This window comes from Erysipelothrix anatis (assembly GCF_009828745.1).
Taxonomy (GTDB): Bacteria; Bacillota_I; Bacilli_A; order Erysipelotrichales; family Erysipelotrichaceae; genus Erysipelothrix; species Erysipelothrix anatis.
In genome coordinates this window covers 1-57671 of record NZ_WTSX01000006.1, presented here as the reverse complement: position 1 = coordinate 57671, position 57671 = coordinate 1, and the positions used below count along the sequence as shown (strand labels likewise).

Sequence of the window (57671 nt, the reverse complement as noted above, 5' to 3'; positions counted from 1 at the left end):
TTTTTTACGAAGGCGCGTTTGAACATGAATAAGATTTGGACCTTTCATTGTTTTCGCCATCTCAAAAACACGAACTAAATCACTGATGTTTTGTCCATCAATTGGACCATGATAATCAATTCCAAATTGCGTAAAGATTGTAGGTTCAAGAACCGTCTCTTTCAAGGCATCTCGAACGCGTACCAACGTGTTTAAAATAGGACGTGAAATTGGATTGGAATCCAAAACAGTCTTCATATCTTTCTTTAAACCGGTATATGTTTTACTAATTCGAATACTTTTTACGAATGTATTCATTGACGTATAGTGACGCAGTAACGATTGTTGTTCATCAATCATCACAATAATGATATTCGGTTTTTCTTTACTTATTTGAACCAACGTTTCATAGGTTAGTCCATAATTTAGTGCATGGTCATCGATTACAACGATTGTATGGTTTTGTGGAGCATCTAGTGCATATGCAAGTCCGACACCAAGTCCCTCTCCAATATCACCGCCTGTATATGCGTCAAAAGGATTGGTAGCGTCCAACGTTAATGGAATGTTGGTACGCAACGCAAGATCCTGTGCACGACCCGTCAAAATTTTATGGGTCATAACTTGTTGCCCACCATCAAAAACAACACGATCTTTGTTTAGGTCAAATACCTTATGCAAAGCAAGTGTTGTCTCGAGGACATTGATATTTTTTATGATTGTTTCGACATCAAATCGTGTCTCTTGAGCTAAAAATGTTGCGATTTCATCAGTTAGTGCATCAAGCTCTGCTGGTTTAAGATCACGAATTGCATTCGAATTCTTAAATTGATTAAACAAGACTGTCTCCTAAAGATCGCGTGCGATCATTTCTTCAATGAGTTTTTGTAGTTCTGTGCCATTTAAATCAAGACGATCCAACAGCACTTTGATTTCTTTAAATAGGCCTTCTGTTGCGTTTTGAGCACGTTTTAAGCCTAATAACGTTACAATAGTACTCTTTTCACGTTCACCATCGCTAAGATGGCTCTTCCCAATTTCGTCACTTGTCTTCGTTACTTCTAAAATATCATCCTGATATTGAAATGCGACGCCAAGTTTCAAACCCAGGGTACGCGCAGTATCTTGCAAGTCATCTTTCCCTGCAATAACAACTGCCATTTCTAAAGCAGCAGCAAACAAACATCCTGTTTTCATTTCATAGCATTGGATAAGTGCTTCGACGGAACCAATGTTATCAACAATATCAAGCTCTTGTCCTAAAATCATGCCGTGTGCACCGGCATTACGAGCTAAAATTTCAACAGTTTTCATTTGAGTCGCGGCGCTGACGGTATCTGCTTTGGCAAGTGTCGTAAAGGCTGCAGTGAGCAAACCATCTCCTGCAAGAATTGCCATTCCTTCACCGTATACTTTATGATTCGTTGGTTTAAAACGGCGGAAATCATCGTTATCCATAGCTGGTAAGTCATCATGTACAAGCGAGTACGTATGAATCATTTCAAGAGCACATGCCTGATTTAATCCTTGATATAAATCAACACCATAATCAGCAAGTAGACTCAACAAAAGGCGTGGTCGAACGCGCTTACCCCCACTCAGCAGTGAGTAGGACATTGCATCTTGAACTGTCGTATTTCCATATTCTTGGACTAGCTCTCGTAAACGGCTTTCGATCATTAAATTCATGTTATTCTCCTTGGTGCTTCTGAACAAGCTCTTTAACTGTTGTTTCGTATTGGGTTAAGCGGGTCTGACACTGTTTTGATAATTGTAACCCTTCATCAAACAGTGCGATGGCATTGTCTAATGACAAATCGTCTTTTTCAAGCAAAGTTGCAATCTCTGCCAATCGTTTCATTGCTGCTTCAAAATTAAACGTTTCACTCATACTGGGTCCTTTCCACTCACTGTCGCCTGAATTACACCATCTTTTACAGCGATGGTTAATGCATCCCCTTCCTCCACATTCTTTATGGATGTAATGGGTTCTGAATCCATGCTTACACGAGCAAATCCTTTTGCATAAATTGTTTCTAATTTCGCAACCGGATTATTGTTGCTTATTGTTTTTATTATATCGCCAAACTGACTGGCTTTCAAGTTGATTAATCGTTCAATACGCCGTTTTAAAGCCACATCAGTCTCTTCTGTGATTGTGTAAAATTGTGGTATTTTACGTTGAATTCCACTAACTGAAAACATCAAACTTTGATCAAATTGTTTTCGGCGGACATCTTCCTGTCGAATGCGTTGTTCGACGTTGTAGTAGAATTCACTCTCGAATGTCTTTATGTGTCCTTTACTTTCTTGAAATTTAAGATTTAACATTTTCTCATAACCATGGATTTGTTGTTGAAGTGTTTGTTTAATCGTATCAAATCGGTAAATTTGATGTGTCACTTTGTTTTGATGATAATCCAAGTATTGTTGTTTCATTTCAATAAAACGTAAAGGGTCTTGCAAATAGCGTTGTGACATAATCGTTTGATAACCTTGTTGGTTTTGTCTTAATTTATTGCGAACAGACTTATAGTATGCATTTTTATAATCTCGTAAATTTTCGAGTAAATCTTTAGTATTGGGTGTTGCATGAACTGCAGCAGCGGTCGGTGTCGCAGCCCGATAGTCTGAAACATAATCAACCAAGGTGACATCACTTTCATGCCCTACTCCTGAAATAATCGGTGTTTTCGAGTTATAGACAGCCTCCAATACTTTGGGTTCATTAAATGACCACAAATCTTCTATTGATCCACCGCCACGAGCAAGAATTATAGTGTCGAGATTTAGGGTGTTTGCATAAGCAATTTGCTTAACGATACTGTCCACCGCATATTCTCCTTGAACAAACGCATAAAGAACATGAACCTGAGCAACAGGCCATCGTTCATGTAGTGTTCGTGCAATATCCGCGGCAGCAGCACTTCCTTCACCAACGATAACCCCAAGATAATGCGGGTACTTCGGTATCGGTTTTTTATGCTCTACAGCAAAATACCCCTTCTCCAAGTACTCTTTCTTCAAAGCTTCAAACTGAATGAATAAATCACCCAGCCCATCCAAGTTCATGCATTCGACATAGATTTGGACAGATCCTGTCGACTCAAAGACATCAATAGATCCGTGGATGACAACTTTATCCCCATCTTTAGGTTTAAATTTAACCATACTAGATTTGCTGCGAAACATAACACACGAAACCCTACTTTTTGCATCCTTCAGAGAAAAATAAAAATGCCCACTGTGGTGAGCTTTAAAGTTTGAAAGCTCTCCTACCAATGCGACATTCTTAAAAGACGGATGTTTCTGAATAACACCTTTGAGTTCATTAACAAATTCTGAAACCGTAATGACCTTCTCTTTTGGCATCATATTGCGTCTAATACTCCGTTTATAAATTTGTATGAGTCTTGGTCTGCAAATTCTTTCGCTAAACGCACAGCCTCATCTAAGACAACAACTTTTGCTTGAATTCCGAGTTCTAACTCAGCTGCAGCAATAAGCATAATCGCTTGTTCGATATAACCAAGACGATCAAACTTCCAGTTATTTAAGTATTGATTTAAAGCTAAGCCATAAATCTCTTTTCGTGCAACAGCACGATGAATGACTTCAAGCATTTCTTCACCAAACTCAAATTTGGGAATAAAGTCACTTACATTTGAAATAAAGGCGTTATCTTCCAATACTTCCTCGATTGCTTGATCACGTACTAAGTGAATATACACTGCACGCATTGCATCTTGTCTCTCAACACTACGACTCTTCGTCATAAAACCTCCACACTAAAAGAAGCAGATATCTGCTTCTTAATTAAACTTAAATCCGACGACATTAACGTTGATTGTAACACTGCTGAAGTCAACCATCATTTCAATGTTACGACGTAATTCATCTTGTAATGCTCGAACTACGCGTTCGACATCTTGACCGTACTGAACTCGGACTTTGACATCAATATTAACGTGTCCATTCGCATTGCTTACAGAAAGTGATTTTTTTCCTGTACCATCTTCGAAGAAGATGTGTTTGTTTTCAGCAACTGTAATTGCAACAATGTGATTAAAAACGTTATTTGATACTGCAATTTGACCAAATCCGTCATTTTTTTCTTGAATTAATACATATTCATTTGCCATATTTATCACCTACTACGGCTATTATAACAGAAATATTTAAGAAACAAAAGGCAGTCGATTAATTATTTGGTGTCTCTTTCTCTTTCTAGAGATTTCGACATTTTCGTAGCGTCTTCAACAAAAAAAGCACATCTGTGCTTTCTCGAAATTTAGATATTAAGCCGAGCTTCTCGTTTAGTTTTTAGTGCTGCATAACGCATAAATGAAGCATCAATTGTTTCTTCTGTTCCCATCGCAAGCGTGAGGAATGTCGAATCTTTTGGAATCTTTATGAAACACTCAGATTCTTCAAATTCTAACAAGGTATTCGTAAGCAATTCCAAGTAGCTTTCGGGTTTCTTTGCATAATATGCTTCATAAAGATTGTCGGGCATCGGTTGAATAACTGCAATTGCCTGATAGTTCCAGTCTCGAATTGAATATCGCAAATCAACAATTGAGACCGTTTCCTCACTATTTCGTTCATAGTAGCGTCGTTTCCGATGAAAATCAAACTCCGTGTTCATCGACACTGTAATTTCCAGTGTCTCAAGATTTGCCTCCAATGCGAGTGCGTTAAAAATAATATCGATTTCCGAATCTAACAGTGTTTTTACACTTGTAGTTACGGCATCAATGAGATCTCTTTTAAAATTCGCAACTGCGGTTCGTTTACTTACAGTCATAATCATTCCCCTCTGTTAAAGCGTAACAGATTTTAATTGAGAATCCATCTTTTTAAGGTAAATGTATGGCATTTATTAAGCGATAACCGGAAACGATTCTTAGTTTTAAGAAAACTCGTGATTGTAACAACAATGTTGCACAACCACGAGTCATTTTTACAATTTATCTGCTAAAACAGTTCGTGTTTTTCGTTCGTCTTCTTTCATCTGTTCGACAAGTGCTTCAATAGAATCAAATTTGACCTGTCCACGAAGATGTTCAACAAACGTATGTTTGATGAGTTCACCATAGATATCACGATCAAAGTCCAGAATATGCGTCTCAACAGACAAACGTTCTGTACTGTTGAAGGTTGGATTGTGACCAATACTTAGCATTGCTTTAAAGATTTCACCTTGCACTTCAACTAAGCCAGCATATACACCTTCAGCTGGTATGACATATTCGTCGACAATGTCCATATTAGCCGTTGGGAACCCAATTTTACGACCTTGTTTACGGCCATCCACGACAAACCCACTGATAACATAATCACGTCCCAATAGCTCAGATGCTGTTTTGACATCACCACGCAATAATGCTTGCGTTATCATCGTAGTACCAATCTTTTTTTCGTTGGTTAAATCTAGCTCATGAATCAATGTATCGAAGAAATAATGGGCGTGTTCTTTTAAGAATGCCACATTACCTTGACCTCGGAATCCAAATTTAAAATCAGCACCTACAATTAATGCACGAACATTCATTGACACCAAATAAGCCTCTATAAATTCCATCGGTGACAATTTCGAGGTATCTTTCGTAAAATTTATAATGATCAAATGGTCAATCCCTAGCGACTGTGCGACTCTGACTTTTTCTTTCATAGGTGTTATATGATTTACTTTGTGTTTATCATTGACCACGGTCCACGGATCTGGATCAAATGTAATAATCGCTGATTCGAGGTTACGTTCTTTCGCAACTCGAATTGTCTCATTGATTAAACTTTGGTGTCCTAAATGAAGGCCATCAAAATATCCAATCGTAGCTGCTATTTCATTACCAAATGTGTTTAATGTCATATGATCTTTAATTATTGTTTGTTTCATTACCATAATCCTCTCACTGATTTGAACGTCGTTTCATCAATCCGTTCATAGACGGCGTAATACTCGCCTGCATCCACGAGTACACGGTCCTCGGGGATGTCCAATTTCAGTATCTTTCCATTCTTAACAAAGTGTATCATGCGTTCATTTTCAATTTTTGGCAACTGAATTGCTTCTTTTGTAGGTATCAATTTATCAACCAACGTGTCCAATGCATCCAATTCAATGCAATCTTCCAATGTAAAGCGACCAACTTGTGTCCGTTGTAAGTAAGACATTGCCCCGATCATTCCTAAACCGGTTGCGATATCTTCACATAGCGTACGGATATACGTGCCACTCGATACATGCGCTATAAATTCAACGCCCTCTGCATCAAAATGAAGCACATCAATTGCATAGACTTCGACATCAGCATATAACTGCTTGACCTCTTTGCCTTCTAAAATATAATCGTAGGATCGTTTCCCATCAATTTTCTTCGCCGATACTTTGGGAACGCGTTGGTTCTGTTTCCCTATTAAAGCTGTAACTACCGACTTAAGTTGGGCCTCATCATAAGGTACAAGAGCCCCTTCTTCCTCAGTATCACCCCAAATATCTCCAGTATGAGTCCTTAACCCAAATTTTATCTTTGCATGATAGGTTTTATCTTCAATTCCAAGGTAGGGCAACGCCTTTGTTCCTTGATTTAATGCCAATACTAAAACACCCGTCGCCATTGGATCAAGTGTGCCACTGTGTCCAACTTTTGCACGTGTGTATCGACGTATTTTTGCAACAACATCAAAAGATGTCATCGCTTCTGGTTTGTTAATACAAATTATTCCGTTCATAAAAGCCCCGTTTCCTTATAAATTATAGCTTTTTTCAACAATTAGTCAAAACGAAATCATCATTTCATTGACTTTTTAGCGATCAGTGATACGATTATTGATGTTAAAGACATTTTATAGAGGTAGCGATGCAGATGAGTACATAGTCGAGCCGGCAGGCAGCGACACTATGGAAAGGCAACCATCGCCGAACGACTTTTGATTTGCAAGCAAGATTCGTGGGGTTCCAGGTAATACCTGTAACACTCCTTCCAAGAAACCTGGAAGTGGAGCTAGATATCCGAAATTACAAGGACCTCTAGCTATGGGGTCTTTTTCTGTATATATGGAGGAAAGTATGTTTCATCGTCGCTTTAAATTCGCAAGTCTAATTCTTGCATGTATGGTAATCCTATCATTACCAACAACTGCTGTTTTTGCAGCAAAGGATAATGTATTAACAGTCGGAATGGAGTGTAATTATGCCCCATTCAACTGGACACAAACACAAAAGACTGATTTTTCAGAACCGTTGCCAGACGGTCGGTCATACTGTGATGGCTATGATGTTCAAATTGCTCGCAAAATAGCTGATGATCTTGGAATGGAGCTTAAAGTTAAAAACTATGCTGTATTCTCTAGTTTAGTTGATGGCGTTCGTATCGGTGATGTGGATCTTGTCATTGCTGGTATGAGCAACACAGAAGAGCGTCGTCAAGCTATCGCCTTCACTGATGTCTATTACAAAAGTGAAATGGTTCTCGTGGTGCCAAAAGCAAGTCCCCTTGCCGGCGCCAAATCCCTTAAAGATTTTTCTGGGAAACATGTGGCAGCCCAAATTGGGACGCTTCACGATACTCTAGTTCCGCAGATTCCCGATGTGAACCACGGGATGCCAATGGAATCTTTCCCGCTTTTAACGACAGCTGTAAAATCAAAGGCAATCGATGCATTTGTATCTGAAAAACCGGTTGCGCAAGCAATTACCAATAGTAATCCCGACTTAACATATGTTGCGTTTGAAGCAAATCAAGGATTTACGGTATCTGAAGAAGATGTAACAGTTTCAATCGGAATTGCGAAAGAAAACACAGAATTATTGGAAGACGTCAACCGCGTTCTTAATAGTCTGACGGACGAAGATCGGGATACTATTATGTATGACGCAATTTTACGTCAACCTTCATCAGATACATCCGGACAAGAGCAAATGCCTTCTGGATTTATTGCCGGTGTTGGCTTCTTAATTCAAAATTACTGGCCCATGTACCTAAGTGGACTTGGCACCACACTCTTAATTGCACTCTGCGGTACTGCATTTGGTCTTACAATTGGGTTGGTTGTTGCCGGGCTTCGTCAAATCAAAATCAACAAAAGAGATAAAGCGTTTGTACGTTTTATCAAACATATAAACAGTATCGTAACCACGGCCTATGTTCAGTATCTTCGTGGTACACCGATGATGGTTCAAGGGATTCTCTTCTATTATGGAATCCGTACCCTTGGAATTGAAATATCACCGCTTATTTCTGGGATTGTCGTTATTTCAGTTAATACGTCATCGTATATGTCAGAAGTCATTCGTGCCGGAATTCAATCGATTGATCCCGGGCAAAACGAAGCGGCACGGGCTTTAGGGATGACGGAAATCCAGACACTGCGTTTCGTTATCTTACCACAAGCGCTACGTAATGCTTTACCAGCGATTGGAAACGAATTTGTTGTTAATATTAAAGATTCTTCAGTATTGAACGTTATCTTAGTTGCAGAGCTTTTCTTCCAAGGGAATCGAATCTCCGGAATTTACTACCGTCAAATGGAATCGTTCTTTATCGTATCCATGATTTACTTATCGTTAACACTAATATCAACCAAGATATTATCAATAATCGAAACGCATATGGATGCACCTAAAGGAAACTACCCAAACTCACAAACACATAAAGCGAACTTCGATACATTGAAAGGAGACGAATAATGGCTTTTCTAAAAATTGAACACCTGAGTAAATCATTTGGTGATTTACTGGTCCTTAAAGACATAAACCTTGAAATCAAAAAAGGTGAAGTTGTGACCGTTATTGGATCAAGTGGAAGTGGTAAATCGACGCTTCTACGCTGTATTAACCTCCTTGAAGAATTTGATGAAGGTAAAGTTTTCTTTAATGACTTAGAAGTTAATGACCCTCAAATCGATGTTAATAAATACCGTTCTCAAGTTGGGATTATTTTCCAATCATTTAATCTTTTTAGTAACATGACGGTTCTTGAAAATCTCATGGTTGGCCCAATACGTGTGTTGAAAGAAAACCCAAAAGACGTCGAACAAGAAGCGCTTAAGAATCTAGAGCGGGTTGGGATGCTTAATTTCAAAGACGCCTCTGTTAAACGCCTTTCAGGGGGTCAGAAACAACGGGTTGCAATTGCTCGAGCACTAACGATGAAACCTGAATTTCTCCTCTTAGACGAGCCTACAAGTGCACTAGATCCAGAAATGGTCGGCGAAGTCTTGCAAGTCGTCAAAGATCTTGCAGACGAAGGCTTCACAATGTTTATTGTTACACACGAAATGGCCTTCGCTAAAGAAGTGAGCGATCGCATTCTATTTATGGAGCAAGGGATTATCCTAGAAGAAGGCTCTCCTGATGAACTCTTCAATAACCCAAAACATGAACGGGTACGACAATTTTTAAATCGCTTTAATCAACTCTGATCATAAAAAAAACCGCCTCAGTCGAAGCGGTTTTTTTATATATAGTTTTTAGTAAGCGATTCTGGTGCATCGAAGATATCTTGTGGTGCGCCTTCAAAGACAACTCGACCACCTTGACTCCCACCCTGTGGTCCCATATCAATGATATGATCTGCAACCCGCATAACTTCAAGATTATGTTCAATTATTATTACAGTACTGCCTGAATCGACTAAGCGATCGATAATACGCATAAAGGTATCAATATCCGACATATGCAATCCAGTTGTAGGTTCGTCTAAAACATACAAATCACTTTGCTTGTGTAATTCACTTGCCAATTTAATCCGTTGCGCCTCTCCACCAGAAATGGTGTCTAGCGGTTGTCCTAACGATAAGTAATGTACGCCCACTTCAGCAAGCGTAATCAATGTCTTTCGAATTGTTTTATCATCAAAGAAATCAACTGCTTCTTCGACGGTTAATGCGCCCACTTCAATAATATTAAGACCTTTGTAGCGATAATTGATAACTTCTGGGATATAGCGATTGCCATCGCATACATGACAAATCGTCTCTACGTCTTCCATAAACGCCAAGTCAGTGACAATAACCCCTCGCCCCTTACATTCGGGACATGCTCCTTTGGAGTTGAATGAAAAAAGTGCCTTATCGACATTGTTTGCCTTCGCAAAAACTGTTCGAATCTTATCAAAAATACCGGTGTAAGTCATTAAATTAGAACGAGAACTTGTATGGAGTTGTTTTTGATCGATTACAACCGCTTCTGGATAATGACTCATAAATTCTTGATGAATTAAAGATGACTTACCACTTCCGGCAACTCCAGTCACAACAGTCAAAACATTTTTAGGTATCGACACAGTTACGTTCTTAAGATTATTAGTTTTGGCATTTTCAATTGTATAGAATCCTGTATTAGGACGCAGAGTGTCTTTGAACGCTGGCAGTGCATGTAAATGCAACCCGGTAAGTGTCTGTGATGCAAGAAGTCCTTCATAAGACCCCTCAAACATAATTTCACCACCATGAATACCTGCCAGCGGCCCTACATCAATGAGGTGATCGGCAACTTTAATAACATCACGATCGTGTTCGACGATAATAACCGTATTCCCTGCGTCGCGAAGATCACAAAGCATACCATTTAGATTTTCGACATCACGAGGATGCAATCCTACACTTGGCTCATCAAAAATATAGATAAGACCATTCAAACTGCTACTTAAATGCTTCATCATCTTAACCCTTTGCGACTCCCCTCCAGATAAGGTACTCGTTTCACGGGTTAAGGTTAAGTATTCTAAACTCATCTGTATGAGTTGATTTACGCGTTTGAGTGCTTCTTCCACGATAGGTTTTACTGGCTCAACATTGTGTATATCTTCCAAGAAAGCCTTTAAATCCGTTAATTCCATATCCGTCACATCAAAAATATTTAAATCTCCAATTTTACAATCAAGAATTGCAGGAGCATAGCGTGTTCCCTGACATTTCGTACAGGTTTGTAGTGTGGTATACGTGTTAACGATATCTTGTGTTCGTTTGGAGTGTCCGCTTAAGTCTCGGGTAATAAACATCGAACGAAACTTCGCTAGGATCCCTTCATATTCAAGATTCGTTGGTTTTGAACCTCCAGGTCCCATGATTTGCACTTTGCGTTTACTTCCATAGAGCAGTAATTCCAACGTTTCGTCATCGTATTGATTTAATGGTAAATCAAGATCAAACCATCCTGAAGCTTCATAAATTTGGAAATACCACGATTCCCGATCAAACACGGGAAATGTGATCGCACCATCATTTAGCAATCGTGTCATATCTAATATTAAGTCAACGCGTGGTTCAATTCGTTTACCAATGCCCTGGCATGATTCACACATACCAGCCGGATCATTAAAAGAAAACATAGATGCTGTACCCGCTGAAGGCAACCCGATTCTTGAAAAGATAGTTCGTAGGAACGCATTAATGTCCGTAATCGTACCTAAGGTAGAACGAGCATTTCCACCGATTCGCTTTTGATCAATAATAATCGCTGGATTTAGATTTGTAATGCTATCAACGGATGGTTTATCAACTTTCGGAAGAAAGTTTTGAATAAATGTTGAGTAAGTTTGATTCAGTTGTCGTGTCGCCTCATTTGCGATTGTATCGAAAACGATTGAGGATTTTCCTGATCCTGATACACCCGTAAAGACAGTTATCTTGTTTTTGGGGATATCTAAATCAATATTCCTTAGATTGTTTGTGGTCATACCACGTAATTTTAATTGTTGTTCCATAGGCTATCTCCATTTCTATAAAAACTATAGCACATTAATGCAAGAAACAAACTTAATGGTAAATTAAGTTAGATATCGCCAAATAAGTTTATTTAAGGACTTTAAGGTTTAAATTATAGGTTTTGGAAGAAACTATAGTCCTGTTGATAATGTTGTGCAACGATTCCCTGAGATAAACACAATGTATACAGTGCGTGCATCCCTTGATGTTGATAGAGATTCATTTTGTATAAATAATTTAAAGCATCCAACGCTACTTTATACGCTTCTTCCGGTTGCTTGTTGTCAAAATCTCGCAATACTTCACGAACATGTTCCAAAGACCACACAGCAGCCTTTATTGTTTTAATAATCAAGAGACGGGCAATTTGATTTGCATCATACATTCGATAGTTATTATCTTTATTCCGTGATGGGACAACCAGTCCCTCTTTTTCCCAGTGTCGTAATGTAGTATCCGGTACATCAATCAGCTGAGAAACTTCTTGAATCGATAGTTTTCGTTTTAACTTCAATTCTCTAAAGATGTCACCAGATGTAAACATGTTGACGGTCTTTTGAGCATGTGATAATTCTCGAATTAACTCGGATTGATGTCTTGAACAAATTAAGAGTGCTTCATTTGCTTTGCCATCCATCATACACGCCATGACTTGAATTATTTGGCTACGACTAAATCCAGCTTGCATCGCTAATACACAAGCCATATACTCTACGTGTTTTGGCTCATACTTCCGATATCCGTTTGCACTTCGAATGGACGGAGGAATCAATCCTTCATCTTCATACTTCCGAACAGTCGATGTGCTAATATTAAATTGTTTTGCTACATCAATGGGTCTCACAGAATCCTCCTAAGTTACCAAAATACCATCCAACTTCGCCATTATGTTTTCCATAGTAACCTGTCGATGTTTTCAATAGTGGGTGAAATAAGTCATGTTTTGACACTTGAAGCACTGTATCTGTGACATCATCAATAACTTCATTTTTTTCTTCATCAACGAATGATTCATGAATCCACGCTTCATTTCCAGTACTACGTTGTTTTACCCGTATAAACTCAGGCTTTTTATCCAATATTTCGATTTCACGATCCATCCACGATATATGTGTTCCTTTATTTCCATCTTGGTGATTTAAGATGGAATAATAGTCAAATCCATCGACATAATCAACTGTAAAATGACCCTGCTCATAGATGAGAACGTTTAATTGGCCATCATCTTTGATTACATTACCGCCATCTATGGAATAGATGTTTTTTATGACGTCCAAGATTGGCTTATGATCGATCGTTTGATTGTGATACAAACACACGGGATAATGACCTACAATAACAGGCTTATCAAATTCCGTATCGACCAAGCCGAAGTATGGCATTGTTTGAATTAAGTCAACATCCTGATCTGTAAGTGACTTCTGCTCAAGACCTGCATGAACAAGTGTAAATGCATCTGTTTCGATAATATTAGGCAATGCACCCAAGAAATCGATATATTCTGGATAGTGTGATTGTAGTAAAGTGCGCGCTGCTAGCATATCCATGTGTGGGGTAATAGCAACACCGATGGCCACTAACATTTCATGAATTAGCGACTGTGGTCGATTATTTATATAATTTCGTAACATTTCAAAGTGCTCAGGATTGTCTAGATATTGCAATGTTTCACAATTTCCTTGAACAATATGAATTTCATGAGTCTTCGATAGTTCATACGTGTAGCGTACAGTTTCAAGAGATGCATCTCCCTTTTCGGTTAAATCTCCATTAATTATCAAGACATCATCAGTACTAAATTGAACATGTCGGAGCAACTGCTTAAACCGTTCTAGATTTCCGTGAATATCTGATGTAATGAGAACACGTCGATTTTTTTTAATTTCGAGTTGTTTAATAATTGGCATTGTGAGATTCCTTTACAAAATATACTATGATTGTATCATTAAGATACTAAAAAAAGGAACCCATCTTTCGATCGGTTCCTCATTCTTATTCTTCGTCTTTACGAAGTGATTCTAAGATTGTATCAATTCGTGTTCCATGTTCACTTGATTCATCTAATTTAAAGAGTAACTCAGGTGTACGACGGATTGATAATGATTTTGCAACTTCAGAGCGAAGGATTCCCTTCGCACGACGTAATGCTTCCATTCCCTTTTTCTTATCTTTATCTTGTAAGAAACTGACATAGATTGTAGCAAATGAGAAATCATTTGTTACTTCAACATCTGTAATACTTACAAACGACAAGCTTGGATCGTTTAGACGATTTACAATTAAAGGTGCAAGTTCACGTTTAATAATTGATTCAATACGTTCTTTTTTAACTGACATAGTAATTACCTCTGTTCTACTTCAACTTCACCGTAGGATTCGATAACGTCTCCCATTTTGATATCATTAAAGTTCTCGATTGTGATACCACACTCGTAACCAGCAGCAACTTCTTTTGCTTCATTTTGGAATCGTTTCAATGTTGCCATACGTCCTTCATAGACAACAACACCGTCGCGCATGAGGCGAATTCCGGATTCTTTAACCATTTTACCGTCTGTAACCATACATCCAGCAATAGTACCGACTTTAGATACGTGGTACAACTCACGAACTTCTGCTTGACCATGAATAACTTCTTTAAAGACAGGTGCAAGCATTCCTTTCATGGCATGTTCCATATCTTCTACAGCTTTATAGATAATGTTGTAAAGTCGAATTTCAATACCTTCATCATCCGCTTTTTTACGGATTGCTGCAGTTGGACGAATGTTAAATCCAATGATAATAGCATTTGATGCCGAAGCAAGCATAATATCACTTTCGGTAATTCCACCAACAGTGGAACGAATAACTTTAACAGCAACTTCTTTTCCATCTCCAACTTCTACACGTTCTAATGCAGCTTTAACAGCTTCAGCAGAACCTTGTACGTCAGCTTTAAGAATTACGTTGATGTCTTTAATATCGCCGGATTCAATTTGATCTGATAAATCATCAAGGCTCAGTGCACTTGATTGATTACGATCTTTTTCAATACGTGCATTATTACGTTTTTGAGCAACAGCACGTGATTCTTTTTCTTCTTTAAATGCTCGGAATAAATCTCCAGCAATTGGCACTTCATTCAATCCAATAATTTCGACTGGCATTGATGGAACTGCTTCTTGAAGCTCACGTCCACGGCTATCAACCATTTTACGGACACGACCATATGTTGTACCAACAACGACCGGATCTCCTTGACGAAGTGTTCCTTTTTGAATTAGTAATGTTGCGACTGGCCCACGACTCTTATCAAGTTTCGCCTCAATGACGCTACCGAATGCAAGACGGTTAGGATTCGCTCTTAATTCTTCAAGTTCAGTTGCAACTAAAATTGTTTCAAGAAGGTCATCGATTCCTTCTCCAGTTTTCGCGGAAATTTTCGCAAAGACTGTTTCTCCACCCCACTCTTCAGGTGTAACACCTAAATCAGTGAACTCAGAGTAAATACGATCAATATTTTGTTCTGGTTTATCAATTTTATTGATTGCTACAATAAGTGGTGCACCCGCCGCTTTAGCATGGTCAACCGCTTCACGTGTTTGAGGCATAACCCCATCATCTGCAGCAACAACTACTACTACGATATCTGTTACACTGGCACCACGAGCACGCATTGCTGTAAAGGCCTCGTGACCTGGTGTATCTAAGAATGTAATTTTACGACCGTTATGTTCGATTTGGTAAGCACCAATATGTTGCGTGATACCACCAAACTCACCATCAACAACTTTAGCATTACGGATTGTGTCAAGAGTTGTCGTTTTCCCATGGTCTACGTGACCCATGATTGTTACAATTGGTGGACGTTCTTGCAACATTGCAGGATCATCTTCGATTGTATCTTCAAGTGTTAAAGCATCGACAGCTTCAACTTTAGTTGGAGTCATATCGTACTCCATTGCAATAAGTTCAACAGTATCATCATCAAGAGATGTATTAATGGTTACCATTGTACCCATCATGAAAAGCAATTTGATAATATCAGCAGGACTCTTGTTGATAAGTTCTGATAAATCTTTAACAGAAACTCCTTCTGTATAGTCAAACTCTTTTACTACGATATCTTTTGGTTTAAATGTGTCCTGGCTTTGTTTTTTGCCACGACCTTTATTGTTACGATTGTTTCTCGTTGGTTTTCTCTTACTCACTTATACAGTCACCTCTATTTTCTATAAGTTCGTTTTTAATACCTTCACCAAACCTGTGTCTGAAATACCGATTGCAACACGGTTATCCATGCCTATGGCCCACGAAAGTTCTTCTTTTGAAATACCCGTGACAACATCAACATTTGCCGTTTTACTTTTATCGATAATTTGTTTCTTCGTACGTTCAGATGCATTGTCAGCTAGCACAACTAACTTAACGTTGCGTTTTTGAATTGCAGGCAACAATTCGTCACCAGCTACGATTTTACCGGCACGGCGACATAGGCCGAGACCGTTTAGAAATTTTTCTTTATTTAACATATTCACCCAACATTTCGTAAATAGCATCGTCGACCTTGGTTTTTAAAGCCCGGTCAAGTGCCCTATTTTTCATTGCAAGTGAAACAGTTTCAGGTTTACGTGAAATGTACGCCCCTCGGCCATTTTTACGGCCTGTTTCATCAATTTCTACGGTTCCTTCTGGGGTCAAAACGATTCGCAGAAGGTCCTTTTTCGGAAATTGCTCTTGTGTTACAACACATTTACGCATTGGAATTATTTTCATAATAATTCCTATTCTTGATCGTAATAGTTGTCAAATTCATCGAAGTCGATTTCATCCTCATACCATGAGTTGTCTTCAACTTCTTTTTGACGGTTAATTTCTTCAAGTTCTTCTTTTGTATACTCCGGAACAATTTCATATTCCATTTCTTTGAGAAGCTCAGCTGTATTAACAGGTTTTTCTTCATCTTTATCACGACGTGGTTTACGACGACGGACTTGTTGCTCTTCTTGGCGTGAAGTATTTGCCAATTCTTCAAACTTGGAGACATACTCTGTACGAGGACGGAAAATATCTTTACGTTCAATTTTTGTTGTTTCTTCCGATGTTTCTTCAACAACAACTTCAGGAGCCACTTCAACTTCTACAGTCTCTTCAATGACTTCATCAGCTGGTACATCTGTTGCTACTGTTTCAGCGACAACTTCTTCAGTACTTACTTCAGTTTCATCCATTGTATCCATTTCAACGACCGCTTCGACCGTTTCTTCAACTTTCGGAGCCATTTTTTCATTAATTTCTGCTTGGTAAGCTGCCATTAATGACACGTAGTCAACGCCTTCATTTTGTGCTTCAGATACTGATTTAATATCAATTCGTTGTTTTGTTAAGCGAACTGCAAGACGGGCATTTTTACCACGCTTACCAATTGCTAATGATAATTGTGAATCATCGACAATTACGACAAGACCTTTGTTCTCTTCATTTGGGAAAACTGCAATAATTTCCGCAGGTGCCAATGCATTCTTAACAAGTTCAATCATGTCTTCGCTCCACTCAAAGATATCAATTTTTTCACCTTTAAGCTCTTCGATAATTGCTTGTACACGTTGTCCACGTGGTCCAATACATGCTCCAATAGGATCAATATCTGGATCGTGTGAATATACAGCAACCTTCGTACGTTCGCCCGCTTCGCGTGCAATCGCTTTGATTTCGACCTGACCATCAAAAATTTCAGGAACTTCATTTTCAAACAGACGGCGTACAAGCATTGCATCTGCACGTGATACTAAGATTTGAGCTCCTTTAGTATCTTTGTTTACATCTGTTATAACAACTTTTAGGGTATGTCCTTCACGGTACATTTCCCCTTCGATTTGTGCTGCACGTGGCATCACCGCCAATGATTTTCCAAGGTTGACGACAACAAATTTTTCTTCAACACTTTCAACCATTGCCATGACCATTTCACCAAGTTGATCAATGTACTCGTCATACACAGCTTGTTTCTCAGCTTCACGAATTTTTTGTTTAATCACGTTCTTAGCTTGAGTTGCTGCAGCACGACCTAATTCAACGATTGGTTGTTCTTCTTTATACCAATCTCCAACTTTTAAACCTTGACTATTGTCTTCGAGTTCATGGATTCCTTTTTCCAATTCATCGTCTTCAACTTCTTCAACCACAAGGAAATTGTGGAATAGACGCATCTCTTCAGAATTGGGATCAATTATTACTTCGACAATCGCATCAGGAACGCCTATTTGACGGCGATAAGCTTTCACTAATGAGTCTTGTAACGCTTCAATAATTACTTCTTTTGAAATATTGCGATTGTTTTCAATTTCTTGCATCGCTAATATGACATTTTTAACGTTCATCTAAAAATTTCTCCTTATACTTTAACTGCAAGGCGCAGGTATTTAATGTTTAAACGTTCAATTGTTACTTCTTTAAGCGCTGTTTTAACGCGATAGGATACAACGACAGCATCATCACTAACACTGACTACAGTACCTTCCACATTTTCAGCATCTTTAAATGTGTTCTTGAATTGAATGAACACATACTGACCTTCTACATCTTTGTAATCATCAGGTTCAATCATTCGTTCAGCACCTGCTGAACCAACATCCAAACTGATTTCAAAATCTATTGCTTCACCAAATGCTTGTGCAGCCGCCGCGCACATATTTAAATCAACGGATTCAAAGTCTTGACGTGCAATGCTAATGTCAAGAATGTCCTTACCGATATACTCAATATCGATAATATTTAAGCCCATCTCATTCGCAACTGGTTGTAATTTTTCCAAATACTTTTCCATAATCGCTCCTTAAGACAATATATAAGGAGTGGCGTGACCACTCCTTGTTTCAAAGTATACTAATATTATAGACTATTATTTCGTTGTTTGCAAATATATTGACGTGGGTCTTAATTGACCTTTGAAGCACTCATTAATGCATATTATGTAGAATATCGTGCATTTCACGTAACTTAAGGGTAACACATTGTATTTCATGTTTTTACTCAGTATGATAACTGTAAGAGGTGACCTTATGAAAATTCAACTTGGACGTGGCATCGCTTCCGATAATATTGTTGAATCGTTAAAACATGCCGAAATTGTGACAGAGAATGGTGAGTATGTTTTATACGAAAACAATCAACGTTTTTTAGTAACCAATGGCCATACAACACAGTATTTGAATAGCGACGAAATCAGAACCGTTACGACCCAAGAATCTAGTTTGTTGGTTGAGACTGATACGGAATCTTTTTATACTCATGATCCGCTCAAAACATTTGAAGTCTTACCCCTTTTACGAATCAATAAATTCACGGTCATCAATTTACATTATATCACTGATATTCGTGTTAAATTGAATATGAAATATGCTGTGAAAGTTACTGGTTCATGGCATGACGTTAATCGAACTTATTATCATGCGTTCAAAGAACACATCGGTATCTAGGAGGACCTATATGAACCTTACTAATCTTTATTTAAAAGTGTTGGTCGTCATCGGACTTATTTTAATCTTTTGGCAATATCAACGCTCAGCTCTAACCTACAACGCCCGATCTGCTTTAAAACAATCACCAAGACGCCGCTTCGTCTTATCTCATGGAGGCTTCACAGTTACAATAATTGCAACATTTGTCTTCGGTGCATTTTTGATTGTTTACACAAATACAATTAATGCTGCTCAAACGCTCACTCAACAATGTGTCAGTGATCCATACCCTTCAGTTTTGGAAGATATTGACGTATGTGTAAACAGATTTGGCTATGAAATTTTTCTAGACCAAGAACAGGCATTCCGATCATTTGAAAATCACTATAATGATGAGTTACCTGCTAACTTTAGTAGCATCACCATCAACAATATCAAATCACTATCATTTAACGCAAATAGCTATTTAACTCCTAATTTAAAATATTTAACAACAACAGCGCTTAACGCCTACAACTTCCATACCAATGTCAGCACTGTTCCAAATACACATTTGTATCTTGTTGATAACACTTGGCTCATTGATATCAAACCAGTAGCTCAGAAACCAGATAGTACAGACATTACATTCGTAATAACCAACACGACATCAATACCCCAAACGTTTTCAGCTTTTAATCCGATACTAATCACAGATGGCACAACCATGGTTTCACGTGAGGTTTTAGAACCTCTAAATGTGACCATTCCAGCTCACCAAGAGCAAAGCATCACACTAACGATTCCTCTAAAAGATCAACTTTCGATCCGTATCAATGCTGCCAACCAAAGCTGGATTCATCAAGGAGGTCAATCATGAAACAAAAACATCTCGATATAATTATTATTGTTCTCACCCTTTTCATTTTTCCGCTTTACATGTTAGGGATATGGGGTGTGGGATTTAACGCCGCTGATGAATCTTGGACATACCTTCATCGCAGTGTAGCTTCGATGCCCTATGTTATCGTCTATTTCTTATATTTATTCATAATTATGTTGCTCTCAGCCATTCGTATTCAACGAAACTCCCGAACATCGCAACTATTGATGTACGCGTACATCACAACTCTTGCTATTCATGCATTATCTCAAATGTCGCAGCAATTGTTGGAGCTCCATGCTTTATCACGTGGTAGATTTGCTATTTCTTACTATACAACCGGCGGAATCGTACCATTTATAGTGTTTGTGCTATTTATTGGACTACCTATCATCCTCGTAATTTTAAGTATTCTTATGACTGTAACCAACACGCAAAACCAGTCTGCAATTAAATAGTTAAAGCCACCTACTTGGTGGCTTTGTTTTTATGAAATGTTTCAAAACCATGTCCATTACAATATCCAGGATACAGTCTCTTATAATATTTACGAATCAACAGTCAAAATCAATTGATGTTTTGATTTTGTTTTGTCGTATTTCCATCCCCAGACGTGAAGAATGCTTCAACAGCGAAACCATCTTCAAGTAGAATTGAAATCACCACAATCGTAATAATTATATAAATACCGAAACTGTAAAAAGATGCGAGTCGATACACTTCTCCGCTTTTCAATAAGAAGTGCAGAAATGCGATGTATGCCAAGAGATAAATTCCAGCAAAGAGAACCATCAACGCTAAATCAATATAGCTTCCTTCGACCCAAAAACCAAACGTTGCAACCATACCCAAGATAATCAAAACTATAAATAAATCCCGAACATGAGTCATTGTCATTCCTATACGTTGTTGATACAGCAAGGTATAAAGATAAGCGATTAAAAAGCTTCCGACAACAACTAATGGAACTAAATAGCCACGAAATATGACAGATTCTACATTAAAATATGTTCCAAAAGATAATCCAGTCCCAATCATATTGACTACAAAACACACAATATATAGTGTTTTGTAATGACTATTGGTATATGCAGCACTATGAATAAATATGGTTAAGAGTACAAGACCCATACCAAACCACAACATCCCCCACTCAAAGCTCAACTTTGTAGCAAACAAAGTGGTCATAAAAAATATTAATATCGAAACAAGAAACATCATCAATACTTGCATCATTAAAGACTCGAGTTTTAGCCTCTTCAAGATTATCACCCTCTCTTTATCTTATTATAGCGTGTCTCTATCGTTTCACAGAAAAAAGAGTGCAACTTGCACTCTTTTATGTTTAAGATGTCATAAAATCTTGAGAGATTCTAGAATAAACTCATTTGATTGGTTTCTTGTAAGTGATCAGTGACACCAAGTTCATCAAGTTTTTTGACTGTTGTCGCAGATATTCCACCGCGAGACATCAGATCTTTTTTAGATATAAACTCTCGCTCTTCACGAGCACGCACGATCTGATTTGCAACGTTATTTCCAAGTCCATCAACGACGTTGAATGGTGGAATAATCGCTGTCTCATCACGTGGATCAAGTTTATACTCAGTTGCATCAGAATAGTACAAGTCTAATGGACTAATCTTAAATCCACGACTCATTAACTCTAAAGTAACTTCTAATGTATCAATCAAGTTCTTCTCTTTGATTGTGACTTGATTTTTAGTTTCAAAATTTTTCAAACGCGTGTTAATATTGTTGATCCGACTTTGAACTGTTTCGATGTTTGTGGTTTGTGTTTCAATCTCATGCGCATTAACACGTAGCGTAAAGTATGAACAATAGTAAGCTCTTGGGTGGTGAACTTTGAACCATGCTACACGATTTGCCATCATAACATAAGCCACGGCATGGGCTTTCGGGAACATATACTTAATTTTCAAACATGAATCAATATACCATTCTGGAACATTATTCTTACGCATGGATTCAATCCAGTTCTCGCGTAATCCTTTTCCTTTACGAACACTTTCCATAATATCGAAAGCTTCTTTCGCTGGTAATCCTGCATGCATAAGATAAACCATAATATCATCCCGACATCCTATAACTTCATCCAGTGTCATGCCTTTATCTTTGATCAAGTCTTCCGCATTCGTACGCCAAACATCCGTACCATGAGAAAGTCCGGATATACGAACTAAATCTGAAAACTTATCCGGTTTCGTCGCTTCAAGCATACCACGAACAAACGGTGTTCCAAACTCAGGAAGTCCAAGTCCACCCGTAATCTCGTGATAGTTTCGTTCATCGACATGAAGTGCCTCTGTACTATTAAAGAGCGATAACGTTGGAACGTCATTCATCGGAACTGTTTTAACATCAATTCCAGTAAGGCGTTCGAGCATTTTCATAGCCGTAGGATCCACATGTCCAAGAATATCCAGTTTTAGGACGTTGTCATCAATATCGTGGAACTCAAAATGAGTTGTATACCACGATGACTCGGGATTGTTTGCTGGATATTGAATCGGAGTAAAGTCGTGAACGTCCATATAATCTGGAACAACGATGATACCACCTGGATGTTGTCCAGTAGTTCGTTTGACACCCTCAGCACCGTAGGCGAGATAAGTATTCCATGCATTTGTTGAATCGGTAATATTCATACTCTCATTGTAGCCAAGCACATACCCAAAAGCGGTTTTCTGTGCAACAGTTGAAATGGTTCCGGCGCGATAAACATAGGCTTCCCCAAATATCTCTTTTGTATAGTTATGAGCATGTTCTTGATACTCACCAGAAAAGTTAAGGTCAATATCAGGAACTTTATCGCCCTCAAATCCAAGGAATGTCTCAAATGGGATATCTTGTCCATCACCTACTAAAGGTTCACCACAACTTGGGCACACTTTTTCTGGCAAATCGTAGCCACTTGAAACACTACCATCCATGAAAAACTCTTGATGATGACAGTTCAAGCAAATATAGTGAGGTGGTAATGGGTTAACTTCCGTGATTTCCGCAAGCGTTGCAACGAGCGATGATCCAACCGAACCCCGCGATCCAACCAAATAGCCATCATCTAAAGATTTTTTTACAAGAAGATGGGAAATATAGTAAATAACTCCAAATCCGTTTCCAAAAATAGATTTCAATTCACGTTCAATTCGTGAACTTACGACTTCAGGTAATTGGTCTCCATAAATACGATGCGCATTTTCATAAACGATATCTTCTAAGAGTTTATCAGAATTATCCAATTTTGGTGTGAACAGTTCTCCTTTTTTTGGTGCCACATCATCTATTGACTCCAAAAGTTTTACAGGATTTTTAATGACGAAATCATAGGCTTTTTGGTCTCCTAACCAAGCAAACGCCGCCAGCATTTCATCGGTTGATTTAAAATGCATATCTGGCGCCACAAAATTCATTCGTTTTTGTTCATTAAACATGAATAATGGGTGTCTTGATCCACCAATTCCTTGAGAATGAATGTAAACATCACGAATAACTTTCTCTTTAGGATGGTTATAGTGCGCATTCCCTACCGCAATTATTGGTTTATTAAGGCGCGTTGCAGTTTCGATGATTCGGTTGAGTATGGCTTCTAAACGTTCTTTATTTTCAATCTGTCCCATATAAATTTGTGGACCGTAGTAATCCAAAGGCATAATCTCTATATAGTCATAAAAGTCAATCGTTTTATCCAACGCTTCTTGACTCTTGTTCATTGCGACTTCAAACACTTCAGACGAGGTACATCCAGCACCAATCAATAAATTTTCTCGGCGTGCAGTCAGCTCTTCTCTGATAATCCGTGGTTCAGCCATAACAGCATCCCCTTTAGATGTATTCCCAAAAAACGCAAGATTTTTGGTATGTGAGATTGAAATCAACTCATAAAGGCTTTTAATACCAGCTTCATTTTTCGCAATAACATTCGCATGATGTTTACGAACTTTTGAATAACCATTTTCGTCACTCAAAGTTTGCAGATCATCAATAACTTGGAATGCAGACAAACGTGGATCACGAATCATTTCTAAGAAGACAAGACTTAACACTTCCGCATCATAATCGGCACGGTGAGCAACACTCTCATCGTAGGAAATTCTGAGTAAACGTGCAATTGCACCCAGACGATACGAACGTCGGTTATCATACATCGCACGGGCTAAATCAAGCGTGTCAATGACAGCATTTTGAAGCGGTTTACGGCCAAGTTTTCGTAACGTCTCTTGCAGGAAATCAATATCAAACTGGGCGTTGTGAGCAATTAAAGGATCATCACCCATAAAGTTTAAAATATCATCAATTGCTGTTTCAATCGGTTTTGCATTTTTGACATCATCATTTGAAATGCTCGTAAGTTCTGTGATGAATGGTCGAATCGGAATCGGTGGTTTCACGAATGTTTGGAAGTTCTCGACCACTTTCCCATTTCGAATTCGAACAGCACCAAATTCAATGATATGATCAAAGAAGTTCGATAACCCAGTTGTTTCTAAGTCAAAAGCAACATAATCACCACTATGAAGTGGTTGACCTTGAGCATGACTCACAATCTTAAGGTCCTGATCAACAAGATTCATTTCCACACCATAACCCAGTTTGAAATCATGATCTGGATAGTCTTTACGCATTCGCTTTAAAGCACCATATGCCTTAGGAAAGGACTGAACAGCTGTGTGGTCAGTAATAATCATTCCAGGATGACCCCATTCAAAAGCCTGTTTCATATATTCTGATGCATCACTAATTCCATCCATCTCGGAAAATTTGGTATGGAGATGGAATTCAACGCGCTTTTCTTGAGCTGTATCAAAGCGTTTAAAGATATCTCCAACCTCTTCATAGCGATCCATTTTGAAAACATAATCTTTTTCAAATCGTGGTTCAAAAATGTAATTTCCGTAAACTTTGATACATTTCCCTTTTTTGATAATTTCATCTTCAGTTTTAGCAAAGTCTGTAATCACAATCGCAGCTTTACCATCTGAAATGTAATATTTAACAATGAAGTTTCCAGTACGGGTTTCGCGAACTTCTACTTCGAAAATTTCCCCCGTAACTGCCACATTATGTGCTTCATCGGTCAAGACTTCCATCGCGACGGTATTATAATCCTTACCACCACGACGTGGCTGACGCGATACGGTCTTCCGTTCTTGATGATCATCTGGACGTTTCATTTGTGGCATCACAACGATTTCTTTTTCAAGATTATCTACACGAACTTGCGTTAAAACATCACAATGAATTCCAAAATCTTTCAGACCTTCTATAAGTACATCTAATTGACGGTCGGCATCTAAACGATGTGATTCATTATCGCAAATAATTGTAAGATTGGTATCATCAAGTGTATAGTGCGCATCTTTTATGGCACGCAATGCCAAGCGTGATGCGACAAGGTTCACATAACGATTCATATCTAAAGCTGTAATCGTCATTGATTGCGCAATGACCGTCACATTTGCCTTAGATTTAGTGTTAAGTTGTAATTTACGTACGAAGTCCTCAAAGACAGAAAAAGGTAACACACTGTTTACCTTGAGGATTAACTCGAGTACCTTTTCTGATTGATTATAACGGACTGACTCGACGCTTGCATCTTCATAAAATGGAAGATAGTCTTTATTAATTTTGATTGTATTTAATAACTGTTGCACGTACCGTCACTCCTTTATTATTTTACAAGTTTTTGAAATGCATCTTTCGCAGCTTGTTGTTCTGCTTTTTTCTTACTCGTTCCTTTACCAAGACCAAAGATAAGGTCATCCAATTTTACGACGACTTCGAACTCAGGAGCATTGGAAGGACCCGTAATATTAATGACATCATAGCTTACTGACTTACGTGAATCCGCTTGAATAAATTCTTGTAGTTTCGATTTGTAATCCGTAATGCTCAACGACTGGAGATCTTCAAAGACTTCTTTGAGAACAACATCCAGTATTTTATTAACACTATCAATCCCACTATCGAGATAGACAGCACCAATAAAACTTTCAAACAAATCAGCAATTATAGACTGACGCTGACGGCCACCATTACGTTCTTCTCCTGTCCCCAGTAAAAGATAGTCATTTAATTTTAAAAGTCGACTGTAATCAGCTAACGCTTCTTCACAAACAAGTTTGGCACGATAAAGTGTCATATCACCTTCACTGAAATAGTCCGGATGCTTGAAAAGACGTTCTGAAACGGTAATCTGTAGAACCGCATCACCCATAAACTCAAGACGTTCGTTATCTTCAAGTGCAACCGGCGCTTCATTCACATATGATGAATGCACGAAAGCATGCTCTATTAATTTTTTATTGTTATAAGGGATTCCTAACGAATCCAATAAATCCCATTGTGTCATGTTTATCACCTGCGTTTATTATACACGATTAAGTTGTCTTAAAATAGTCTTGTGATAAGACCGAATTTATGATTGCTTTATACTCTGGGTTCTCTTTATCCTCGGAAATATGCTTCGCATCAATTTTTGCCTGGTACAATATTTTTTCATCTTTTTCAATGTCACCGAGAATGAAATTAGGAACTCCCGACTGTCGAAAGCCCAATGCATCTCCAATTCCACGCATACGCATATCCATCATCGATAATTCGAATCCGTCATGCGATGATGCCAACGCATTCAATCGCGCTTCCGCAATATCTGTATCAGAGCTGCTAAGCAAGAAACAACGGCCTTGAATTCGACAACGACCTACACGACCTCGCAGCTGATGTAATGTCGCCAATCCAAACTGCTCTGCGTTATAAATTACCATTGTATTCGCATTATGAACATCTACCCCCACTTCAATAACAGTGGTTGTCACAAGAATATCAATGTGCCCTGCGTTGAACGCCGCCATCACAGTATCTTTTTCTAAACTGGTCATTTTACCATGAAGCATCCCAACACGACGCCCCTTAAAGACTTGACTCAAATTCTTGTAGATGTCACGGACATTTTTTACATTTGGACGTTCTCCTTCTTCAATCGCAGCACAGACAACATAAATTTGTTCCCCTTCATCTAACACGTGATTCAAATCTTTAATAATACTACGTAGAGAGTTTTCTTTAATCACAACTGTTTCAGTCAACTTCCGATGGCTTGGATAACCTGAAATTGTCGATACACTTAAATCGAAATATAAACTATTTGCTAAAGTTCGAGGAATTGGCGTCGCCGACATCATCAGTACATCTACCATCTTCCCTTTGTCAATAAGAGTTTGTCGTTGGCGCACACCAAAACGATGTTGCTCGTCAATAATCACATATCCAAGATTGTCAAAGACGACATCTTCGGTGAGTACTGCGTGGGTTCCAATTACAAAAGATACCGACCCGTCCATTATTCCTTCTAAACAAATTTTCCGATCTTCAGTATTTTGAGAGAGTCCCACTACCGTAATGTCGGGAAACAGTGATTTGAAAGACGCAAGATGTTGGTTCATAAGAATTTCTGTTGGCACCATAAAAACAACTTGGTATCCTGCCTTAATAGCTGAAATCGCACTTAAGAATGCAACGACTGTTTTTCCAGACCCAACATCCCCTTGCAATAACCGGTGCATTTGTTGGTCACTTCGAATATCATTCAAGATCTCAGACAGCGCATCATTTTGACTTTTTGTTAATTCATATGGCAGTTGATTTAAGTACGATATCAACACATCATTTGAGATTGCCTTCGCGATTCCAAATGAAAAACCCGATTGATTCAGTGCCACTGATAAATGGTAGCGCAAAAACTCTTCATACTTTAGTGTACGAAGTGCAGCCATAAGTTGGTCTTTGGTTTGGGGTCTATGAATCCACTGCAGTGCCTGTTGCTTCGATTGAAGTCGGTATGCCTCTTTATAAATTGTCGGAACCGTTTCCTCAATTCGTATTGATTCTAAAATTTTTTTAATCAATCGTTCTACTTCGTAATTTTTTATTCCTGCTTTTAATGGATAGCTCGGTTTTAATCCCAAAGTTTCCTCAAGAGGTTTATTTGTCACAGTTTTTGCCATTACTTTGTGATCACTTTGTACCGTTCCTATAACGACAATTCCTTCTTTATAGTGGAAATCACGCAAAAAAGGACGATTGAAAATTGACACTTTAATTAACGTATCGTCTGAGAATACCTGGAAGTTTGTGACACTTTGATTTCCTTTGAAGCGCACTGTTCTAAAACCAGATGCGAGTTTTCCTTCAAATACAACAGTTTCACCTTCAACCCAGTCATCAATTGCCTTTGTTTCATACGAATCGTAACGGTAAGGATAATGATTTAGAAACTGTTCAGGTGATGAATAATCAAAAGTCTCGATGATTCGAGTTTGCTTATCAGTTAATTTCATATAAGAGAAAAGAGCGAAAATCGCTCTTATTCAACTCCAATAATGTATGAGTAAACTGGTTGTTGTCCGTCAATGACTTCAACTTCGACATCATAATTTGATTCAATATGTGCTACTACAGTTTCTACTTCTTCTTCAGCAACACCTTCACCTGTGATTAATGTTACCAATTCGTTTTCTTCTGTAATAAGTTTGTCGATTAAAGATTGTGTTACTTCGATACGTTCTGTACCTGTAACCACGATATCTTTTTCGAGAATCCCCATGAAATCATTTGCTTTAATTTCAAGTGATTCAAACATCGTGTCTTTAATCGCATAGGTTACTTGACCTGTTTTTGTATTTGAAATTGCTTCAAGCATTTCTTCTAGGTTTTCTTGAACATCAACATCTGGATTGAACATTACACATGCTGCAAGACCTTGCGGAATTGTTTTTGTTTCAAGTACATGAATGTCTTTATCCTCAAGAATATCTTGAGCTTGTTTAGCTGCCATTATAATATTCGAGTTATTTGGCAAGATGAAAATGTGATCTGCATTGATACTTTCAATTTTTGCAATGAAGTCTTCTGTCGATGGATTCATTGTTTGACCACCACTAATGATGTGATCAGCACGCAACTCTTTAAACATCGCTTCAACACCAGATCCTGCCGCTACAGAAACAATTGCATATTTGCTATGTGCAAGTTCTTTTGCTTTTGATTCAGCATCTAAAATTGTATTGTGTTGTTCCGTCATGTTTTCAATTTTTAATTTAACAAACTCTCCGTATTTTTGTCCAATATTCAAAGCATTACCAGGAGTTAATGTATGAACGTGAACTTTAACGATGTCTTCATCAGTAACAACAACGAGTGAGTTTCCAATTGCTTCCAATTGTGAACGCAGTTTATCTTCGTTATAACGATCAGTTGATGTTTCATCTACTTTAATAATAAATTCTGTACAGTAACCAAATTCATCGTGTTCGAAATCAGTTTGAGCTGCTTCAATATCGTTTGCACCTTCAATAAGGTCAATTGAAACACCTTTTAATTCTGAAAGGAAGCCTTCTAATACTGTCGTATAACCTTTACCACCACTGTCAACAACGCCAACTTCTTTGAGAACTGGTAAGAGTTCTGGTGTATTATCGAGTGAAATATTTGCTTCACGCACTAACACTTCGAAAAACTCGATTACATCGATTTCTGGATTTTCATCTACATATTTGCGAGTAGCATCAGCACTTTCACGAAGTACAGTTAAAATAGTACCCTCAACTGGACGCATAACAGCTTTATACGCGACAACTTTTCCGTTAACAAAAGCATCTGCCAATTCATTGACATTAACTTCCATTTTTCCTTCAACAGCTTGTGCAAACCCACGGGAAATTTGAGAAAGGATAACTCCTGAGTTTCCACGTGCTCCCATTAAAAGTCCACGAGATAAAGTTTTTGAAAGTTCACCAATGTTTGATGTCATAACTTTCTTCGCATCATTTAATCCACTTGTAAATGTCAAGTTCATGTTTGTACCTGTATCACCATCTGGAACAGGGAAAACATTTAGCGCATTAATTTCGTTGTATTTATTTGTTAGATTGTTTGCTCCACTTTGAAGCATCTTTAAAAAGATATCACCATTTATTGTTTTCATTATTTCACTACCTTGATCCCTTGAACAAAGACATTAATCGAGTTGAACTCTTGTTGTAATGACTTTTCAAGCATATACTTCGCTTTCTTTTGAACTTCTAAAACTACTTCTGAGATTTTTACATTATAACTAACAATAATGTAAACATCTAAATCGTAACCTGCATCGGTTTTACGTACGATTACACCTTTTGAGTAATTTTCCCCTTTGAGTAACTCAGCAAGTCCATCTTTAAATACTTGTTGAGAAGCCATACCAACGACACCATAACTTTCTGTTATGACACCTCCGGCTAGCATCGCAATTGCATCATTCGAAACTGAAATCTTTCCAAACTCATTTGTTTTCTCGATTGCCATATTCTTCTCCTCCTCTATGTTTATATAGGTTTGTTTTTTGTTTTATGGTGTACACGGTACAATACTTGCTATCGCCGAGTCCGATGTCGGCCCGTGTTCATTTATGATGATACAGCGATCATCAGTTTGATTAGCACTTACTATACTAGCATAACTCTTCATTTGAGGTAAAGTTTCTGTCTTAATAAAAACAGTATAATTGTTATTCATAACCAGTGTCATCACACTTGGATCATACTGAACTTGCCCAATGTGTACTTCAGATATTGCGTTGAGAATTCCTGGATCCAATGCTCCAAAAGCGTTTAATAACTGCTTTGAAAGCGTATTCTCATCAAATCCAACGAAAACTGGAAGACCTAATATTGCGGATAGTGAATCCTTTGATATTTCTTTCACTTCTCCATTTGAAAATAATATTCTAAAATTGTTATTTCCAGTCGGTTCATACCCTATCGCTGCATCTTCTGTAACATTTACGGTTAAGATTCCTTGTGTATAATACATCTTACTCGATGTATTATCAACTCCCGGTATCGATGATGTCTTACGATCTACCAGAAAAGGAAGCTTGAGAATCATTCGGTCCCCTTCATTTATACCCATTGCTTCGCGAATTTCCGTTTCCGAAACAACTTGGTTTCCTTCAATCCGAATTTCGCGAATTCGCGAATACTGACTTTGATCAAACGCATAAATACTGGCAATAATTGCCAAAACAATGCAAAGTCTAAAGAATCGTGACATAAATCGCTTTCGTTTTCGCTTCTTCTCGACTCGCTTTTTAAGTTCAAGATCCGCTTTGATTTTTTTTAGTGAATCATCACCGTTATTCTCTTCAATTGGTTCAAATTTGTTTTTTCTCACGTTGTTGGTCCACCACCCTTGTCACCAGTTCTGTGATATCACGCACCGCATTTGGCATTGCCATTTTATGTGCATTGTTTCCTAACGATTCGCGTCGTGATGAATCGGATAAAAGTGATTCAACGCGCTCGTTAAGATTTGTTTCAGTAATTTCATTTTCTTGCATCATATCACAAGCATCTTGATCAAATAATGATTTAGCATTGTAATACTGATGATTATTCGCAACATGTGGACTTGGAATCAATAAAGATGCCAAACCGAACGACTGAATTTCTGCAATCGTTGATGCACCACTGCGACATACAATTAAATCTACTATTGGAAGTAAGGCCTTTTGGTCCACAAATCCTTCGATTCGAATATTTTCATGAACGTCTCCAACCGCTTCTTTGAATGAAGCGACATGCAATGGCCCAGTTGTTACAATGACTTGATAAGCGTCGCTATCAAATTTTTTCACAAAGGTTTTTAATTTTTCATTCATTGATGTCGAACCTTGAGAACCCATAACAATCAGCACAGTAGGTAACGATGGTTTCAAATTCAAACGCGTCTGCTCAGGTATTGAATCAATCGTTTCATGCACTAATGATGCGCGAGGATTTCCAAGATAATGAACTTGCGGCATGTCTGAAAATGCTTCAGGATAGCATGTAATAATTGCTTGTGCTTTATCCGCAACCATCTTATTCGCTTTACCTGGAAATGCATTTTGTTCATGCAATACTAAAGGTATTTTAAGTTTACTTGCAGCAAACGCGACAGGTGCACTTACATAACCACCAAACGCTATCACAACATCAGGTTTAAGTGCTTTTAGATGTTTCTTTGCTGCTTTGTACGCACCATATTGTGAGAAAACTGCCTTGATACGATCAATTTTACTTCCTTGAAGTCCTAAATTGTGAATTGAGTAGAACGGATAACCCGAATCTGGCACTATCCACGACTCCATTTTATGATCATTTCCAATAAAGAATATTTCATTATCAGTTGTCTTTTTTACATAATCGGCAAAGGTTATCGCAGGGTAAATATGTCCGCCACTACCGCCTGTTACAATACAAATTTTCATACGTTACTCCTGTTCAAAAAGGCTAGTTTGTGTCGTGATTTTTAAATGCTCATAAGCTTTGGGTGTCGCGACACGGCCTCGTGGTGTTCGATTAATAAATCCAAGTTGTAATAAATAAGGTTCATAAACGTCCTCTAGTGTCATTGTTTCTTCTGAGATTGATGCGGCCAGTGCCTCAATTCCAACAGGGCCACCATCAAACCGTTCAATAATCCCTCTTAGATAGCGTAAATCAACATCATCAAGACCCAAACTATCTACTTTGAGTTTATCAAGAGCATGTTGTGTAATTTCTAAATCGATAAGATTATCATTTAGAACTTGGGCAAAGTCACGAACACGACGGAATAAGCGGTTTGCAATCCGTGGTGTTCCACGGGAACGTTTGGCTACTTCAGAGACTGCTAGACCTTTAATTTCTGTTTCCATAACACGACCTGTTCGTGTCACGATATCCTCAAGTTCTTCTTGCGAATAGTATTCCAATTTTGAGATAATACCAAATCGATCCCGTAGTGGACTCGATAGGTCTCCTGCACGCGTCGTGGCACCCACAAGTGTAAACGGTGGTAAATCAATTTGAATACTTCGGGTTGACGAATCCTTTCCAACGACAAGGTCTATGGAGAAATCTTCCATTGCAGAATAGAGCACTTCCTCTACAACTTTAGGTAGACGGTGAATTTCATCAATAAAGAGGACATCTCCTGGGTCTAAACTTGATAATATTGCTGCAAGATCACCACTTCGTTCAATACTTGGTCCGCTCGCAACTTTAATACCTGTCTCCATCTCATGAGCAATGATATAAGCCAATGTGGTTTTTCCAAGACCTGGAGGTCCATAAAAAAGCAAATGATCAATTGTTTCATTTCGATTGCGTGCTGCTTCAATAAAAATTCTAAGATTTTCTTTTAGAGCATGTTGTCCAATGTATTCTTCCAAGGAATGTGGACGTAACGCTTCTTCGAAGTCTTGGTTAGTTTCTATCGGTTCTCCCGAAACAACTCGTGTCATCCCTATCCTCGCCTTCTAGCATTCATTAACTGTAATCCGTACTTAATGAGTGCATTTACATCTTGTTGCTCATACAACGTGAGTTCGTTTTTAATGGAGCCAACTTCAGCACGCTTGAAACCTAATGTCATGAGCGCATCCATCGCTTCTTCAATGTTTGGTGATGTTTTTTCTGTTTTTGGTGCATCCTTACCTGTAGAAACAAATTTACCTTTAAGATCTAGTAATATTTGTGATGCCATCTTTGGTCCTACACCTGGCAGGGTTTTTAAAAACTTTAAATCTTCTTGATCGACCGCAAGAATAAGATCTTGAGGCGATACTTTCGATAAGATAGCCAGACCAGTTTTAGGTCCAACCCCTTTAACGCTAATGAGTTGTGTAAACACAGCAAGATCTTGTCTACTCTCAAAGCCAAAAAGAATGATTGCATCCTCACGTACATGTTGGTACGTATGAACAATCATTTGTGTATCTAGTGCGACTGTTTCTGGTCTACCATAATAGATGTAGTACCCAATTCCTTGATTATCAATAATTATTGCATCTTCGGTCCGATTTACGACCGTTCCTGATATATATGCGATCATTTTATCACCGTGTATATTTTATCATATTTAGCCTTCATTGAGTACTGATTACGATATGGAATTCTAATGAAAAAACCCCGAGTGTCTCGGGGTTTACTTTTAGTAGGCTTCGCCTTCTTCAAATATGAACTGTACATCGGATAGAATAATAACATCACCATCACGTGCACCAGCGTCACGAAGTGCTTGGTCAACACCTAAACGTTTCATGGACAGACCAAATTGAACTGCCGATTCTTCTGAATCAAAATCAAATTGACGGAACATACGGTCGATACTATCGCCGCTAACACGCCATTTTGTTTCATTAATACGCTCGATTTCAAAGCTTCTACGAGGTGCCTCATATTTATAGACAACCGCTTTACTTTGCTCAACAACGGCTTCTTCAATATGTTCATCAAGAATGTCTGCAACTCGATAAAGGAGTGATTCAATTCCATCACCAACCATTGTAATGAGTTCAAAGACTTCAACTTCTGGATATGCGGCTTTAAAACGTTCAAGATTATCAGAAGAAACCTCTAAGTCCATTTTATTCGCCACAACCACCATTGGTTTATTCATAAGCGTTGCATCATATTTTTCAAGTTCTTCATTGATGACTCGGTAATCCTCAACAGGATCACGCCCATCTTCAGCACCCATATCCACAACATGTACTAAAACACGTGTTCGCTCGATATGTTTCAAAAAAACATGACCCAAACCTTTTCCAAGATGGGCATCTTCAATCAATCCTGGCATATCAGCAACCGCAAAAGAACGGCCATCAGGACTGGAAGCAATACCTAAATTAGGAACGATTGTTGTAAAGTGGTAATCTGCAACTTCAGGTTTTGCACGTGTTATAACAGATAAGAGTGTTGATTTTCCAACAGAGGGAAAACCAATAATTCCGACATCTGCTAAGAGTTTTAATTCAATTGTAATTTCTAATTCTTCACCCAATTCGCCTTTTTCAGCATAATGAGGTGCAGGATTATTGGCAGTTGCGAAGCGGGTGTTTCCACGGCCACCACGTCCACCATGAGCGATAATCTCACGTTGTCCATGTTCCGTTAAATCCGCAATAACAACACCTTTTGCGTCATCGTAAACGACTGTTCCTACTGGAACTTTTAAGATGACAGGTTCCGCAGCACGTCCATGCATTTTTTTGTTCTTACCTGCTTGGCCATGTTTCCCTTTGATGACACGATTAAAACGAAGGTCTAATAATGTAGACTTATTGGAATCGGCAACAAATACAATATCTGCACCTTTTCCACCATCGCCACCGTATGGTCCGCCAAGAGGCACAAATGCCTCACGACGAAATGATGCCATACCATCGCCACCATCTCCTGCGATTACTTTTATATTAACGCGATCGACAAACATAATATCATCCTCTCAATTAAAAATCCCCGGTTTAGAGGGGATTTGGTTTAAAATTTAAGCAACTGGGTAAACTGAAACGCATTTACGGCCTTTGCCGATACGTTCAAATCTAACAACGCCTTCAACTTTAGCGAATAATGTATCATCGCCACCACGTCCAACGTTTGAACCTGGATGAATCTTAGTACCACGTTGACGGTAAAGAATTGTACCAGCAGTTACGGTTTGTCCATCAGCAGCCTTTGAACCAAGACGTTTTGAATGTGAATCACGACCGTTTTTTGTTGAACCTACTCCCTTTTTAGAAGCAAATAATTGGATATCTAATAAGAATTTCATGAAATAACCTCCTTTTCGTTGATTTCAATATATTCTGGGTGTGCAAATTCAATTGTTTTTAATTGAATCAACACAAACTCAAAGAGTTTTTGATTAAGATCAGATTGATTTAATATTTCAATTTTAACAAGTGGTTCTTGTGTCATAGTCAAGTCAACAGTGTTATCCAAAGTATCGAAACCATTAAGTGCACCAGTCATAATACTACTTACTCCAGCACACACCAAGTCAAAGCCCGGTTCACCGGAACCCGCATGGCCGCTCACTTCCATTGATTGGAACTGATTGTCCTTTGTTAAAATGGATACTTTAATCATTGATTATCCTGAGATAATGTCTTCGACAACTAAACGTGTGTATGGTTGACGGTGACCTTGTTTTTTACGAGTTGAACCTTTTTTGGATTTGTATTTGAAGACAATAATCTTCTTAGCTTTTCCTTGTTTTTCAACTTTAGCTGTAACTGAAGCACCTTTAACATAAGGAGCACCAACTTTTAATGTGCGGTTTTTAACAGCAACAACTGTTTCAAAAACAACTTCTTCCCCTTCTTGAACATCTAACTTTTCAACAAAGATAGTTTGTCCCTTCTCAACGAGGATTTGTTTTCCACCTGTTTCAATAATTGCGTACATAGTACACCTCCTTCAATTTGCCATAAGACTCGCCACCTAAGGTGGATTTCTCTCTTAAACCTTAGCTATGTGCGGTTGTACGCCTTTCGGACATGCAACTTACGCCTTTTTATGCCTTAACATTATAGCCTATGAATTATCATATGTCTAGTATTCATTGACTTTTTAAGCATTTTTTTCGTTTTCTTACAACAAGAACTATTTTAGCATATTTCATGTCGTAATTGTAGCTGATATTTCTCTAATCTTTAAATTTGCGTTGTTTGAGAATATCCGAGAATTTCATACGGTTTCCATAGTTTAACGATCCTTTACGATAGATATAAATGGAAAGATTCGCAATCGCCACCGTAACACCAAGCATTAGCACTAAAGATGCCACTAATTCATAGACTGGAACCGTCGTCATCATATAACGAATCGGTGTTGTAAAGAGTGACACAAACGGAACGTATGACGCAATTTTAATAACTGTGGCATCTGGCATTCCCATTGCAAACGATGCGAGTAGATAAGCAATCACAAATACAAAGGTAATTGGTGTAACTGCCGAGGAAACATCTTCGACTTTTGTTACGAGTGAGCCAAGCGATGCAAAGATAAATAGATATAAGAAATATCCTGAAATTGAGAAGATAGCATAAATGAGTGCAGCATCCCAGGTAATTGATGCTTGAATCATTGCGGTAATAAATTCTGGATAGTTCCCTTTATTAATCATGTATCCCAAAGTCAATCCGAGAATCATGACAACAACCTGTAAGATTCCAATAAGCCCGACCGCAAGCACTTTCCCAAGAATCAATACTTTGGGTTTTGTACTTGTGATTAATAATTCCATCGTACGGCTATCTTTTTCACGCGCAACGGATGTCGCAACTGATTGACCGTATAAGAGAATCAACATATATAAAACGAATAATACTCCAAACGCTACAAATGTGCTTTGAGATGCATCTTTTCCAAGTATTTGGACACTATTGCTTAGTGTTACTGTAGACGCTTCACGCACTTGATTAGGATCGATACCCTTTTGAGTCAAGTTAGTATCGATGACATTTTGTGTCATGATTGCTTCAACAATTTGTTGATTTTGATTAAACATCGAGCTCTTCAACGTTAACATTGAGTAGCTTGTATCACTATTTATAATTATTCCATCTGTCACCGTTTCATCTTCAACCGCTTCTTTTAGAGCTGTTTCGGATGAATAAACGTGAATTTCCGGTAACGCTTTGAAGACTGGCGCATGAATTGACGTGTCGTCTACCACAACACCAAGTGTCTCATATGTCTTAGGTTCAGCCGTAGTGCTTGTATCATCACTTGAACCTTTATTGAGAAAAATACTCGGTACAAACGTCATTGCCACAAGAATCATCGTAATGATAAGCGTAGAGATAATTGTTGATCGTTTCTTTGCCATTTCTAAGAATTCAAATCGAAATACTGTGCTTAGATTTTTCATGCATTAGTTCCTCCCGCAACATCAACAAAAATATCGTGCAGACTTGGTGTATAGTCACTGAACAATGTAATCGCCATACCTTCTTTAATGGTAAATTCAAGAAGCTCTTGATGGGTCATTGCTTCTGGCAATGTTAGAATCATTGTTTTATGGTCATGCTCAACAGTAACGCCCTTTGTATTTAAGAGTTGTTCAAAAGCGTCATTCGGTGTATTCAAGGCAAGTTTCACTTTATTCATCCCGCGTTCTTGTTTTATTGCTTCTAGTGATCCTTTTAGAATAATCTGCCCAAAATTTATGATTGCTATGTCATCACAAAATGTTTCAACATATGACATCTGATGACTTGAGAATATAATAATGCGGTCATCTGAAATATATTCAGTAAGGGCATCTTGGAACACCTGTGAGTTGACGGGATCAAGCCCACTAAATGGTTCATCAAGAATCAGAATATCCGGTTCATTGAGAAATGCTTGTGTGATTTGAACCTTTTGTTGATTTCCTTTTGATAGGGTTTCAAGTTTACTGTTTAGATAAATGTCTACGCCAAATTTCTTGGACCAATATTCAATTGATTCTTGGGCATGTTGACGTGTTGCTCCTCGAAGCATCGCAAAATACAATAATTGATCTTTTACGAGTGTCTTTGAGTACATCCCGCGTTCTTCTGGTAAATACCCTATTTTATAATCACCAGGTTTAAATGGCTTATCATCCATCGTGATAGTTCCGTCACTTGCTGCAAAAACATCCATTAAAATTCTTAATGAAGTTGTTTTCCCAGCTCCATTTCGGCCAAGATAGCCAAAAATTTGACCTGACTTGACTGTGAATGAAATATCTTTAAGTACATGTTTTTCCCCAAAGTACTTATTTACTTTATGAAAAGTTAGTTTCATTATTTCCCCTCGTTTCTTGTGGCACTATGTTAGTAATGTAACACACTCTATTAGAAATGCAAGGCTTTTATTAAAAAAGAGCCCCTTTTGATTCGGACTCTTGTTCTTATTTTTTTGATCGTGGTTGCTTCTTTTGTTTCTTTACATGGGCTTGGGGCATTGGAGACTGCGCTGGTTTTAGCGTATAGAAGAACGTTGAACCTTTTCCAACCTCAGATGTAACCCAATATTTAGAACCCGTCGCTTCACAAATTGCGCGTACAATTGATAAACCAAGACCTGAACTACCTCCGGTACGTTGATAGTTTTTATCAATCTTATAGTACCGATCCCAGACATGATTAATGACATCAGCATCAATTCCTGGACCATGATCGCTGACTGAAACGATGACTTCTCTTGGGTCAACATGGGCATGAATTTCAATAACACGATCATCACCAACATATTTAGTTGCATTATTGATGTAATTGTAAAGCACCTGTCCCATTTTAATTTCATCCGCAATCACTTCCAACGTTGGATCCACATCAATCACAAAATCAATATCTAACCCTTGGAATAAATTGACACTTCCGAGAACTTGATCATAAAGCTTGAAGGTTGTTTCTTTTATATCGAATACTTGTGATTCATATTTAGATAGCGTGAGCATATCATTGACTAAACGTTCTAAGTGATTCACTTCATCCACGATAACACCCAGATGTTTTTCGCGCATTTCAGGATCGTCTCCCGAAATATCTTGAATCATCTCAGCATATGCTTTAATCATTGTTAGCGGCGTCTTAATATCATGGCTCACGTTCGCTACAAGATCACGGCGTAGTTCGTCTGTCTTGCGGAATTCATGCGTAGCAAAGTTTAATGTTTTGGAAAGTTCTTTTACTTCACTGTATTCATCTTCATTAAATTTAACACTGAGATCCCCATGCGCCAATTTACGCGCATTTTCAGTTATTTGAACGAGCGGTCGTGATAACCGTCGTGACAAGATAAACGTTACGATCGTAGCAAACGAGAAGACCATGAGTGCAACCAATCCAAATTGACGTTTAAGAACAAATATCGTCGAATCCAACAACTCGATGGGCGTATTTAGGAAGATGTAGAAATCATTATCTTGAATCTTTGCATTTTTACCGTAAAAGTACATACCTTGTTCAAAAATTTCACTATCGAAGCGAATTGAAAAGTCATGAGATTGTGAATTTTGAGTCATCTTCATATATTCTTGGACTGCATCTGACGAGAGATTTGAGATATGACAGTTTGTCCCAACTGCATCCGCATTGATAATTCGTATTCCGCGTTCATTATAAACGACAGCACACATGTTTTCTTTCGCTAACATCTGCGTCATTGCTTTTTCGGAATTGTAGAAATCTTCACGCATTAAAAGGCGTTCAATTTCAAGAACGTTCTTCTGAATGGTCTGCGCACGGTTTCGTTCATAATAGGGTCCAATAAATGAAATCTGGAGCATCCACAAAAATAAAAGCATGAGTCCAGTTAGTACTAAAAAGTACAACCAGACTCGAAATGCCATATTTTTAGTTGATGACTTCAAATTTATAACCTGTTCCGCGTACTGTCACAATATAATCTCTGTAAGCACCGAGGTTTTGGCGCAACATTTTAATGTGGGTATCCACGGTACGATAATCACCATAATAATTATAATTCCATACTTTATCTAATAATACATCTCTAGATAAGGCTTGATCCTTGTGTTGAATGAGAAATACAAGTAAGTCGAATTCCTTAGGTGTAACATTGATACGTTCACCATCCACCGTCAAATTACGGCCCGTAATATCAACTTCAAGTCCGCCAAAAGTATAGACAGAGTGTTTCATTCCTTTTGATCGTTCTGCTACGGCTTTAATGCGTGCCATGAGCTCACGAGGTGAGAATGGTTTCGTTACATAGTCGTCAATTCCAAGTTCAAATCCGAGAAGTTTATCAAACTCTTCTTGGCGTGCTGAAAGCATAATAATTGGTACATCTTTGATTTTTTTAATTTCTCGGCATGCTGTAAACCCATCAAGATTAGGCATCATGATGTCCAGTACAACAACATCATAATCTTCTTCTTTTACTTTATCGATGGCTTCTTGACCATCGGATGCTTCATCCGCAATCAAACCAGATGCTTTTGCATATTCTTTTGCTACTTCGCGAATTTTGACTTCATCGTCAACAATTAAAAATTTAATCATCTGTATCACCTCTTAGTTGTAGTTATATCATACACGAAACGGGTACTAGTTTTCAAACGTAAACATATCTTGAACAATAATTGAATCTGTTTCTTTTACCTGGACTTTGATGAGAACAACCGCTCCAACTTCAAGTTGGTCTTTAATTTTTTCATAGACATTATTGAACACAACAACATCTTTATTATCCGTGTCATCACTAATTTGGAGGAACGCCATCATTTTGCCATTCTTTGCGCGATGCTGTTTGACTGCTTCAATCATTCCAATGACGCGATAGTATTCATAACGTGGCTCGAGTTGAACAAGCGAATCCGTGCCATGTTTGACTTTTAAAGATTTCGTTGGATGGTCTGAAAAGTAAAAGCCTAATAAATCATGCTCATACGCTAAAGTCGCTCGAACATTCTCATTAACCTGCGTAAATATGGGTTCGCTAATTAGTGAAAAGTTGAGTTGTTTTCGACCGTCTTTTTCAACTTTAATTATATTGGCATAGCGAATGGCTTCTTCTAATGATGCGAGCATCGACTCACGATTAGCACCAAAGTAATCCATCGCACCCGCTTTAATCAACATCTCAAAATGACTCTTTTTAACCCCGACAAGATTTAAACGGCTCACCGCGTCATAAAATGATTTGTACGATCCATTCTCTGAACGTTCTGCTTCAATCTCTGCAGCAATTGTTGCACTGATTCCTTTAATGATAGTGAACGGCATGCGAATTTTAACACCATCTAATGTGTAAGCACTCTGACTATGGTCTAAATTGACACTTAATAGACTCACATTACGGCGACGACATTCGTCAATATATTGTCGAGTCTTGACATCGCTCCCTAAAACACTCGAGAGGAGTTCTGTATAAAAAAGATGTGGGTAGTTTGCTTTGAGATATGAGAGTTGATAGGCAATCAAACCATACGCAACAGAGTGAGATTTATTGAACCCATAATTTGCGAATTTTTCGATTAAATCATAAATTTCATTTGCAAGTTCGCGATCATGGCCTTCACGAAGACATCCGTTAATAAAATCTTCCCGAAGTGCATTGAGTTCAGCTGCATTTTTCTTACCCATCGCTTTTCGCAAGATATCCGCTTTTCCAAGTGTGAAACCTGCCATTATTTGCGCAACCTGCATAATTTGTTCTTGATAGATTAGAATTCCATAGGTAGATTCAGTAATTTCACGTAATTTCGGATGTAAATATTTGACGCTTGACGGGTCATTACGAGACGCCAGGTACAGTGGAATATTTTCCATCGGTCCTGGACGATATAACGCGATTGTGTCGACGATGTCCATAAACTTGCTTGGCTTTAGTTTTTTAAGCAATGCTTTCATTCCATCCGATTCTAATTGAAATACCCCGACAGTTTCGGCAACCGACAGTAGTTGGTAGGTTTTTGCATCGTCCATTGGAATTTTCATAATATTAAATGCGGTCGTTTCATTAATTTTACGTGCGATGTTGTCAATGATCGTTAGGTTTCTTAGTCCCAAAAAGTCTATTTTGATAAGTCCAATAGCTTCTAAGTATGTCATATCATACTGTGTTACATGCGTTTCATCATCAAACGCGAGCAGTGGCACAACATCGTCAAGTGGTTTGCGTGACATAACCACTCCAGCTGCATGTTGTGAAGCATGGCGCAGTAACCCCTCTACTTTTAAGGCAATTGTAAAAACACGCATAAGGTTTTTATCGCTATTAAGAAAGGTTCTAAATTTCGGAACGTTGTCATAATTTTCTTGAAGCGTACTTGCACTAATTAACTTTGCACCCGTATCTACAGTGCGAATTGGAATTTGTAACACTCGACCAACATCACGGAACGCTTGACGCGCTCGTAATGTCCCGAATGTCACAATGTTCGCAACATGATTGTGACCATATTTTTCTTGGACATATTGAATTACAAGATGACGCTTGTCATCTGGAAAGTCGATATCAATATCCGGCATCGAGATTCGCTCGGGATTCAAGAATCGTTCGAAAAGCAAACCATATTCAATCGGATCTACTTCGGTAATTCCCAATGCATAAGCAACCAAAGATCCGGCAGAACTCCCACGACCCGGACCAACATAAATGCCCTCTTTTTTTGCGTATCGGATAATATCGTAAACAATTAGAAAATAATCTGTGAAATTCATACCATTTATGATTGATAATTCGTACTCGAGACGATCTTCATAAACTTTGTTCACTGGTTGCTTAATACGACGACTTAAACCAAAAGCAGCAAGTTTGGATAAGTATACATCGTTGCGAACCGATTGACCTGTCTCAAAATGGGGCAATGATGTTTTAATACTAAAAACATCAACGGTGCACATATCCGCTATTTTCTGTGTGTTTTCCAAACAACGTGTATCATACATCGATGCCATCGCTTCTTGGGAATAGAAATTACGATGGGGCGACGAAACCAACGTCTTATCTTCTAAATACGTTCCTTTACCTATCGCTTGAACAACCCTAAAGGCTTCTTCATCACCTTCAAGTTCGTAGTAAACTTTAGACATAGCAACCGGCTCAATATCGCTAAAAATGGCCATATCGATAAGCTGCGAGTTTGTTTTTCGGAAGAAATTCGATTCTTGGTGTGATATTCCAATGTATAGGTGAGAAAACATTTGCTTCAAAACATTAAGACGGTGCTGAACCTCATCTAAATTTTGATTTAATAATGCTTTTTCAAACGGTCCACCTTCCGAATGTGCTATCACTATCAGCGATTTTTCATACGGCAATATTTCTTCGAATGTAAGTGCTGATTTTTGACTTAACACATGACTCAGATGCATCAAGCCAATATATCCGGAGTTATCTTTCGCAAGCAATGTCGTTGTAAACGTCTCTTCTTCATGTGAGAGCGTCACTTCCATTCCAAACAATGGCTTAACACCAGCTTTTTCGGCTACTTTTTGAAACTCCAAAGCACCAAAAAGGACATGCGAATCTGTCAGAGCAACAGCTTGCATGTTATTTTCTTTAGCATTTTTGACGATTGCTTCCACCGACATCAGCCCTGCCAGTAACGAATACGAACTCCGAACGTTTAAATGTATCATGGGTCACCTCATTGTCTTTATTATAGCGTATGTTCGAAAAGAAAAGAACGTATATACGTTCTTTTTATCCTTCATAACCATTCGGGTTGTTACTTTGCCAACGCCATGTATCTTCGCACATTGTATTAATGTCACGGGTTGCTTCCCAACCGAGTTCTACTTTTGCTTTATGAGCATCTGCATAGCATGTTGCAATGTCTCCAGGGCGTCTAGGTTCAATTGTATACGGCACTGCTTGACCTGATGCCCTTTCAAATGCCTTTACAACATCCAACACAGAATAGCCATTCCCAGTCCCTAAGTTATAAACAACATAGCCCTGACGGTCACGAATTGGCTTAAGTGCGGCTACATGACCTGTCGCTAAGTCAGCAACGTGGATATAATCACGAACACCCGTTCCATCTGGCGTATCATAATCATCACCAAAAACTGATAATTTTTCTCGCTTACCGACAGCAACTTGAGCAATGTAAGGAACCAAATTATTTGGAATTCCTGCAGGATCTTCACCAATAGTACCCGATGCATGTGCTCCAATTGGATTAAAGTAACGTAAAATTACGACATTCCACTCTGGATCTGAATTTTGGAGGTCCTTAAGAATATCCTCTGTCATCAATTTAGTTGCACCGTATGGATTAGTCGTCGATAATTCAAAGTCTTCTAAGATTGGATTTGTTTTTGGCGATCCATATACTGTTGCTGATGAGCTGAAGATAATATTTTTGACATCATGGTCACGCATCACTTCGAGCAATGTCAAAGTACCCGAGATATTGTTTTTGTAATATTCAAGAGGTTTAGAAACCGATTCACCAACTGCCTTGAATGCAGCAAAATGAATTACAGCATCTACTTGTTCAGCACCAAACACAGCACTAAGGGCTGGTTTATCTGTGATATTCACTTTATACATTCTCGGTCTTTGACCTGTAATAGCCTCAATGCGATCTAAAACTATGGGACTCGCATTAGAATAGTCATCTACAATTACAACTTCATGTCCTTGTTCTATCAATTCTATTGTTGTGTGGCTTCCAATATATCCAGCACCACCTGTTACTAAAATTCTCATGTTTCTAACTGCTCCTTATCTGTATTTGTTGACAACAGCATGCATCGCATCCCATTGTGCTTCCATATCTTGAATCAGTTTCATTTGTGTTCGTGAGCGAACAAGATTGTGAGTATCGTAATCTGTTTTGAAATAATTATCGCCATCAATGTAATCCGTTAAGAAACGCATACCACATTCTAATGTCATCATTTTAGCACCGACTGCAAATTGATCCAACTCAACATCCGTAAATGATCCATTACCACCTTCGATGAACCCTTTCGTAAATGCTTCATAGTACTCAATACTAAAGTTTACTTTATTCAGATCTTGTTCATCTTCAAGAGCTGTACTGGCTCCAAAGCGAATGGCATCACCAAAGTCATCAACCGCAAACCCTGGCATGACGGTATCTAAATCCACAACACATAACGCTTGTTTTGTCACATTGTCTATCATGACGTTATTTAGTTTTGTGTCATTATGCGTGACTTTAAGGGGCATTTCTCCTTTTTCATGCAGATCCCATAGGATGTTCATGAAATCAGCTCGTTCTTTATAGAAATTAATATCTTCTTGAACTGCTGCAGCACGACTATGTGGGTCACGGGCAATCGTCTTTTCAAAAGTTACATAACGTGATGGTGTATGATGAAATTTCTCAATTGTATAGTGCAATGTTTCTACTGGAAATTCTGAGAGTTGATATTGAAATTTACCAAATGCAACGCCACTTTGATAGAAGACTTCTGGATCTTCAACCAAGTTAAAAGATGTAGCATTGGAGATATATTGGTAAGCCCTCCAATAGTTTCCTTCTAGATCTTGCGTGTATAATGCATCATCGTGAGTGCGAATAATTTCAAGAACTTCACGTTCGGCATTTCCGCCTTCCTCAGTGACAATTTTCTTGATATACTGCGTAACACGTTCAACATTTTCCATCAAACCAACTGGATTGGTAAAAATTTGATGATTGATGCGCTGAATAACATATTGATTCGTATCAAAATCGACAAGATACGTATCATTAATGTGACCATCGCCAACTGGCTTATGGTTTTTATATTCCCCATTGAATTTAAACTCGTTTATTACAGTTAACATAATGCCTCCAATAATTTACTTATACTATATAGTATACACCTTTGCCCTTTCGTTTTAAATAAGATAAAGGGCTTTCATCACCTCACAAACATTCACAATATTGAGATATAATTGAATGAACAAGAATACACAATCAACTCATATCTCCCATCACCAAAATAAAAGACCATTAAAAATGGTCTTTTATCCCAATCCAACATCCAACAACATCATGATGGTAAACCCAATCATACATCCTATAGTAGCAATGTCTGAACGCATATTATCGTTACCAATATGAGCTTCTGGTATTAACTCTTCAACAACAACATAAATCATTGCACCAGCCGCAAATGCTAAGGCAAACGGTAATAAGGGTTGCATTACAGTTACCGCATATGCGCCTATCATTCCTGCGAACGGTTCAACAATCCCACTTGCTTGTCCATACATAAATGCTTTACTTCGTGACATTCCCTCGCGACGCAAAGGAATTGAAACAGCAGCCCCTTCAGGAAAGTTTTGAAGACCAATCCCTATTGCAAGGGCAATTGCACCAGCAATAGTTGCACTTGGCATTCCTTGTGCAGCAGCACCAAAAGCAACCCCTACGGCGAGCCCTTCAGGAATATTATGAAGTGTAATCGCCATCACAAGTAAAACAGAGCGTTGCCAATGTGTTTTGATTCCTTCTGCCTCATCAGTTGGTTGTCCTAAATGAAGGTGAGGTAAAATCTTATCTGCAAGAAATAAAAATGCGCCTCCTGATAAGAAACCTCCTGCAACAATGAGCAAGACATTTTGATCAATAGCTTCAGCCATATCAATGGCTGGTGCTAATAATGACCAAAAGCTTGCGGCAATCATAACCCCCGCCGCAAATCCCAACATTCCATTGAGAACCCCTTTATGGATTCGTTTAAAAAAGAAGACAGTGGCAGCACCAAGTGCTGTAACACCCCATGTGAAGAGTGTCGCAAGAAGTGCTTGAATTACAGGTTGTTGTTCCAAAAACCAAGTCATCATAATCTTTCTCCTCTATAGTGTGAAAAAGCAGTTGCCTTTAGGCAACTGTTCTTTTTCTTATTCTCCAATACTTCGTTTAGCAAGAATTTCAATGATTTCAGATACATTTTCTTTCGTAAGTTTGCTGACGCCAGATGCCAATCGGTGACCACCGCCACCAAATTGTTGTGCAATATCGTTAATTGTGTACTCGCGTGAGCGAATTGAACCTTCATATGAGCCATCTTCGTCTTGAGTAAAGATTGCCCAAATGCTAAATTCTTGAACACCTGACATTACATTGACAAATCCTTTAATTTGCTTACTTGTAGAACCTACTTCAGCAATGCGTTCGGAATCCATGACTATGAAAGAATGCGCTTCTTTGACTTCTACAAACTGTGCAATCTTGTTTTTAAGTTCAAAGACTGCGCGAGGTTGTGTAAAGAGATCTTGATTCAATTTAGAAATGTTTGCACCTTGTTCAATTAAAAAGGATGCTGATGCAAGCGTTTTTCCAGATGTCGCTTCTGTTGAGAAACGAATTGTATCTGTTAAAATTCCACTTAATAGAGTATTCGCAATGTCTTCGGTAAATGACTTGTCAAAACCACGGAGAATATCGGTGACGATTTCACACGCACTTCCACGTGATGTATCTACCATCTGTAAGTCGCCATATGGATCAACTTCTGGATGGTGATCAATCTTAACAAGTTGTTTACCTAAAGTGTAACGCTCATCGTCAATGCGTGGACGGTTAGCTGTATCAATAACAACTGATAGAAATTCACCCGATAATTCAACGTCATCCATCATTGGATAAATTGAATAATGATGGTCATTTGACCCTAAAAGGTGAACGGTCTTATTAGGATAATTATGTTTCACCCATTTTGCAAATCCAACCTGTGATCCCAAAGCATCACCATCTGGATTTACATGACGAAAGACAGCAATTGTATCGTAGGCTTCAATGAGTTGAAGCAGTTCTTGACTACCCTTCATTGTGAATGCGGAATGCATCTTGTGCAATCATCAATTCTTCATTTGTTGGAACAACCCAAACAGCAACTTTTGATGCATCTGTACTTAAACGAACTTCATCGCCATGTGTTGCATCATTAAGTGCTGGATCGTACTCAATACCAAGTCCTTCTTTAATAACATCAAGAACTGCAGCACGGGTGCCGTTGTCGTTTTCGCCCAAACCAGCTGTGAACGCAATTACGTCTACACCGCCCATTTGAAGTGCATATGCACCAACGTATTCAAGTACGCGTTGTGCATACATTTTACGTGTTAAGATAGCACGCTCGTGTCCTGCTTCAATAGCATTTTCGATATCACGTGCATCACTTGAAATCCCACTGATTCCAGCCATTCCTGATTTTTTGTTGAAGATGTTTAAGACTTCTTCTGCTGAAATGTTTTCTTTTCTCATAAGGTATGTCACGATTGCTGGATCCAAATCACCAGTACGTGTTCCCATGATAAGACCTGCTAATGGTGTGAATCCCATTGATGTATTTACACAAATACCATCTTTTACAGCACTTACAGAAGCACCGTTTCCTAGGTGAAGTGTAATAACACGTAATCCTTGTTCATCACGACCCATGAGTTCTGCAGTACGTTTTGAAACATAGTCATGAGAAACACCGTGTGCACCATAACGACGTACTTTATGATCTGTATAGTAGTCATATGGTAAAGCATACATAAATACTTCTTCAGGCATTGTTTGGTGGAATGCTGTGTCAAATGCAAAGATATGTGTCGCATTTGGTAATTCTTTACTAAATGCACGGTATCCGATTAAGTTTGCAGGGTTATGTAATGGTGCTAAATCTGCCAATTCTTCAACTTTTGAAATTGAATATTCATCACAAATTACTGACCCTTGGAAATACTCTCCCCCGTGAACGACACGGTGTCCAGCTGCTTCAATTTCTGATAAGTCAGAAACAATATTTTTTTCAACAAGGCCACTTAAAACAAGGTCCGCTGCAAGCTGATGATCTGGAATATCCATTGTAACTGTTTCTTTTTTTCCATCATATTTGAATGTTAAGATTGAATCATTTAATCCAATACGCTCAACGATTCCGTTTACTAAAATTGTAGCTTCTGGCATTTCCAATAATTGGAATTTTAATGAACTACTTCCGGCATTTACTGCTAATACTTTACTCATAATTTCCTCCCTTTGATAAATGTATCGAGTATGGCATTGACGTCATTGTTTTCAAGAGCATACAGTTTATCAAACAACGTCTGATAACCATTTGCTACACCGAGTTTTTCTTCGTACTCGATCAATAACTTTGAAGTTCGATTTAAATTATCGAACACGGCCGCACGACTAATTCCAAGAATATCGGCAATCTCTTGATATGATAAATCATCATGATAATAATATCGAAAGACCTCCTGCTGACGTTGGGTCAGTAGTTTCTCATAATAATCGTACAGCTTATTTAGAAATACTGTTTTTTCAATATTCATCAGGCATTGTCACTCACAAGGTTATAGAGGTATGCTTCAATATCAAATGGGCGTAAATCTTCCATTTTTTCACCCAATCCAATATGACTTACTTTGATACCCAGTTCATCCTTTATACTTAGGAGAACTCCACCTTTTGGTGAACCATCGAGTTTTGTAACAATTAATGAATCAATTGGCGTAACTTCGGTGAAAGTTTTTGCTTGTAACAAACCGTTTTGGCCTGTATTTCCATCAATCACAAGATATGTATGGTCGATTGCGCCAACTTCACGTTCTAAAACACGTTTCATTTTGTCGAGTTCTTTCATTAAGTTGACTTTATTTTGAAGACGACCTGCGCTATCGCAAATCATGACATCATACGCTTCTGCTTTCGCATGACGCGCTGCATCAACATAAACTGACGCAGCATCACGACCCTCATCGCCTCCAATAAAATCAACACCAATTTCATCTGCCCAAACTTTTAATTGATTACTACCAGCTGCTCTAAAGGTATCGCCTCCAACCAGGAGAACGCGTTTTCCTTCGGATTTATAGTAGTGTGCAAGTTTGGCACATGTCGTCGTTTTACCCGACCCATTAACACCAACAACTAGTATAGCATTTAGACGACTATCTTCAAGTGCATAGGGTTCGATATTTTCACCATATTGGCGCATCATAACCCCTGCTAGGGTCTCTAAACTCTCTTCTTGCGTCATTGAAGGCTTAACTTCTTTACGAAATGCCTTGATTATTTTTTGTGCACTTTTTAATGAAACGTCTGATTGGATTAAAACCGCAAGCAAATGATCATACCATGCATCATCAAATTTTGGCTTTCCTGTAAACATTTCTTTGAGTTTTGTACCAAACGTTGCTTTTGTTGAATCTAGCCCCGTACTGTATAACTCTTTGTCTTCTTTTTTAGAGAACGATTGTTTTAATTTGTCAAAAAATCCCATTATGCTTTCGCCTCCTTCATTTCTACTGCTTCCTCAAGTCGAACACGTAACATTGACGAAACACCTTTTGTAGGCATCGTCACACCATATAAGACATCAGCTTGCGCCATCGTTCCTGGACGGTGTGTAATTACGATAAATTGTGTATCATCGCTAAATTTACGAATATAGTTTGCAAAACGTTCAACGTTCGCGGAATCAAGTGCTGCTTCGACTTCATCAAAGATACAAAGTGGTACATGACGTGCTTTAAGAATTGCAAATAGAACTGATATTGCAATCAGTGATTTTTCACCACCAGAAAATAGTCGAATATTTTGTACTGATTTCCCGGGAGGCTGTACATCAATATCAACCCCCGTATTAAGTAAGTCATTTTCATCTTCAAGAATTAAACGAGCGCGTCCGCCACCAAATAAGGCACTAAAGACAGCCGGAAGTTCCTCGTTAATTTTGTCGAACATTTCTTTGAATTGCTTGACCATGATTGTATCCATTTCTTCGATGACAGCAAGTAACTTGTCGCGTGCGCCATGAAGATCTTCAAGTTGCGTCGTATAGAATTCATAACGTTCTTTAGTCTCCGCATATTCTTCAGGCGCTTCCAGGTTCACATTTCCAAGCGCTGTAAGTTCATTACGAAGTTTAAGGACTTCATCACGACTCATTGCAGCATCTTGGTCATATACGTTTTCAAATGCATAGTCATACGTCATTTGGTATTCAGATGATAATCGCTCTAATCCTGTTTCCAATCGTGTATTGTTTTTAGTAATATCTAGTGCTAGTTGATGACGTTTTTGTGTGAGACCATTTAAATCTTGACGATACTGACGTAACAGAATCTCTTTCCGTTGAATTTCAGTGCTAATGCCTTGGCGTTGTTCCCGCATCAATGCAATGTTAGTGGTGAGTTCGTCACGTTCCATGTAAGCTTTATTGAGTTGTGCGACAATATCATCGCCTTCCCCTTCTGGTACTTCTGTGACATCATCAGGATTTAAATCTTCATACTCTTGTTTTAATCGTTCATATTTGGATCGTTTAACATCTAAGAGCGGTTCCAATTGCGCTAGCGAAATACGGCGTTGCATTAAGATATCACTTTCGTTTTTATGCGTTGTTGTTAATGCGTGCATGGCATTTTCGCTTAAGATAAGTTTTTCTTTATCTTGGATGATTTCTTGTTCAAGATTCTCTTTATCTTTTTTTAGTGTCATAACAGAAGTGTTGTTATTGCGGTTTTTACCACCCGTCATCGTTCCACCACGATGAATCACATCACCATCCATAGTTACGATTTTATAGTTGTGGTTCAACATTTTTGCGATTCGGTTAGCTGCTTCGATCGTAGTCACGACGAGAACATTTCCAAGTAGGCTGTCACGTAACTGATCATAAACTGCATCATTTGTTACAAATTCGCTGGCCACACCTGCAAAGCCGTCAACGTGTGATGCAACCGTAATTGCATCCTCTGAAACACTGCGAGGCTTCGCAACGGTTAACGGAATAAATGTTGCACGACCCGCATTGTTCTTTTTCAAGAAGTTAATCGCATTAACAGCTGCCTTGTCATCATTTGTTACCAGATGCATCATGGAGCCTGCTAAAGCTGTCGTAATTGCAATTTCATAATTTTCAGTTGCAGTAAATACATTACCCACAACATCATGAACACCAAATAGCGAACTCTTGCTATTCATAATTGCTTGAACACCATGATTTGACTCATAAGGACGTTCCAATCGTGAATTTACAATATTGAGTCGGTTTTCTAACTGTTGAATTGCTGTTGTAAGTCGAGCGACATCTTGTTGCTGATCTGCAAGTTTGCGATTTCGTTCATAGCTGTTTTCAACCAACATTTCAACTTCTGCACTTAATTCTTGATGGCGTGCTTTACGATCATCGTATTCAAGTTTTGCATCGTTGAGCTGTGCTCGCATTTCTTTCGCTTTTTCTTGGGCATTTCCAACTTCCAGCGTATATTTACGGCGTTCTTCAATTTCAACTTTTCGCGTTTCCAAGAGTCCGATTTCGCGAATCGCTGCCATCATGTTTTCTTGTGCTTTTGAAACATCACGATCCAATTCATGGAGTGCTTGGCGTTTGGATTCTAATTCGTGTTCGTAAACCCCTTCAGATGTCTCAAGTGAAGCAAGTTCGGCATCAATTTTAAATAAGTTTTGTTTGATAACTTCGTTTGCTTCAGTGAATTCTTGAATTTCTTTAACCAATACCGAAACTTCTACTGCTTGTAGGAGTTCTTTTTTATCACGATATTGTTCCGCTTTTTTAGCTGCACGTTTTAGTGAATTCACTTGACGTTCAACTTCATCAACAATGTCTTGCATCCGTTCCATGTTTTCACGTGTTCGCTCCAACTTGTTGATGGATTCAATTTTTCGTTTCTTGTATTTCGAAACACCTGCCGCCTCTTCGAATATCATACGACGTTCTTGTGGTTTGGCTTCCGCAAAATACGAAATTGTTCCTTGTGAGATAATGGACAGTGAATCTCGTCCTAACCCAGTATCCATAACCAAATCATGAATGTCACGAAGACGCACAGCTGTCTTATTAATCAGATACTCTGATTCACGCGTATCACGGTATAAACGTCGTGTAACTTCAACTTCTTCGTAATCACTGTTTAATGGTTTAGAACCATTATCAAAGACAAGCGTTACTTCAGCTAAATTTACTTTTTTTCGGTTCTCAGAACCGTTAAAAATAACGTCTGTCATACTTGACCCACGCATCGATTTTACTGATTGTTCACCTAATACCCATCGTATCGCATCGCTAATGTTACTTTTACCGCAACCATTAGGACCAACCACACCAGTTACAGGATCCTCGAAATTTATGACTACTTTATCTGCAAAGGATTTAAATCCTTGCATTTCAATTTTCTTGAGGAACATAGTTACCCCCATTCTTATCTTGTCTATTATAGCGTAATTTCACAATAAACAAAAGGTTATGAAAGTCGAAATTTGCTTTCTTCTGTGAAGCGTGGTAAAGTAAATTCGTGAGTGAGGAGACATTATGGCTAAAAAAATAATACTCGTTGCATTTACAGCGTTTGCTATAGTTGCGATATTCATTGGACTTTATAACCAATTTAGTAGTCAAACAGTAGCGATGACGCGTACTGTAGACACAGTTGATTCTGTAATTTCTACATCTATTTCAATCGATGACATTTCAAAATATTCAAAAGAAAACCCTGGTAATCACGTATTTTTAATTCGTGATGGTAAATCCGATTCCGATTATGTAATTAATTCTATTCTGACACCACTTGCTAAAGAACAAGAGAAACGTCCAACACCGGAAATTGTTTCAATTGATATTAGCAGTGCTGAGAATATGACCGGAACCCGTCTTAAGAATTTATTTGGTGTCGATTCGTATCCTGCGTTTGTTTATGCAAACTTTGATACAACAAAAAATCAACTTAACGTAGAATCAAGCATTTCGTTTAATTCTAAAAAACCAATGACTGTAGATGAATTAAGAACATGGTTCTTCAACAACAAACTTTGGACTGGCTTATATAAATCATAAGCCAGTTTTTTTATTGAAAAAAGGTACCCTCTTAGAAGGTACCTTTTTTTTGTTATGCTTTGACTTTACGTCTTTTTGTTGTAAGTACACGCAGTATGACACCAGCAGCAAGTATGATATAACCAGTTTGATGTGTTGTAACACCTGTTGGAGGAAGGACTACTTTATCCTTTTTCCAGATAGCAAATACATTCACATCAGCATGGATTGTAACTTCTTGACCAATTGCGAAGGCTGTACCTTGACCATCCGATTGCGTATTCCACCCGACAAATGTATAGCCTTTACGCGTCATCGTTGGGCTCGCAATTACAGCGACTTCACCGTCTAAATACTGTTTAGTATCTACTGGAACTGATCCGTCAGTAAATCCATTTCCATCATACATTACACGATATGTTTCCGTGATGCCCTCTTTTGTCCAAATGGCATAAAGCGTTACATTGTCTGTAATCGTCATCTGAGAGCCTTCGCGATACGTTGTTCCTGTACCGTCTTTTTGTGTATTCCAACCCGTAAACGTGTATCCTGTTTTCAGGAGTGTTTCTGGACCTTTAACAGTAACAAGGGCTTGGGTTTCATACGCATTCGCATCAACCGGCTCAGTTCCTGCAGTATGTCCGTTTCCATCATACATCACAACATATTTTTCAGGTAATTTCATCCATTGAGCATAAAGATCTAAGTCTTGAGATATTATGATGTCCTGACCACCTACATAAGCATCACCCGTTCCATCTGCTTTCGTATTCCATCCTGTAAATTGATATCCAAACTTAATAAGATTTCGCGCACCTAATATTTTGGTTTGTGCACCGTTGAGATAGTTATTGATATCGATTGGAACAACTCCCGCAGTATGGCTATTTCCAAAATAGGTAATTCGATAAGTTACTGGAATGACATCCCACATTGCATACAATGAAACATTTTCTGTCATCGTCAGTGTATCCTGTGGAAGGTATACTGTCCCTAATCCATCAGCTTGTGTATTCCAACCAATGAATCGGTAACCATCTTTAATGAGTGTACCTTCACCAAGAAGTGTCGCAGTCGCTCCTTCTAAGTACTCAGTTACATCAATTGGTGCCTCACCGGCGGTATTTGTGTTTCCAAAGTATTTAATTGAGAATGTTATTGGAATTTCTTCCCAAAGCGCATAAAGCACTTGGTTTTCTGCTTGATAGTTGATGATTTCATCTGGTCCGTAGACTGGCTCTGTAGCATCCGGTTGAAGGGCCCATCCAATAAATCGGAATCCATCTCGACCTAACTTCGAAGTATCAGGATTCAATGTCGATCCAGTTCCTCCAATCACGCTGACAGTATAGTAGTCGTAGATTTTGCCATCAGCGGCAGCTTCGTAATAGACTTTACCTTGATATCGATCTAAGGTTTCGAGCTCATAGCGACCACCATTTGCATTGTATCGAATTGACGCAATCTGTACCGCCCCATTTGCTTTATGACGGGCATAACCACGCTGATCGGTAGCACCAGTTACATCATTATTAGTGTTATCGGCAACACCATCCGGTTTTATGATTAGTGTTAGAATCGGTTCTTGGTTGTAACCTGCAACAAATTGTGTGCTATTCGCTTCTAATGTTACATTGTCATTTCCAAATACTGACTTTAAAGGATGTGTATTGGCATCGAGATTAATGACATTGTTCGATCCTAAATCAGTTCCCCCGAGCCTGGATACATCTTTATAGTCACTTGCCACATTGAGGTTCCCGTTGGCATCATATACGCGGTTACCGGCAAAAAGACTCCCCTTAATGGATGCACTATTGCTTCCGTATTGACCACTAAGCCCGATAGCCCCACCGTTTTGATTTTGGCGTGAGGACTCATTACCCGCTTGATTATTTACAAAAGTTGAGTTTGTGACATTATTGGTCATGGAGCTAAAAAAACCAATTTTGAAGAATTGAATCGCACCACCTGATAGATTTCCTCCGTTCAATCCCAATGCTAGATTATCGGTAAAGGTGCTGTTCGAAATATATGTTTTCCCTTTACCTTCAACCATTATTGCTCCACCATCATCGGATGCGAAGTTGTTGGAGAAGGTCGACTCCGAGATGTTTAGGGTCGAGTTTGGATTCGCATTTTTAATGAATATTGCTCCACCATCATCAGCAGTACGGCTTGGAGAGCTTGCACTCCCTTGTGCTTTGTTGTTATCAAAGACTGATTGTTTGATGTTCAATGTCCCATTAAAATTATTCATGTGAATGGCACCACCGCCACCACCTAGTACTCCTGAGTAAAATCCCACATTAACGTTGTTTCGGAATACTGAGTTTTCAATAGTCATAACCGCCGTATACCCTTTAGTCGAGATTGCACCTGCTTCATAGCCAGATGCTGACCCAACGTTGTTTGCAATGGTTGAATTTCGAACAGTTAAGTCAACATCTGAGCTAATCCAAATTGCAGACCCAGTGTTATGACCTTTACTATCATGAATGTACATACCATCCAAGACAGTCGTAACATTTAACTTCATTGTCCCATCAGCACTATTTGAGATACTTGAGTTTGTAAAATTTAACGTTCCGGAACGACGTCCATCTTCAAAGATGTACCCATTTCTTCCTGAACCATTCAAATGAATATTGGTTATCGTTAATGTCTTGTTTCCATTTCCAGTTAACGTTATTTTTCCTTCAGTCCAGTTTACATTATTACCATCTATGGTAAAGGCGACATCAGGAATTGCTACTGACATTGGCCCTGAGATAAATGTTGGTGCAAGTTTAATCGTTTGCCCATCTTGAACATTTACAATCGCTTCTTGCAACTCTGCCACAGTTTGAATATTCGCGATATCATATTGCGTGGCTTCAGCTGATGCAGGCTGTACTGAATCCGTTACAGGGTCTACTAATTGTTCTTCAGCTAATTGGGATGGTTTATCATCCTTTTCTTCGTCATCAATTTGATCATTAGTACGATCTTCTAGCTCATCAACATTTGTAGTTTCAGCATTCGTATCAGTAGTTTCATCTGTCTTTTCATCGCGGATGGAGGTTTCTTCTTCAATTTCAGTGGAAATTGTCGCTTTTTCTGTCTTATCATCCGTGTACATTTGCTCCTGACTGGTGGTTTCTGTAGATGTTTGCGTTGCATCTATAGCCATCGCCGGATAGATTGAACCAATGTATAAAAGCATTGCTAACGCAATGATAGCAATTGATTTTAAACGTTTCATAATAACCCCCCCGTTAAACAAAACTGTTTATATATACATTATAAGTTATTTTTTTCTTCACGTTTCGTTATATAAAATAATATGTTATTTATTTCACTAATAAAAAACATACGGACTTAACATAGTTCACCTCCGCATTATCTTGTGAAATATCGCTTATTATTAATAAACATCATAAAAAAACCTTCTGATGGAACTGACCTAGTTCCTTGGGACTCAAGAAAAAACCTCTTGTAAACGAATTATTGTAAAATGATTCAATACGGGAGGTTTTCTTATGGGAACACGGATTATGCATAGTTATGAGATAAAAATGAA

At 38.4% G+C, this 57671-nt stretch carries 52 protein-coding genes and 1 other annotated feature (1 of these 53 running past the window's edge); of the genes, 6 read left to right on the top strand and 46 right to left on the bottom strand.

The window, feature by feature from the left end; translation table 11 throughout:
* From GVV19_RS05695 to truB, 9 genes are all read right to left on the bottom strand, one after another.
* Positions 1-819, bottom strand: partial view of a 1-deoxy-D-xylulose-5-phosphate synthase N-terminal domain-containing protein gene (locus GVV19_RS05695; protein ID WP_159646180.1) — the 5' end (the start) only. It extends 954 nt beyond the left edge of the window; 819 of the gene's 1773 nt are visible here — the first part of the coding sequence; its start codon is at positions 817-819; its stop codon lies beyond the left edge, outside the window.
* A gap of 9 nt (positions 820-828) precedes the next feature.
* Positions 829-1668 carry a polyprenyl synthetase family protein gene (locus GVV19_RS05690; RefSeq protein WP_159646177.1) on the bottom strand — a complete coding sequence of 280 codons (840 nt, stop codon included), beginning with the start codon at positions 1666-1668 and terminating at the stop codon, positions 829-831.
* 1 nt (position 1669) lies between these two features.
* Complete coding sequence (gene xseB, locus GVV19_RS05685) at positions 1670-1870, bottom strand: exodeoxyribonuclease VII small subunit (protein WP_159636283.1); 201 nt, start codon at positions 1868-1870, stop codon at positions 1670-1672.
* Positions 1867-3351, bottom strand: coding sequence for an exodeoxyribonuclease VII large subunit (gene xseA / locus GVV19_RS05680; protein ID WP_159646401.1), 1485 nt, complete (start codon positions 3349-3351; stop codon positions 1867-1869). Before xseA ends, xseB begins: the two co-directional genes overlap by 4 nt.
* Positions 3351-3755 carry a transcription antitermination protein NusB gene (locus GVV19_RS05675; protein WP_159636285.1) on the bottom strand — a complete coding sequence of 135 codons (405 nt, stop codon included), beginning with the start codon at positions 3753-3755 and terminating at the stop codon, positions 3351-3353. The genes xseA and GVV19_RS05675 overlap by 1 nt, the downstream gene beginning before the upstream one ends.
* A gap of 36 nt (positions 3756-3791) precedes the next feature.
* On the bottom strand, positions 3792-4121 hold the full coding sequence (locus tag GVV19_RS05670; protein ID WP_159636287.1) for an Asp23/Gls24 family envelope stress response protein: 330 nt from the start codon (positions 4119-4121) through the stop codon (positions 3792-3794).
* Positions 4122-4270: 149 nt separating this feature from the next.
* Positions 4271-4786, bottom strand: coding sequence for a DUF4303 domain-containing protein (locus GVV19_RS05665; protein WP_159636289.1), 516 nt, complete (start codon positions 4784-4786; stop codon positions 4271-4273).
* Positions 4787-4942: 156 nt separating this feature from the next.
* Positions 4943-5878, bottom strand: a complete 936-nt coding sequence (locus GVV19_RS05660; RefSeq protein ID WP_159636291.1) for a bifunctional riboflavin kinase/FAD synthetase — start codon at positions 5876-5878, stop codon at positions 4943-4945.
* On the bottom strand, positions 5878-6714 hold the full coding sequence (truB, locus tag GVV19_RS05655) for a tRNA pseudouridine(55) synthase TruB (RefSeq protein WP_159646174.1): 837 nt from the start codon (positions 6712-6714) through the stop codon (positions 5878-5880). Before truB ends, GVV19_RS05660 begins: the two co-directional genes overlap by 1 nt.
* 337 nt (positions 6715-7051) lie before the next feature.
* Between truB and GVV19_RS05650 the strand changes: the two genes are divergently transcribed.
* Positions 7052-8671 carry an ABC transporter substrate-binding protein/permease gene (locus GVV19_RS05650; protein WP_236262328.1) on the top strand — a complete coding sequence of 540 codons (1620 nt, stop codon included), beginning with the start codon at positions 7052-7054 and terminating at the stop codon, positions 8669-8671.
* Complete coding sequence (locus tag GVV19_RS05645) at positions 8671-9405, top strand: amino acid ABC transporter ATP-binding protein (protein WP_159636295.1); 735 nt, start codon at positions 8671-8673, stop codon at positions 9403-9405. The genes GVV19_RS05650 and GVV19_RS05645 overlap by 1 nt, the downstream gene beginning before the upstream one ends.
* A 35-nt stretch (positions 9406-9440) precedes the next feature.
* Here the strand turns inward: GVV19_RS05645 and GVV19_RS05640 are convergent, their stop codons facing one another.
* From GVV19_RS05640 to GVV19_RS05600, 9 genes are all read right to left on the bottom strand, one after another.
* A complete protein-coding gene (locus tag GVV19_RS05640; RefSeq protein ID WP_159646171.1) occupies positions 9441-11690 on the bottom strand; it encodes an ATP-binding cassette domain-containing protein in 2250 nt (749 codons plus the stop codon).
* A gap of 113 nt (positions 11691-11803) precedes the next feature.
* Positions 11804-12535 (bottom strand): MerR family transcriptional regulator, encoded by a 732-nt coding sequence (locus tag GVV19_RS05635; protein WP_159636299.1) that lies wholly within the window; start codon positions 12533-12535, stop codon positions 11804-11806.
* Complete coding sequence (locus GVV19_RS05630; RefSeq protein WP_159646168.1) at positions 12522-13598, bottom strand: metallophosphoesterase; 1077 nt, start codon at positions 13596-13598, stop codon at positions 12522-12524. The genes GVV19_RS05635 and GVV19_RS05630 overlap by 14 nt, the downstream gene beginning before the upstream one ends.
* Positions 13599-13683: 85 nt before the next feature.
* The gene (gene rbfA / locus GVV19_RS05625) at positions 13684-14028 is read right to left on the bottom strand and encodes a 30S ribosome-binding factor RbfA (protein WP_159636303.1); all 345 of its coding nucleotides are present in this window, start codon (positions 14026-14028) and stop codon (positions 13684-13686) included.
* A 5-nt stretch (positions 14029-14033) separates the two neighbouring features.
* Positions 14034-15884 (bottom strand): translation initiation factor IF-2, encoded by a 1851-nt coding sequence (gene infB, locus GVV19_RS05620; RefSeq protein ID WP_159646165.1) that lies wholly within the window; start codon positions 15882-15884, stop codon positions 14034-14036.
* Positions 15885-15905: 21 nt separating this feature from the next.
* The gene (locus tag GVV19_RS05615; protein ID WP_236261703.1) at positions 15906-16205 is read right to left on the bottom strand and encodes a L7Ae/L30e/S12e/Gadd45 family ribosomal protein; all 300 of its coding nucleotides are present in this window, start codon (positions 16203-16205) and stop codon (positions 15906-15908) included.
* The gene (gene rnpM / locus GVV19_RS05610; RefSeq protein ID WP_159646162.1) at positions 16195-16449 is read right to left on the bottom strand and encodes an RNase P modulator RnpM; all 255 of its coding nucleotides are present in this window, start codon (positions 16447-16449) and stop codon (positions 16195-16197) included. Before rnpM ends, GVV19_RS05615 begins: the two co-directional genes overlap by 11 nt.
* Positions 16450-16457: 8 nt before the next feature.
* Positions 16458-18053 carry a transcription termination factor NusA gene (gene nusA / locus GVV19_RS05605; protein WP_159646159.1) on the bottom strand — a complete coding sequence of 532 codons (1596 nt, stop codon included), beginning with the start codon at positions 18051-18053 and terminating at the stop codon, positions 16458-16460.
* Positions 18054-18067: 14 nt separating this feature from the next.
* Positions 18068-18499 (bottom strand): ribosome assembly cofactor RimP, encoded by a 432-nt coding sequence (locus GVV19_RS05600; protein ID WP_159636311.1) that lies wholly within the window; start codon positions 18497-18499, stop codon positions 18068-18070.
* Positions 18500-18734: 235 nt separating this feature from the next.
* Between GVV19_RS05600 and GVV19_RS05595 the strand changes: the two genes are divergently transcribed.
* From GVV19_RS05595 to GVV19_RS05585, 3 genes are read left to right on the top strand one after another with little or no spacing between them, the layout of a single operon-like run.
* Positions 18735-19151, top strand: a complete 417-nt coding sequence (locus GVV19_RS05595; RefSeq protein WP_159646156.1) for a LytTR family transcriptional regulator DNA-binding domain-containing protein — start codon at positions 18735-18737, stop codon at positions 19149-19151.
* A gap of 10 nt (positions 19152-19161) precedes the next feature.
* Positions 19162-19992 carry a hypothetical protein gene (locus tag GVV19_RS05590; protein ID WP_159646153.1) on the top strand — a complete coding sequence of 277 codons (831 nt, stop codon included), beginning with the start codon at positions 19162-19164 and terminating at the stop codon, positions 19990-19992.
* Entirely contained in the window at positions 19989-20453 is a 465-nt protein-coding gene (locus GVV19_RS05585) for a hypothetical protein (protein ID WP_159646150.1), read from the top strand. Before GVV19_RS05590 ends, GVV19_RS05585 begins: the two co-directional genes overlap by 4 nt.
* A gap of 109 nt (positions 20454-20562) precedes the next feature.
* Here the strand turns inward: GVV19_RS05585 and GVV19_RS05580 are convergent, their stop codons facing one another.
* From GVV19_RS05580 to GVV19_RS05450, 27 genes are all read right to left on the bottom strand, one after another.
* Positions 20563-21258, bottom strand: coding sequence for a hypothetical protein (locus GVV19_RS05580; protein WP_159646147.1), 696 nt, complete (start codon positions 21256-21258; stop codon positions 20563-20565).
* Between the two features lie 110 nt (positions 21259-21368).
* Positions 21369-25670 carry a PolC-type DNA polymerase III gene (locus GVV19_RS05575; RefSeq protein WP_159646144.1) on the bottom strand — a complete coding sequence of 1434 codons (4302 nt, stop codon included), beginning with the start codon at positions 25668-25670 and terminating at the stop codon, positions 21369-21371.
* A gap of 17 nt (positions 25671-25687) precedes the next feature.
* Complete coding sequence (gene rnc / locus GVV19_RS05570; RefSeq protein WP_159646141.1) at positions 25688-26368, bottom strand: ribonuclease III; 681 nt, start codon at positions 26366-26368, stop codon at positions 25688-25690.
* A gap of 28 nt (positions 26369-26396) precedes the next feature.
* Complete coding sequence (locus tag GVV19_RS05565) at positions 26397-28355, bottom strand: ATP-dependent DNA helicase RecG (protein WP_159646138.1); 1959 nt, start codon at positions 28353-28355, stop codon at positions 26397-26399.
* A gap of 26 nt (positions 28356-28381) precedes the next feature.
* Complete coding sequence (locus GVV19_RS05560) at positions 28382-30001, bottom strand: DAK2 domain-containing protein (RefSeq protein WP_159646135.1); 1620 nt, start codon at positions 29999-30001, stop codon at positions 28382-28384.
* On the bottom strand, positions 30001-30360 hold the full coding sequence (locus tag GVV19_RS05555) for an Asp23/Gls24 family envelope stress response protein (RefSeq protein ID WP_159636329.1): 360 nt from the start codon (positions 30358-30360) through the stop codon (positions 30001-30003). Before GVV19_RS05555 ends, GVV19_RS05560 begins: the two co-directional genes overlap by 1 nt.
* Positions 30361-30402: 42 nt before the next feature.
* Positions 30403-31227, bottom strand: coding sequence for a cell division protein FtsQ/DivIB (locus tag GVV19_RS05550; RefSeq protein ID WP_159646132.1), 825 nt, complete (start codon positions 31225-31227; stop codon positions 30403-30405).
* The gene (gene murG / locus GVV19_RS05545) at positions 31208-32305 is read right to left on the bottom strand and encodes an undecaprenyldiphospho-muramoylpentapeptide beta-N-acetylglucosaminyltransferase (protein WP_159646129.1); all 1098 of its coding nucleotides are present in this window, start codon (positions 32303-32305) and stop codon (positions 31208-31210) included. Before murG ends, GVV19_RS05550 begins: the two co-directional genes overlap by 20 nt.
* Positions 32306-32308: 3 nt before the next feature.
* Positions 32309-33322 (bottom strand): Holliday junction branch migration DNA helicase RuvB, encoded by a 1014-nt coding sequence (ruvB, locus tag GVV19_RS05540; RefSeq protein ID WP_159636335.1) that lies wholly within the window; start codon positions 33320-33322, stop codon positions 32309-32311.
* A 2-nt stretch (positions 33323-33324) separates the two neighbouring features.
* On the bottom strand, positions 33325-33912 hold the full coding sequence (gene ruvA / locus GVV19_RS05535; protein ID WP_159646126.1) for a Holliday junction branch migration protein RuvA: 588 nt from the start codon (positions 33910-33912) through the stop codon (positions 33325-33327).
* A gap of 99 nt (positions 33913-34011) precedes the next feature.
* Positions 34012-35295 (bottom strand): GTPase ObgE, encoded by a 1284-nt coding sequence (gene obgE, locus GVV19_RS05530; RefSeq protein ID WP_159646123.1) that lies wholly within the window; start codon positions 35293-35295, stop codon positions 34012-34014.
* Between the two features lie 54 nt (positions 35296-35349).
* Positions 35350-35634, bottom strand: coding sequence for a 50S ribosomal protein L27 (gene rpmA / locus GVV19_RS05525; protein ID WP_159636341.1), 285 nt, complete (start codon positions 35632-35634; stop codon positions 35350-35352).
* The gene (locus tag GVV19_RS05520; protein WP_159636343.1) at positions 35631-35951 is read right to left on the bottom strand and encodes a ribosomal-processing cysteine protease Prp; all 321 of its coding nucleotides are present in this window, start codon (positions 35949-35951) and stop codon (positions 35631-35633) included. Before GVV19_RS05520 ends, rpmA begins: the two co-directional genes overlap by 4 nt.
* A gap of 3 nt (positions 35952-35954) precedes the next feature.
* Entirely contained in the window at positions 35955-36269 is a 315-nt protein-coding gene (gene rplU / locus GVV19_RS05515) for a 50S ribosomal protein L21 (protein WP_159636345.1), read from the bottom strand.
* Between the two features lie 15 nt (positions 36270-36284).
* Positions 36285-36356, bottom strand: a sequence feature (ribosomal protein L21 leader region).
* 154 nt (positions 36357-36510) lie between these two features.
* Positions 36511-37737, bottom strand: a complete 1227-nt coding sequence (locus GVV19_RS05510; protein ID WP_159646120.1) for an ABC transporter permease — start codon at positions 37735-37737, stop codon at positions 36511-36513.
* A complete protein-coding gene (locus GVV19_RS05505; protein ID WP_159646117.1) occupies positions 37734-38639 on the bottom strand; it encodes an ABC transporter ATP-binding protein in 906 nt (301 codons plus the stop codon). Before GVV19_RS05505 ends, GVV19_RS05510 begins: the two co-directional genes overlap by 4 nt.
* A 106-nt stretch (positions 38640-38745) precedes the next feature.
* Positions 38746-40209 (bottom strand): sensor histidine kinase, encoded by a 1464-nt coding sequence (locus tag GVV19_RS05500; protein ID WP_236262327.1) that lies wholly within the window; start codon positions 40207-40209, stop codon positions 38746-38748.
* Complete coding sequence (locus tag GVV19_RS05495; protein WP_159636351.1) at positions 40193-40861, bottom strand: response regulator transcription factor; 669 nt, start codon at positions 40859-40861, stop codon at positions 40193-40195. Before GVV19_RS05495 ends, GVV19_RS05500 begins: the two co-directional genes overlap by 17 nt.
* A 45-nt stretch (positions 40862-40906) precedes the next feature.
* A complete protein-coding gene (dnaE, locus tag GVV19_RS05490) occupies positions 40907-43945 on the bottom strand; it encodes a DNA polymerase III subunit alpha (protein WP_159646114.1) in 3039 nt (1012 codons plus the stop codon).
* Between the two features lie 64 nt (positions 43946-44009).
* Positions 44010-45023, bottom strand: a complete 1014-nt coding sequence (gene galE / locus GVV19_RS05485) for a UDP-glucose 4-epimerase GalE (protein WP_159646111.1) — start codon at positions 45021-45023, stop codon at positions 44010-44012.
* A gap of 15 nt (positions 45024-45038) precedes the next feature.
* Positions 45039-46112, bottom strand: coding sequence for a phosphotransferase enzyme family protein (locus GVV19_RS05480; protein ID WP_159641353.1), 1074 nt, complete (start codon positions 46110-46112; stop codon positions 45039-45041).
* Between the two features lie 183 nt (positions 46113-46295).
* Positions 46296-47117 (bottom strand): ZIP family metal transporter, encoded by an 822-nt coding sequence (locus tag GVV19_RS05475; RefSeq protein ID WP_201288192.1) that lies wholly within the window; start codon positions 47115-47117, stop codon positions 46296-46298.
* 57 nt (positions 47118-47174) lie between these two features.
* A complete protein-coding gene (locus GVV19_RS05470; RefSeq protein WP_236262326.1) occupies positions 47175-48122 on the bottom strand; it encodes a DHH family phosphoesterase in 948 nt (315 codons plus the stop codon).
* Positions 48094-49293: an acetate/propionate family kinase gene (locus GVV19_RS05465; RefSeq protein ID WP_159641359.1), complete on the bottom strand. Its 1200-nt coding sequence runs from the start codon at positions 49291-49293 to the stop codon at positions 48094-48096. Before GVV19_RS05465 ends, GVV19_RS05470 begins: the two co-directional genes overlap by 29 nt.
* Positions 49290-49604 carry a YlxM family DNA-binding protein gene (gene ylxM / locus GVV19_RS05460; RefSeq protein WP_236262325.1) on the bottom strand — a complete coding sequence of 105 codons (315 nt, stop codon included), beginning with the start codon at positions 49602-49604 and terminating at the stop codon, positions 49290-49292. Before ylxM ends, GVV19_RS05465 begins: the two co-directional genes overlap by 4 nt.
* A complete protein-coding gene (gene ftsY / locus GVV19_RS05455) occupies positions 49604-50554 on the bottom strand; it encodes a signal recognition particle-docking protein FtsY (RefSeq protein ID WP_159646108.1) in 951 nt (316 codons plus the stop codon). Before ftsY ends, ylxM begins: the two co-directional genes overlap by 1 nt.
* A complete protein-coding gene (locus tag GVV19_RS05450) occupies positions 50554-53484 on the bottom strand; it encodes a chromosome segregation protein SMC (protein ID WP_159646105.1) in 2931 nt (976 codons plus the stop codon). Before GVV19_RS05450 ends, ftsY begins: the two co-directional genes overlap by 1 nt.
* Before the next feature lie 124 nt (positions 53485-53608).
* On the opposite strand from GVV19_RS05450, the gene GVV19_RS05445 reads away from it, so the two are divergent.
* Entirely contained in the window at positions 53609-54130 is a 522-nt protein-coding gene (locus GVV19_RS05445) for a hypothetical protein (RefSeq protein ID WP_159636365.1), read from the top strand.
* Positions 54131-54182: 52 nt separating this feature from the next.
* Here the strand turns inward: GVV19_RS05445 and GVV19_RS05440 are convergent, their stop codons facing one another.
* A complete protein-coding gene (locus GVV19_RS05440) occupies positions 54183-57353 on the bottom strand; it encodes an InlB B-repeat-containing protein (protein ID WP_159646102.1) in 3171 nt (1056 codons plus the stop codon).
* Positions 57354-57671 lie beyond the last annotated feature (318 nt).

Excerpts from the sequence above, each read along its gene's own strand:
- GVV19_RS05690 (WP_159646177.1), bottom strand. The coding sequence starts at position 1,668 with ATGAATTTAATGATCGAAAGCCGTTTACGAGAGCTAGTCCAAGAATAT.
- xseB (WP_159636283.1), bottom strand. The coding sequence starts at position 1,870 with ATGAGTGAAACGTTTAATTTTGAAGCAGCAATGAAACGATTGGCAGAG.
- xseA (WP_159646401.1), bottom strand. The coding sequence starts at position 3,351 with ATGCCAAAAGAGAAGGTCATTACGGTTTCAGAATTTGTTAATGAACTC.
- GVV19_RS05675 (WP_159636285.1), bottom strand. The coding sequence starts at position 3,755 with ATGACGAAGAGTCGTAGTGTTGAGAGACAAGATGCAATGCGTGCAGTG.
- GVV19_RS05670 (WP_159636287.1), bottom strand. The coding sequence starts at position 4,121 with ATGGCAAATGAATATGTATTAATTCAAGAAAAAAATGACGGATTTGGT.
- GVV19_RS05665 (WP_159636289.1), bottom strand. The coding sequence starts at position 4,786 with ATGACTGTAAGTAAACGAACCGCAGTTGCGAATTTTAAAAGAGATCTC.
- GVV19_RS05660 (WP_159636291.1), bottom strand. The coding sequence starts at position 5,878 with ATGAAACAAACAATAATTAAAGATCATATGACATTAAACACATTTGGT.
- truB (WP_159646174.1), bottom strand. The coding sequence starts at position 6,714 with ATGAACGGAATAATTTGTATTAACAAACCAGAAGCGATGACATCTTTT.
- GVV19_RS05650 (WP_236262328.1), top strand. The coding sequence starts at position 7,052 with ATGTTTCATCGTCGCTTTAAATTCGCAAGTCTAATTCTTGCATGTATG.
- GVV19_RS05645 (WP_159636295.1), top strand. The coding sequence starts at position 8,671 with ATGGCTTTTCTAAAAATTGAACACCTGAGTAAATCATTTGGTGATTTA.
- GVV19_RS05640 (WP_159646171.1), bottom strand. The coding sequence starts at position 11,690 with ATGGAACAACAATTAAAATTACGTGGTATGACCACAAACAATCTAAGG.
- GVV19_RS05630 (WP_159646168.1), bottom strand. The coding sequence starts at position 13,598 with ATGCCAATTATTAAACAACTCGAAATTAAAAAAAATCGACGTGTTCTC.
- rbfA (WP_159636303.1), bottom strand. The coding sequence starts at position 14,028 with ATGTCAGTTAAAAAAGAACGTATTGAATCAATTATTAAACGTGAACTT.
- GVV19_RS05615 (WP_236261703.1), bottom strand. The coding sequence starts at position 16,205 with ATGTTAAATAAAGAAAAATTTCTAAACGGTCTCGGCCTATGTCGCCGT.
- rnpM (WP_159646162.1), bottom strand. The coding sequence starts at position 16,449 with ATGAAAATAATTCCAATGCGTAAATGTGTTGTAACACAAGAGCAATTT.
- nusA (WP_159646159.1), bottom strand. The coding sequence starts at position 18,053 with ATGAACGTTAAAAATGTCATATTAGCGATGCAAGAAATTGAAAACAAT.
- GVV19_RS05600 (WP_159636311.1), bottom strand. The coding sequence starts at position 18,499 with ATGGAAAAGTATTTGGAAAAATTACAACCAGTTGCGAATGAGATGGGC.
- GVV19_RS05595 (WP_159646156.1), top strand. The coding sequence starts at position 18,735 with ATGAAAATTCAACTTGGACGTGGCATCGCTTCCGATAATATTGTTGAA.
- GVV19_RS05590 (WP_159646153.1), top strand. The coding sequence starts at position 19,162 with ATGAACCTTACTAATCTTTATTTAAAAGTGTTGGTCGTCATCGGACTT.
- GVV19_RS05585 (WP_159646150.1), top strand. The coding sequence starts at position 19,989 with ATGAAACAAAAACATCTCGATATAATTATTATTGTTCTCACCCTTTTC.
- rnc (WP_159646141.1), bottom strand. The coding sequence starts at position 26,368 with ATGACACAATGGGATTTATTGGATTCGTTAGGAATCCCTTATAACAAT.
- GVV19_RS05565 (WP_159646138.1), bottom strand. The coding sequence starts at position 28,355 with ATGAAATTAACTGATAAGCAAACTCGAATCATCGAGACTTTTGATTAT.
- GVV19_RS05560 (WP_159646135.1), bottom strand. The coding sequence starts at position 30,001 with ATGAAAACAATAAATGGTGATATCTTTTTAAAGATGCTTCAAAGTGGA.
- GVV19_RS05555 (WP_159636329.1), bottom strand. The coding sequence starts at position 30,360 with ATGGCAATCGAGAAAACAAATGAGTTTGGAAAGATTTCAGTTTCGAAT.
- murG (WP_159646129.1), bottom strand. The coding sequence starts at position 32,305 with ATGAAAATTTGTATTGTAACAGGCGGTAGTGGCGGACATATTTACCCT.
- ruvB (WP_159636335.1), bottom strand. The coding sequence starts at position 33,322 with ATGACACGAGTTGTTTCGGGAGAACCGATAGAAACTAACCAAGACTTC.
- ruvA (WP_159646126.1), bottom strand. The coding sequence starts at position 33,912 with ATGATCGCATATATATCAGGAACGGTCGTAAATCGGACCGAAGATGCA.
- obgE (WP_159646123.1), bottom strand. The coding sequence starts at position 35,295 with ATGTTTGTCGATCGCGTTAATATAAAAGTAATCGCAGGAGATGGTGGC.
- rpmA (WP_159636341.1), bottom strand. The coding sequence starts at position 35,634 with ATGAAATTCTTATTAGATATCCAATTATTTGCTTCTAAAAAGGGAGTA.
- GVV19_RS05520 (WP_159636343.1), bottom strand. The coding sequence starts at position 35,951 with ATGATTAAAGTATCCATTTTAACAAAGGACAATCAGTTCCAATCAATG.
- rplU (WP_159636345.1), bottom strand. The coding sequence starts at position 36,269 with ATGTACGCAATTATTGAAACAGGTGGAAAACAAATCCTCGTTGAGAAG.
- GVV19_RS05510 (WP_159646120.1), bottom strand. The coding sequence starts at position 37,737 with ATGAAAAATCTAAGCACAGTATTTCGATTTGAATTCTTAGAAATGGCA.
- GVV19_RS05505 (WP_159646117.1), bottom strand. The coding sequence starts at position 38,639 with ATGAAACTAACTTTTCATAAAGTAAATAAGTACTTTGGGGAAAAACAT.
- GVV19_RS05495 (WP_159636351.1), bottom strand. The coding sequence starts at position 40,861 with ATGATTAAATTTTTAATTGTTGACGATGAAGTCAAAATTCGCGAAGTA.
- dnaE (WP_159646114.1), bottom strand. The coding sequence starts at position 43,945 with ATGATACATTTAAACGTTCGGAGTTCGTATTCGTTACTGGCAGGGCTG.
- galE (WP_159646111.1), bottom strand. The coding sequence starts at position 45,023 with ATGAGAATTTTAGTAACAGGTGGTGCTGGATATATTGGAAGCCACACA.
- GVV19_RS05480 (WP_159641353.1), bottom strand. The coding sequence starts at position 46,112 with ATGTTAACTGTAATAAACGAGTTTAAATTCAATGGGGAATATAAAAAC.
- GVV19_RS05475 (WP_201288192.1), bottom strand. The coding sequence starts at position 47,117 with ATGATGACTTGGTTTTTGGAACAACAACCTGTAATTCAAGCACTTCTT.
- GVV19_RS05470 (WP_236262326.1), bottom strand. The coding sequence starts at position 48,122 with ATGCATTCCGCATTCACAATGAAGGGTAGTCAAGAACTGCTTCAACTC.
- GVV19_RS05465 (WP_159641359.1), bottom strand. The coding sequence starts at position 49,293 with ATGAGTAAAGTATTAGCAGTAAATGCCGGAAGTAGTTCATTAAAATTC.
- ylxM (WP_236262325.1), bottom strand. The coding sequence starts at position 49,604 with ATGAATATTGAAAAAACAGTATTTCTAAATAAGCTGTACGATTATTAT.
- ftsY (WP_159646108.1), bottom strand. The coding sequence starts at position 50,554 with ATGGGATTTTTTGACAAATTAAAACAATCGTTCTCTAAAAAAGAAGAC.
- GVV19_RS05450 (WP_159646105.1), bottom strand. The coding sequence starts at position 53,484 with ATGTTCCTCAAGAAAATTGAAATGCAAGGATTTAAATCCTTTGCAGAT.
- GVV19_RS05445 (WP_159636365.1), top strand. The coding sequence starts at position 53,609 with ATGGCTAAAAAAATAATACTCGTTGCATTTACAGCGTTTGCTATAGTT.
- GVV19_RS05440 (WP_159646102.1), bottom strand. The coding sequence starts at position 57,353 with ATGAAACGTTTAAAATCAATTGCTATCATTGCGTTAGCAATGCTTTTA.